The organism is Mesorhizobium sp. M0145 (assembly GCF_040322355.1).
In the GTDB taxonomy this organism is placed as follows: Bacteria; Pseudomonadota; Alphaproteobacteria; order Rhizobiales; family Rhizobiaceae; genus Mesorhizobium.
Window position 1 is genome coordinate 168571 of record NZ_JAMYTK010000005.1, and the last position, 57002, is coordinate 225572.

Below are 57002 nucleotides of genomic sequence, written 5' to 3' on the forward strand. Positions count from 1 at the left end.
AATTGATGCCGGACGGCAACGCCGCAACCATGACCGCCACCTTGGCCGTCAATGGCGGCAGGCCGATCAGCCAGACCAGGCCGAGAACCAGCGCCGGCATTAGGAACAGTTTCAGCGCCGACAGCGCCAGCGCCGGCCTTACATTGCCGGAAATGCCGAAACGGCGCAGGCTGAGCCCCATGGCGAACAGCGCCACCGGGGCGGCCGTGCCGGCCAGCGCGTCGCTCAGCCGCGTCGCAAGCACCGGCAGCGGCGCACCGGTGAAGCGCCACGCCAGCCCGGCCAGTATGCCGATGATCAGCGGATTGATGAATACCCTCCTGAGAAAGCTCCTGACGACGCGGAGCGGATGCACAGGCTCGCTGCCGCCGCGGCCGAACATCTCGAAAAGGATGATCGAGGCCATCATCATCACCGGCAGGTGAATGGAAACGAGCAGTGACAGCACTTCGAACCCCGCCGGCCCGAACACGCCGATGATGAAGGGCGCGCCGAGCAGGACGACGTTGGAGTAGGACGACGACACGCCGCCGACGACGCCGGCGCGGGCGTCCCGCCCGAAGATGCGCGTAATGACCAGATGGCCGGCAGCCCAGGTAAGCGCCACCGCCGCGAAATAAGCGCCCCATAGCGACCACGGCGCCACGCCGTGGAAATCGGCCTTTACCATGGTCTGGAACAGCAAAAGCGGCATTGCCACGTTGATGGCGAATTCGGATACGCCCTCGCCGCTCGCCGGCTTCAAATAGCCGGTCAACCCGGCAAGATAGCCGAGCCCGACGAGACTGAAGACGAAGAGGACGGTTTCGGTAAGCGGAGACATTTTTCCCGTGATAGGCGAGCCCCGGCGGCGGCGCAATCGCCCTTCCCTCGCGAATGTACCGGCCAACAATCCGGCCGCTCGGATCTTGCCCGAATTTGCTCATGGTTGGATGCCAGCGCTATACAGGGTTGTCGGGGGACACGCGGCGAATGGGCCTTGTCGGAAATCAGCACTTCTTCAAGCAGGCGTGGCTGACGGCTTTCGTCGGCGCCATGCTTTGCCTCGTGGTGACCTCGGCTCATGCCGCGGAGCCGGCGAGCCTCAAGGGCGTGGCGCTGATTGTCGGCCAGTCGAAATACCAGCACATAGCGGCTCTTCCCAACCCCGCCAACGACGCCCGCGACATCGCCAAGATGCTGACCGATCTCGGCTTCGACGCGCGCAGCGTCACCGACCGCGACACGGCAAAGCTGAAGCGCGACCTCGAGCGTTTCGCCGAGGATGCAGAGGACGCCGACGTCGCCTTGATCTACTATTCCGGCCACGGCATCGAGGCCGGCGGCGAAAACTATCTGGTGCCGGTCGACGCCGACGTTTCTTCATTGAAGGACGCCGATCAGGCCCTGGTGCCGATCTCCGCCGTCATGGACGAATTGAAGACGACCGTGCCGGTAACGATCATGCTGCTCGATGCCTGCCGCACCAACCCGTTTCCGGCGGATGCGGTGCTGCGCCGGGCGCCGACGGCCTCGGCCTCGCCGATCAGCGCCGGCGGATTGGAGCCGGTGCGCGGTGCCAGGGCACTGGCAAACGCGACCGCGACGGAAAATCTGGGAACGGTGATCGGCCTTGCCGCCGAGCCGGGGCGGCCGGCACTCGATGGCATCGTCGGCGAAAACAGCCCCTACGCAGCGGCACTTCTGCGCCACCTCGCGGCGATGAAGGGCACCGAGTTCGGCTCGGTCATGCGCATGGTGACCGAGGAGGTCTATCTCGACACCAAGGCCAAGCAGCGGCCATGGGTCAATGAAAGCCTGCGCCGGCTGCTCTACTTCGGCGTAGCACCGCAGGAACCGACCGGCGACGACGGCCTGATCACCGGCGAGCGGCGGCAATTGCTGCTGACGATCGCCGAGTTGCCTGACCCCAAGCGGGCACAGGTGGAACTGGCCTCGCTGCAGGACGGCGTGCCGCTCGACGCGCTTTATGGCGTGTTGAAGGCGCTCGGCACCGAAAAGATGCCGGAGGACCCCACCGACCTGCAAAAGCTGCTCGACGCCCAGGCCGAGCGCCTGAAGAAGATGATCTCCGAGCGCGACGCGCTGCGCACCGACGACCCCGAGATCAGCCGCCTCGTCGCCTCGGCCGACAAGGCGATCGGCCAGGGCGCCATCGTCACTGCGCGCAACTTCCTCGACCAGGCGGTGGGCCGGGTCGAGCAGGCCAGCGGCGTGGTCGACCGGGCAGAGGATCTGGTCAGGCAGAAGCGTCTTGCCGACGCGGCGATCTATGCCAGGCGCGCCGACGCTTCGGCGCTGGTCTTCGACTATCTGTCGGCCGCCAACGATTACGGCAAGGCCTTCTCGCTGGTCGAGAGATGGGACGACAGGCTGCGCTGGAACTACAAGAACCAGGAGGCGGAAGCGCTCAACGCGCATGGCAGCGCCACCGGCGACAGGCAAGCGCTGCAGCACGCCATCGACGCCTACCGCGTCATCCTGAACTTCATCCCCAATGGCGAGCAGAACCGCGACTGGGCGATCACCCGCAACAACATGGCTGTGGTGCTGCAGACGATCGGCGAGCGCGAGCGCCAAATCGACCGGCTGGAAGAGGCAGCGAAGATCTTTCGCGATTCGCTTGCCGTGTTCGAGCGCGAGAAGGATGATCTCAACTGGGCGGCCGCCCAGAATAACCTGGCCAATGTGCTGTTGAAGATCGGCGAACGCGAGAGCGACCCGAAACGCCTGAACGAGGCGGTGGTGGCGATGCGCGCCACGCTGGAGAAGCGGCCGCGCGACAAAGTCCCGCTGGACTGGGCCGCCTCGCAAAGCAACCTTGGCCTTGCGCTTTACGCGCTTTCGGAACGCGAACCGGGCGGCGAGCGCCTGACCGAGGCCGAGGCCGCCTACCGGCTGGCGCTTGAAGAATACACGCGCGAAAAGGCGCCCGTTCAGTGGGCGATGGTCCAGAACAATCTCGGCAACACGCTGGTGTCTCTCGGCACGCAACGCAACGACAAGGCAAAAATCGACGAGGCAGCCGCGGCATTCCGCGCCGCGCTCGAAATCCGCACACGCGACACCTTCCCGCTCTCCTGGGCGAGCAGCCGTCTCAATCTGGGTAACGCGCTGAGCAGTGCTGCCCGTTTCGATCTCGGCACCGGCCTGCTCGAAGAGGCGGCTGCCGCCTATGGCGACGCGCTGACCATATTCACACGCCAACGTTTTCCGACGGATTGGGCTTCGGCGGAGAACAATCTCGGCTCGATCTACCAGACGCTCGGCCAGCGCACGCGCGATCCTGCCAGGCTTGAGCAATCGGCGGCCGCATACCGGGCGGCACGGCGCGTCTACACCAAGAAGGAGTTTCCGCTCGACTGGGCGATGACCCACTACAATCTCGGCAACACGCTGCAACTGCTCGGCGGCGTGACCGACAAGCCGGTGCATTACGAGGAGGCGATCGAGGCCTATCGCGATGCACTTCGCGAATACAAGCGCGAGACGACGCCGCGGCAATGGGCACTGGCGCAGGCCGGTCTAGGCTCGGCGCTGCAATGGCTGAGCATGAGCGAGGCCGATCCCCGCAAACTGGCCGCTTCGATCGCCGCGCGCCGGGCAGCGCTGGAGGTGCTGACCTTCGAGACCTCGCCCGTCGACTGGGCGAACGCGCAGAACGGCATCGGCATGAGCCTGATCAATCTAGGCAATCTCGAACGCACCGGCAAATATCTGGACGAAGCCGAAGCCGCCTTCGAGGCAACGCTCAAGGTCTTCACCCGCGAAAGCCAGCCGATGCAATGGGCCTTCGAGCAGAACAATCTCGGCGACGTCCACTGGAACCGCGGCAGCTATGGCGGTGGCAATGCCGAATACCAAAAGGCGATCGAATTCTTCGAGAACGCCAAGCAGGGCTTTACCGATGCTGGCTATACACTCCCCATCCCGCTGACCGACCGCAAGATCGATCTGGTGAAGAAGCAGATAGCGAAGAAATAGGCGTCTCGGCCGCAGGTTGCACTCGGCTTGTCTTTCAGCCGGCTTTGCCGTCCCTATATGCCGGTCACCGGGGACCTGCCTGCCGGTCACCCGAAAAGGATGTCTGATGCTTCGATTTGTGCTGGCCCTGCTGTTGCTTGCCGTTTCCGCCACAGCCCATGCGACGGAAGCCGGCTGGGCGCTGCTGCGCGACGGCGGGCATGTCGTGCTGCTTCGCCATGCCATGGTCACAGGCACCACCGATGCGGCCAATTTCGACCTCGGCAAATGCACCACCCAGGTCAATCTCTCGGAGCGCGGCAAGCAACAGGCGCGCAAGATCGGCGCGCTGTTTGGCGCCCGCGCGGCACCGGTCGAGCGCGTGCTGTCCAGCCGTTATTGCCGCTGCCTCGAGACCGCCCGCATCGCTTTCGAAAGCGAGCCGGAGCCGTTCGCACCGCTTGACCTGCTGAAGACCGACGAAAAGGAGAAGGCCGCTCAGATCGCTGCGATCCTGGCAGAGATCCGCGGCTATTCCGGCTCCGACAATCTGGTCATGGTCACGCATCTCGAAGACATCAAGGAATTGACCGGCATCTCGCCGCGCGAAGGCGAAGCCGTGGTCGTCGAGCCGCAAGGCGACGGACTGCGCGTGCTCGGCCGCGTTACCTTCTGACCGGGCCGGTCGCTCCTCGCGTCGAGCGAGATAGGTGTTGCCGAAATGCCACTGCCACGAGAAGCCGTGGTTGGATTCCGATCTCATCTTGCTCTGCCTGGGCAGCAATCCCATCTGCGCCCGGCGTATCAGGCCTTTTCCTGCCCGGAAAAACCGATTAGACAGCCCAAAACACATGCGGACAGATTCCGCCCGCAATCGAAGGAAAAGCCCTTGTCCACCACGTTCGACAAAGTCGCCAAGATCATCGCCGACACCAGCGAGATCGACATCGAGACGATCACGCCCGAAAGCCACACCATCGACGATCTCGGCATAGACAGCCTCGACTTCCTCGACATCGTCTTTGCCATCGACAAGGAATTCGGCATCAAGGTGCCGTTGGAAAAGTGGACGCAGGAGGTCAACGACGGCAAGGCCTCGACCGACGACTATTTCGTCATGAAGAACCTGTGCGCCAAGATCGACGCGCTCGTCGCCGCCAAGAACGCCATCTAAGCACAGCGCTTGACGCGCCCTCACCCACAACAGCCGCCCATGAACCCCCGCGACGTCGTCATATCAGGCATCGGCCTTGTCTCGTCGTTGGGCGAGGGTCCGGATGCGCATTGGCAAAAGCTCGTCCAGCCGCGCCTTGAACCGGTTCTGGAGGCCTCGCGCTTCTCGCCCTATACGGTCCACCCGCTGCCGGAGATCGACTGGAACCTGCAGATCGCCAAGCGTGGCGACCAGCGGCAGATGGAGACCTGGCAGAGGCTCGGCACCTATGCGGCCGGCCTTGCGCTCGACGATGCCGGCATCAAGGGCAATGACGAACTCTGCGCGACCATGGACATGGTGGTGGCCGCCGGCGGCGGCGAGCGCGACGAGGCGGTCGACGCGGCCATTCTCGCGGCATCGGAAAGCCGCAATGACCGCGACGTGCTGCTCAACGAGAAGCTGACCACGGAATTGCGCCCGACGCTGTTTCTGGCACAGCTCTCCAACCTGCTCGCCGGCAACATCTCGATCGTCCACAAGGTGACGGGATCGTCGCGCACCTTCATGGGCGAGGAAGGTGCCGGCGTTGCCGCTGTCGAGACGGCGGCCGCGCGCATCCGCTCCGGCCAGTCGACGCATATACTGGTCGGCGGCGCTTTCCAGACCGAACACTCCGACATGCTGCTCGGCTATGAACTGGCCGGCTACCTGCATCGCGGTCCGTGGACGCCGGTCTGGCAAAGGCAAGGTGCCGAGGGCGGCGGCGTGGTGACCGGATCCGGCGGCGCGTTTCTCGTCCTGGAGCAGCGCGAGCATGCGGAAAGCCGTGGCCGGAAGATCTATGCGGAACTCGGCCCGATCCTGTCCGGCCGCGCCAGGCGCCGGCGGGGCGAACTCGATGGCGAGATCGCCGCGCTGCTGAAGCAGGCCGCATTGCCGAATGGCGAACTGCTGGCGATCTCCGGCGCTTCGGGCGCCCATGCCGCGACCGCCGCCGAGAAATCGGCGCTCGACGCCAATCCGGCGATCGCCGCACGCGGCTTTTCGACGCTGACCGGTCACATGAAGGAAGCGCAGTTCCCCTTTGCCGTCGCGCTGGCGGCCCTGGCTGTCGACCGCAAGGCCGCCTACCCTGTCTTCGACGCCACAGTCGAAAAACCGTTTGCCGGTGTCCCGAAGACCATCCTTGCAACGGCGATCGGCTATCACCAATTCGAGGGCATGGCGCTGATCAAAGCCGCCTAGAGCATCGGACCGAAACGTGTGGCGCGGTTTTCGGGCGATCCGACGCTCCAAGAGAAACAGGTTTTTGGACAACAAATGGCCAATCTGAACGACCACATGGGCAGGCCCATCGTCGCCGTCACCGGCATCGGCGTGGTGACGTCGCTCGGTGTCGGCAAAGCCGACAATTGGGCGGCACTTACGTCAGGCAAATCCGGCATCCATCCGATCACCCGCTTCCCGGTCGATCATCTCAACACCCGCATCTCCGGCATGGTCGATTTCCTGCCGTCGAGCTCCAAGGGCGCCAGTCTCCTCACCTATGAGCTTGCCGAAACCGCCGCCCAGGAAGCGATGTCGGAGGCAGGCCTCGATGCCGGCGATTTCGGCGGACCGCTGTTCCTCGCTTCGCCGCCGGTCGAGCTCGACTGGAGCGAGCGCTTTTCGCTCTACAATTCCGACAAGCCCAATAATTCAGACAGGCACGATTCCGGCGCCGAAAGGCTGCTGCGGGTAGCGCGCGGCCTCAGGGAACTCGACATTTTCGAGACCACCCAGTTCGGCTCGATTGCCGACCGGCTTGCCGACCGTTTCGGAACGCGCGGCCTGCCGATCACGCTGTCGACAGCCTGCGCTTCGGGCGCCACGGCGATCCAGCTCGGCGTCGAGGCGATCCGCCGCGGCGAATGCGACAGGGCGCTGTCGATCGGCGCCGACGGCTCGGCGACCGCCGAGGCGCTGATCCGCTTCTCGCTTCTATCGGCGCTCTCGACCCATAACGACATCCCCGAAAAGGCCTCAAAACCCTTCTCCAAGGATCGCGACGGCTTCGTGCTCGCCGAAGGCTCGGGCGCCCTTGTGCTGGAATCGCTGGAGGCAGCTCTTGCCCGCGGTGCCACCGTTCTCGGCATATTGCGCGGCTGCGGCGAAAAGGCCGACGACTTCCATCGCACGCGCTCCAAGCCGGACGGTTCGCCGGCGATCGCGGCGGTGCGCGCCGCTCTTGCCGATGCCGGCTTGAGCGAGGACGGGATCGATTATGTCAACGCCCATGGCACCTCGACGCCCGAAAACGACAAGATGGAGCATTTGTCGCTGTCGACGGTGTTCGGCGAGCGAATCTCGTCAATGCCGGTCTCGTCGAACAAGTCGATGATCGGCCATACCCTATCGGCTGCCGGTGCTGTCGAGGCAGCATTTTCGCTGATGACGATGCGCGAAGGCGTCATTCCGCCGACCATCAACTACGACAATCCCGACCCGGCAATCGTCCTCGACGTGGTGCCGAACACCAAGCGCAATGCCGAGGTCGGTGCCGTCCTGTCGAACTCCTTCGGCTTCGGCGGCCAGAACACCTGCCTTGTCATGGCGCGGGAACCGGTCTAAGCGACCTTTTTCAGCCAGACTGAACCGACAGGCACCATGCGCGCATTGCAACTTATCGAGGACCGCCGCCTTGAAACGGTGGACCTGCCGCCCCCGCCGCAACCTGCGCTCGGCGAGGTGACGCTGCGCATCAAGGCCGTGGCGCTGAACCACATCGACGTCTGGGGCTGGCGCGGCATGGCTTTTGCCAAGCGCAAGCTGCCGCTGGTCGTCGGCGCCGAGGCTTCCGGCGAGGTCGAGGCGGTTGGCCCCGGCGTTTCCAGCCTTGTGCCCGGGCAATTGGTCTCGATCTATGGCGCCCGCACCTGCGGTCTTTGCCGCGCCTGCCGCGAAGGCCGCGACAATCTCTGCGAGCATGTTTCGGGCGTGCACGGCTTCCATCTCGACGGCTTTGCGCAGGAAAAGATCAACCTGCCGGCGCGCCTTCTGGTCCCAGCTCCGCCCGGCGTGAGCGAAATCGGCGCGGCGGTGGCGCCTGTCACCTTCGGCACAGTCGAGCACATGCTGTTCGACAATGCCCGGCTGCAGCCCGGCGAGACGATACTGGTCCATGCCGGCGGCTCCGGCATCGGCTCCGCCGCGATTCAGCTGGCCAAGAAGATGGGCTGCACGGTCATCACCACCGTCGGCTCGAACGACAAGATCGACAAGGCCAAGGCGCTCGGCGCCGACCACGTCATCAATTACCGCGACGACCGCTTCGAAGGCGTCGTGCGCAAGCTGACCAAGAAGAAGGGCGTCGACGTGGTGTTCGAGCATGTCGGCGCCGAAACATTTGCCGCCTCGATGCTGTGCCTCAAGCGCGGCGGTCGGCTGGTCACCTGCGGCTCGACCTCCGGCGTGTCGACGCAGATCAATTTGATGCAGTTGTTCCAGCAGCAGCTGAAGCTGCTAGGCTCGTTCGGCTGCCGCATGGAAAACATGGCCGACGCCATGCAGAAGATGGCGGCGGGCCTGGTCGCGCCGGTGATCGACACCGAGGTTGGCTTCGACGGAATCGATGCGGCGCTGAAGCGCATGGAAGGCCGCGACGTCTTCGGCAAGATCATCCTGCGCGTCGGCTGAAATGATCGGCAACGCCTTCAGGAAGATCCGCAGGGACGTGGGATTCCGCTATGGCAGGCGGCTTCGCCAGTTCAACTACTGGCTGGTCGCGCGCGTCGCGATGATCATCATCTCCGCGCTGCGCCTGCTGCCGCCCGACAGGGCGCTCAATTTCGCCGACCGCGCTGCCCGCCGCATCGGCCCTTGGGTAGCGCGCCATCAGGTTGCTGTCGACAATCTGCGCAGGGCCTATCCGGAAAAGAGCGATTCCGAGATCGAGGCGATCGCTTCCGACATGTGGGGCAACATGGCCCGCCTGGCCGCCGAATATATCTTTCTCGATGCTCTGTTCGACTACGATCCCACTGCGACGAAGCCGGGCCGTGTCGAGGTCAAGGGCGTGGAGCATTTCGTGCGCATTGCCGGCGAGGACAAGCCGCATATCGTCTTCACCGGGCATCTCGGGAATTTCGAGCTGCTGCCAGTGGCGGCGGCGACCTTCGGCATGAACATCACGGCGCTGTTTCGCCCGCCCAACAACCCTTACCTCGCCGACTACATCCTCTCGACCCGCCGCTCGAGCATGGGATCGCTGCTGCCGTCTTCGACCGGTGCCTCGTTCGCGCTTGCGGCCATCCTCGAGAAAGGCGGCAATATCGGCGTGCTGGTCGACCAGAAATTCACGGGCGGGCTCGAGACGACATTCTTCGGCCGCCCCTGCGAGAGCAACCGGGTTCTCGGCACCCTGGCGCGGCACTACGATTGCGATGTCTACCCGGCGCGCTGCGTGCGCCTGCCGAACAACCGTTTCCGGCTCGAGATCGAGGACAAGCTCACCTTGCCGCGCACCGCCGGCGGCAGTGTCGACGTCCGCGCCACCACCCAGCTTCTCAACGACGTGGTCGAGCGCTGGGTGCGAGAAGACCCCGGCCAGTGGATGTGGTTCCACAAGCGCTGGGAGATCAGCGGCCGCAAAAAGCGTCGCCCGGCGACAGTGCGCGACAAAGCCGCCTGAGCGGAACGATCTTTTTGGGCACAGGCCTTATTTTGTTCTTGCTTTGTGCCGGCAGCTATGCTACTAATTTCGGTATGGTGCTATTTGGCTCCGACGAACCCGCCGCTCCGGCGGGTTTTTTGTTGCGGGCCGAGGAGCAGGCCCTAATTCGTCACGAGGATCCGCGTATTGCCGAAGCCGGCTTTGCGCACCATCGAATAGAACGCGGCGGCGTTGCTGGGGTGGAGGCGCACACAGCCATGCGATGCCGGGCGCCCCAATTGCCTGATCGCGCCGGTGCCGTGGATAGCATAGCCGCCGCGGAAGAACACCGAATAGGGCATCGGCGACATGTCGTATTTGCGCGAATACCACATCCGAGCCGTCCGCTGTGGGCGATAGCTGCCGCGCGGCGTGATGTAGCCTTTGCGGGCGGTGGAAACGCTCCACCGGTAATACGAAAGCCCGTATCTTACCGTCATTGTCTGTGAGGAAATATCGATGTTCGCGACCAGGCTGGCCGCCCGGCTCTCGAACGACGAACCGAACAGCATCGCCATCAATGCCGCTGCCATGAGAACAGTGTTTTTCATGCAATCAAACCCCTTTGATGCCCCTTGCTTGCCTGCCCTCGCGCTGTTCTCCAGCGTTTTGATGGCAAGCCAGCGAGCTAACACCCACTCCCTGACGATTTCACCAATCCAAAGCAGCGAATTTGAACGATTTCCCGCGATAGTTGCCGTAACGACACGCAATCGCCTCGCAATTCGCCATCGGGCTTGCAAAACCTCCTCATCCGCTGCTCAATTCGCCGAATGAACGAACCGAACGAACGGCTCCTCAAGGCTATCGATGACCGGGCCGATGATCTGGTTGCGCTGACCGCGGATCTGATCCGCTTTCCGACCATCAATCCGCCCGGCGAAGCCTATCGGCCATGTGCCGAATATATCGGCGCGCGGCTGAAGAAGCGTGGTTTTGAGATCGAATTCATCCGTGCTGAAGGCACGCCCGGCGACACTGACCGTTACCCGCGCGTCAACGTCGTCGCCCGCTTCGATGGCCGGGCGCCGGGTGCTTGCGTGCACTTCAATTCGCATATCGACGTCGTCGAGCCCGGCGACGGCTGGAGCCTCGATCCGTTCGCCGGCATCGTCAGGGATGGCAAGGTCTATGGCCGCGGCGCTTGTGACATGAAAGGCGGGCTTGCCGCCTCGATCATCGCCGCTGAAGCCTTCATGGAGGTCTTTCCCGATTTTCCCGGCGCCATCGAGATTTCAGGCACGGTCGACGAGGAGTCCGGCGGCTTTGGCGGCGTCGCGCATCTGGCCACGCTCGGCTATTTCTCCAGGCCGAAGGTCGACCACGTCATCATTCCCGAGCCGCTCAACAAGGATCGCATCTGCCTTGGCCATCGCGGCGTCTGGTGGGCGGAGATCGAGACCAAGGGCGAGATCGCGCACGGCTCGATGCCGTTCCTCGGCGACAACGCAGTGCGCCATATGGGCGCCGTGCTGCGGGCCTTCGAGGATGAGCTGTTTCCGGCGCTCGACCGCAAGATGACGCGCATGCCGGTCGTGCCCGAAGGCGCAAAACGCTCGACCATGAACATCAACTCGATCCATGGCGGCCAGACGGAGGATTTCCGGCCCGGCCTGCCCTCGCCCAACGTGCCCGATTCCTGCCGGCTGACCATCGACCGCCGCTTTCTGCTCGAAGAGGATCTCGCTACGGTCAAGAGCGAGGTGACCGATATCCTGGAACGGCTGAAGCGCGAGCGCAAAAAGTTCGATTACGAGATCCGCGATCTGATGGAGGTGCTGCCGCTGATGACCGAGCGCGACGCACCGGTGGTGAAGGCGGTCGCGCAAGGCATCATGGAGATATTCGACCGCGAACCGGATTACGTGATTTCGCCCGGCACCTACGACCAGAAGCACATCGCCCGTATCGGCCACATCTATGACTGCATCGCCTATGGCCCGGGCATCCTCGATCTCGCCCACCGGCCCGATGAATGGGTCGGCATTGCCGACATGCTGGACTCGGCAAAGGTGATGGCGATCGGCCTCGACGTTCTGCTGAGGGACGCCGGCCCGCGATGATCCGGCCATGGGCGAAAAAACATTCCTCCCGGCGATGGCGGACGGTACGAAACGCAATTTACTCGGCGGCGAATTCACGCTTCTATCCGCCCGGGTTTGAGCACGTGTTTTAGCATATGGGGAGTTGCACGATGAAATTGTGGAAAACCATTCTGGCCGCTGCGGCGCTGGCGTTGGCCGCCGGAACCTCGGCGATGGCCGCGCGCACCGACCTGGTCATCGGCATTACGCTCGAACCCCCGCATCTCGATCCGACCGCGGGCGCCGCGGCGGCGATCGACGAGGTGCTCTATGCCAATGTCTTCGAGGGCCTGACCCGCATCGGCCCGAACGGCGAGGTGCTGCCCGATCTCGCCGAAAGCTGGAGCATTTCCGACGACGGCAAGGTCTACACTTTCAAGCTGCATACAGGCGTGAAATTCCATGACGGCAGCGACTTCAACGCCGACGACGTGAAATTCTCGCTCGATCGTGCCCGCGCCGACAATTCCGTCAACGCGCAAAAGAGCCTGTTCGCCGCCATCGACAAGGTCGAGGTCGTCGATCCCGCGACGGTGAATGTCACGCTGAAGAACCCGCAAGGCTCGTTCCTCTACAATATGGGCTGGGGCGACGCGGTTATCGTCGCGCCTGAGACAGCCGACACCAACAAGGAAAAACCGATCGGCACCGGCCCGTTCAAATTCCAGAACTGGGCCAAGGGCTCGTCGATCACGCTGGTCAAGTCGGACAATTACTGGGGCGCCCCGGTGTTCCTCGACAAGGCCGAGTTCCGCATCATTCCGGATGCCGCCGCCGCCGTTCCGGCGCTGCTTTCCGGCGACGTTCAGGCCTTTCCGTTCTTCGACCCCGACAGCGTCGCCCAGGTCAAGGACGACCCGCGCTTCAAGGTGGTGATCGGCTCGACCGAGGGTGAAACCATCCTGTCGATCAACAACAAGAAGCCGCCCTTCGACAAGCTGCAGGTCAGGCAGGCGATTTCCTTTGCGCTCGATCGCAAGGCGATCATCGACGGCGCCTCGGCCGGCCTCGGCGTGCCGATCGGCTCGCACATGTCGCCCGCCAGCAAGGCCTATGTCGACCTCACCGGCCTCTACCCGCACAATGTGGAGAAAGCCAAGGAGTTGCTGAAGGAAGCCGGCCTGGAGAATGGCTTCAAGGCGACGCTGAAGCTGCCGCCGCCCTCCTATGCGCGGCTTGGTGGCGAGATCATCGCCTCCGAGCTTCGCGAAATCGGCATCGATCTCGAGATCATACCGGTCGAATGGGCGCAGTGGCTGGACCAGGTCTTCACCAAGAAGGATTACGACCTGACCATCGTTTCCCACACCGAGCCTAACGACATCGATATCTATTCGCGCAAGGACTATTACTTCAACTACGACAACCCGGCCTTCGACAAGATCATCGACGAGCTGAACCTTACCTCCGACGAGGCCAAGCGCATGACGCTGCTCGGCGAGGCGCAGAAGGTCCTGGCCGATGACGCCGTGGTCGGCTTCCTCTACGAACTGCCGAAGGTCGGCGTCTGGGACGCCAAACTGCAGGGCCTGTGGGAAAATGCCCCGATCCAGGCCAATGACCTGACCAAGGTGAAGTGGACGGATTGATCGCTGACAGAAAGGCGAAAGTTGCACTCCGTCCCACCCCCCTCTGTCCTGCCGGACATCTCCCCCTCAAGGGGGGAGATTGAGCCCTCATCGCCGCTTTCGCTAACCACTAGCGTTGCAAGGACAGTGCCAGCGTGGAAACTGCCAATCTCCCCCCTCGAGGGGGAGATGTCCGGCAGGACAGAGGGGGGTGGGCGGGAACGCTACCTTCGCCCAGTGCTTGCATCAGGCAGCTCATGACCGCCTACCTCCTCAAGCGGCTCGCCATCGCCGTCGTCACGCTGGTTCTGGCCTCGATGGTGGTCTTTGCCGTGCTGGAGATCATTCCCGGCGACCCGGCGCGGCTGATGCTTGGCCTGAACGCCAGCGCCGACCAGATCGAATTGCTGCGCAACCAGATGGGCCTCAACGCTCCCGTCATGCTGCGCTATCTGCATTGGGCCGGCGGCTTGCTGAGCCTCGATTTCGGCCGTTCCTACACCTATTCGGTGCCGGTCATCGATCTGGTCCGCGAGCGCCTCGTCGTCTCGCTGCCGCTGGCACTGATGGCGCTGGCGCTGTCCACAGTCATTGCCATTCCGGTCGGGCTGTTTTCCGCCAGCAGACGCGGCCGGGCCGGCGACACGATTGCGATGGGCGCCGCCCAGCTTGGCGTCGCCGTGCCCAACTTCTGGTTCGCGCTGATGCTCATCTATCTGTTCGCCGTCTGGCTGCGGCTGGTGCCGGGCGGCGGTTTTCCTGGCTGGAGCGCCGGTGTCTGGCCGGCGCTGAAGTCGCTGCTCCTGCCGGCAGTCGCTCTCGCTCTGCCGCAGGCGGCGATCCTCGCCCGGGTCACCCGCTCGGCGCTGATCGAAGTGCTGAACGAGGACTACATCCGAACCGCCCGCGCCAAGGGCCTGCCCTATCGGCTTGTCTTGTGGCGGCATGCGCTGCGCAACGCCATGATCCCGGTGGTCACCATTTTAGGCCTGCAATTCGCCTTCCTGCTTGCCGGCACCATCATCATCGAGAACGTCTTCTACTTGCCCGGCCTCGGCCGCCTGGTGTTCCAGGCGATCAACCAGCGTGACCTGATCGTGGTCGAGAGCGTCGTCATGCTGCTGGTTGCAGCCGTCATCGTCGTCAATTTCGTTGTCGACCTCTCCTATGCAGTGGTCGATCCGCGCCTGAGAGGCCGGCAATGACGCTGCACATCGACATCCCCGACGAGAATCTTGCCGGCATCCTGGCCAAGGCGTTCAAAAACCGTTCGTTCCTTGCCGGCTTCGCCATCACCGCACTGGTGGCCGCGGTCGCGATCCTCTCCTTCTTCTGGACGCCTTACGATGTCACCAAACTGGTCATATCCGACAAGACCCAGGCGCCGTCGCTGGCGCACTGGTTCGGCACCGACCATTTCGGTCGCGACATCCTGTCGATGATCATGGTCGGCGCCCGCAACTCGATTGCCGTGGCGCTGGTGGCGGTCGGCATCGGCATGGGCATCGGCGTGCCGCTCGGCGCCTTTGCCGCGGCGCGTGGCGGCATCGTCGACGACGTGCTGATGCGGCTGAACGACCTGGTCTTCGCCTTTCCGGCGCTGCTTTCGGCAATCATGATCACCGCCATCTTCGGGCCGGGCGCGTTCAACGCCATCATTGCCATCGGCATCTTCAACATCCCGGTATTCGCGCGCGTCGCCCGGGCCGCCGCCCTGGCGATCTGGCCGCGCGAATTCATCCTCGCCGCCCGCGCCGCCGGCAAGAGCAGGACGCTGATCAGCATCGAACATGTGCTGCCCAACATCGCCACGCTGCTGCTGGTGCAAGGCACCATCCAGTTCGCGCTGGGCATACTGGCCGAAGCAGGGCTTTCCTATGTCGGGCTGGGCACCCAGCCGCCAATGCCGAGCTGGGGCCGCATGCTGTTCGACGCCCAGACCCGCATGGTGGTGGCGCCGTGGATGGCGATCTTTCCCGGCATGGCGATCGTCATCACCGTGCTTGGCTTGAACCTGCTTGGTGACGGCATTGCCGACATTCTCGATCCGAAATCGCGGCGGCAGCGATGAGCCTGCTCGAAATCGACAAGCTGTCGCTGACCATCGGCGGCACGCCCATCCTCAGGGACATCGAACTTTCCGTCGCGCCCGGCGAAGTCATGGGGCTGGTCGGCGAATCCGGCTCCGGCAAGTCGATGACGGCGCTCGCGGTGATGCAGTTGCTGCCCTGGGCGGCGCACGCCAGCGGACGCGTCACCTTCGACGGCATCGACATCCTGGCGGCGAGCGAGGACCAGATGTGCGCGCTGCGCGGCGACGACATCGGCATGGTGTTCCAGGAGCCGATGACGGCGCTCAACCCGGTCAAGACCATCGGCGAGCAGGTCGCCGAGGGTATTCGCTGGCACACCAGGGCGAGCCGCGGCGACGCCGAGGAACGGGCGCGAAAAATGCTGGACCGGGTCGGCCTGCCGGCGGCGCAGTTCCCGCTGTCGCGTTATCCGCACGAGTTGTCCGGAGGCCAGCGCCAGCGCGTCGTCATCGCCATCGCCTGTGCGCTGAAACCCAAGCTGTTGATCGCCGACGAGCCGACGACCGCGCTCGACGTGGTGCTGCAGGCGCAGATCCTCGACCTGCTGCGCGACCTCGTAGCGGAAAACCGCATGGGCCTGCTGCTGATCTCGCACGACCTCGCCGTGGTGACCGAGATGGCGGACCGCATCACCATCCTGCGCCATGGCGAGGTGATGGAGGCCGGCGACACGGCGCGCATTCTGTCCGGACAGCTTCATCCCTATACGCGCCAGCTGGCGCAGGCCTCGATGCATGTGCCCGCGCGGGCTAGGCACAGCGTCGGCCAAGGAAAACCTCTGGTTGAGGTAGAGAGCGTGACGCGCGACTATCCGGCACGGCGCATATCGCTGCTCAAGCGAGGGGCTCCCATCCGCGCCGTCGACGATGTCTCCTTCTCCATGGCGCCCGGTCAGTCGGTGGCGCTGGTCGGCCGTTCCGGTTGCGGCAAGTCGACGCTTGCCCGCATGGTCCTGGCGCTGGACAGGCCGACATCAGGGACAATCCGCTTCCGCGGCGACACCCTCACCGGCAAGAGCGAGGCGGAGCTGAGGCCGGCGCGGCGCGACATGCAGGTCGTGTTCCAGGACCCGTATGGTTCGTTCGACCCACGCCAGAAGGTCGAGAGATTGGTGGCCGAGCCGCTGCATGTGCTGGAGAAGAAGCCGGCGCCCGCCGCGCGGCGCGAGATGGTGGCGCATGCGCTGCACGAGGTCGGCCTCTCACCAGGCGACATGGACAAATACCCGCACGAGTTTTCGGGCGGCCAGCGCCAGCGCCTTTCGATCGCCCGCGCCATCATCACCCGGCCGAAGCTGGTCGTCGCCGACGAGCCGGTCTCGGCGCTCGACGTCTCGATCCGCGCGCAGATCCTCGATTTGTTCGCCGAGCTCAACCAAAAACTCGGCATCGCCTATCTGTTCATCACCCATGATCTGACCGTCGCCCGCGCCATCACCGACGAGGTGATGGTCATGCATGACGGCAAGATCGTCGAGCGCGGCAGGACGAGCGAAGTACTCGACCACCCGCAATCAGAAGCCGCCAAGGCGCTGATCACTGCTGCTCCAGACCTGCACCGGGCGATTGCAAAACGGCTGCACGAACAGGGCTGAGCCGCAAGGGGCACGGGCCTTCCGATCTCCCACTGTGGGGTCCGAAGGTCGGGGCGAGACCGGTGGCTCGCCCCACGAGGAGGCTCCGGTGGTTGGCGACGTGGGGGAGACGACTGTTTGTGGCCAGCCTATGAAAGTAGAAAAAATATGGGGCCATTGGGCCGATCGCCGATCGCGCAACCCGGACCTGATCGTCCCTTTGCGCGCGAAGGAGATTTAGCGAACTTAGGTTTGGAAATTGCGGTATTAATGTATGTTTTCTGCCTCGCCCGTTCGGCTTTGTCCTGCCGCGTATTCTCCGCATCGTCGCGCTTAAGCTAAGCAAAACGACTGGCAGCAACGGATAGCCCCCAAACACACGAGAGCTTGGCGCTCCAACAAAGCCGTAACTAATCACCACTCGCGCCTTCCGCATCACGCCGGCATCTGTAGTAAAGGTAACCTTAAAGTGAGAAAACTACCCTACAAGGAAGGCACCCTGTTTGCCATTCCGTTGAGATCAGGTGGCTATGGGCTTGGCTTGGTAGCTCATATGGCCCCAATGGGAAAGATTATTCTAGCATATCTATTTGGACCAATGCGTCTGGAATTGCCAAAGGCGGATGAATTAAATGACCTTAGTCCAGATAATGCAGTCAGGTGCCTACGGTGTGGCGATCTCGGTTTAATAAATGGAACTTGGCCAATTATTGGTCAAATGAAGAGCTGGGCAGAAGACAAATGGCCTATGCCAACCTTCGTTCACAAAGAAAGCCTTTCCAACCGAATTCTTATTCGAAAATACTCAGAGTCTGATCCATCGAAGCTACAGAGCCAAACTAGCGTAGCTTCGGCGGGCGATTTGGAGCAGGACGGTTTACACGGATATCAAGCCGTCGAATTGATTCTGATCGAGCAGCTGAAACCCCATTGATCAAGGAATGACGGTAACGATGTGAATTACGAATTACGGTGACTCCCACTAGCCGGCCTCTCGTCAATGCCGCGCGGAACTTTTTTGGCGGCGTCAGCGGCTAATTTGCATCGGGCGGACTATTCATCCGGGGAGGAGCCCCACGACTAGTGAAGGAGGGATGTCACTGGGTTGTTTGGTGGAGAACAATAAAGACTATAACTCGCTTATGAATGTAATCGGCCCGAATAAGGTGGGTAGTGCGAGTTTACAGGTAAATGATTTCCCAATTGGTCCGTGAGGAGTTGCCATCATGCATTTTAAAATAGCATTGAAAATTGCCGGATTTGTTGCAATTTTGGTTTTCGGAGGATCGGCCTGTACTGTGCCATCAACTCCTGAGATACTGAACTGTTCAAATGGAATCTTTGCAGATAATTGGCCGTTCACTTGGCGAGCAGTTGAGGAGAAATGTATATCACGCGTAACCTCGCAAATTGCGAAGGAGTTCATAGACTGGAATACGAAATATGAAGAATTTAATGAGGATACTGGTGCACTTTACCTTTTTATATGGACGAGATTGATTGATAAGAATCTTGCGACTCCATTGCAATTGGACGAGAGAACGAAAGATTTTGATCAAGTAACTCGATCGCTTACGGACTCTTATGTTGGCATTTACGACGATATTGAAAAATTGCAGGAAGAATTGAAAATGTCTTTGGCCCAAAAAGGAGGCGGGGATGCGAATTCGCTCTATGCGATAAGGCTTTTAGGTTTGGTTCGAATTGAGCACGCGCGGCCCACCATTTTGTTCCTGAAGAGTCTGGTTGATCTTGACACCCACACCATTAAGGTCACGGGACAATACGGGGAAGAGATTGTAGAAATGCAAGAGTTGTTGGATTATCGGGCCAGTGCACAAGGTCGTTAGTTGCCATTCACAGATCCTAAATGACGCGGGTCATTACTTAGTGGCCGCTATTGTGCGGCAGGAACTGGAGAGAATTTCGCAATTTCGGTGCACTTTTATCGCGTTCGCCCGGCTATCATTGCACGTAGATTGACCACATGGCCCGCCTTGCCCGCATAGCGGCGTCCGGCTTCTACAACATCGGCCAGCTCACCTCCACCAACCCTGGGGCAACGCAAGGCAACAAGTATGACGGCTTTGGCAAGCTCGCCCGCCGGGACGTCACGCTGGGCACGCTGACCCACACCACGACCAGCGTGCGCGATGCCTCCGGCCAGACGGGTTGTTGATAATACGGAGCTCGATATACGGTGGACGTAACTGTTACAGGTCCGGCCGGCACCGTTGAGGTTCGCACCGGGTGGATTTTTAGCCCCCGGTTCAAACGTCCCGTCGCTGATGACACTATTCGTGAAGTAGAGTCCCGCTATGAAACCAAAGATCAACGACGTTGTGAGATTGATTTGTGATATGCTGGGAGAATCCCTTCAGGCCGGAGCGTTAGGAGTCGTTGTTGAAGAGCATTCTTATCCCGAGGAGGCATACGAGATTGAATTCAGTAGCGAAAATGGGAAGACCATCGCTCAATTAGCCTTACTTCCAAACCAGTTCGTACTGATTGCTGTGTAAGGAATTACAGCGCACTCTTTCCATATCTCCTCTCCGAATTACGGTGACAGTGCGAATTACGGTAACAGTGCACTTTTTGTTGTGTTCGCTCGGTCGAAATAGCTAGAAGATCGGAGGCGCAGAGACTATGGATATGAACGGGACTTTTGAGAGGATATTCTCAGTAACATCCGTATGGACGTCGATTGCGACCATTCCTATTTCGCTGGCGTGGGGTGAATCCGCCTGGATGGTGGTTTTTATTTTCGCGATACTTGCTGCCTCCTTTGCATTTCCAAGAAGGTTAGCGGAGCTTCTTAATCGTTTCGAACACCCCATCGGTTATCTGGAGAGGAATTTCAAAAATGACTGGACCGGATGGTCGTATACAAAATCAAACATAAACATGATATATAATTTGGGTATGATCCAGAAGTATCACTATGTATTACTTTTAATTACTGTCATTCATTTTTTGATTTCAGGTGCCTTGGGTGAAAGCGAATTAGCTGTCGCGTATCTCGCAATTATGGCTGCATTCTCTTTGATTTCCGTTGCTTTTATTGCCCGGCATAAGAGAAAGAGATAGCGCACTATGATAGTACTTTGAGCATCCGCTGGAGCGGCAAGGGGGATCTTCCCGGTTCCAAGATTGTTTCCCAAAAAGACGCTAAAATCGGTGATGTTGTTTCGTGGACTGCAAAATTCGATGATGCCACCGGGCACACTGCAGTTTACACGGGAAGTCTGAATGTTAATGGTAGCGCGCCCCGACAGTTGCCGGCGATTTTGGAATGATTGGTGCGGGCTAGTTCGATGTTCACTACGGAACAGAGGAGGGCTTGAAGCACGATTACCCCGGGGTTTATAGCTCACCCTCTTTCAGGTCGCTTGATCCCGATTGATGTCGACGTCAGAAATTGGGGGCTGAAATGAAAATTAGTAAGCAGTGCATATTTTCGGCAGCTGTGCTGAGTGCTGTGACTGCCGTATTGGTCTTGCTTATATTCTATCAGAAAATCACCGGCCCTTCGTCCAGATGGAAGGACGCACTATCGCGTGAAAAATTGACCGCACAATTTGGTGACATAAAAGCCATTAGAAGAAGTCAGATTTGGACCTATCTCGGCAAGCCTGATGAACCAAATATGCCCAAGCAATACGATCTTTGGTCTGACGATGCCTTATTTGAAAATCTTTCGACGTAGTATACAGCACTGAAGAATATAAGGCGGAACCGGATCATCAAGATCCGATCGCGGCATATATGTTTTACCAATGCACCGTTATTTTATTTGACCACAAGTTTATACTGAATTCATCACATTTGACGCTTGAGGAGTAGTGGTGACAGTGACGTGCGCTTGGCAAACTATCCCATACCCCGTGCGCCACCCGCGAATACACTGCACCCCGTAAGTGAGAACACAGATAATATCTGTGACAGGTTATCCTGGAGGATGGCCTATGACAGACAAAATGACGTTCAGAAAGTCAGCCGATGCCTCAGCCTTGAGGCTTCACCACATCGGCCGGGCTGATGTCGAGCAGGTCGAGCGTGCGGCGCAACAGCTGCATTTCGCTCCCGGCGAGTTGCGAATCGGCCTTGGCGATTTCGGCCATGTGGCGGGCGAGCAGCTTGCGCCGTTCGACGTCGAGGTCGCGGAACTGCGCGACGGCTTGCGAGCCGTTGGTCTCGTAGCCGAATTCGTTGAGATATTCGATGACGCTGTCGATGCTGGTTTCGGGAATGCCGAAGGCGTCCCGGCAGATACGCCTGAAGGCTGTCATTTCGCTTTCGCTGACCGATCCATCGGCCAATATCATACGGAACAGCATCAGCAGCTCCGCCGACAGCACCGGATCGTCCGCGACCTTGCGCACGCCAGGATCGCCGTCGAAGATCGAGCGTATCTGGTCCAGCAATCCCATCGCCATCAGCCCCTTCCGATTCGTTCGGAAGGTAGCGCGGAATCGGATTTGCGCAAACGGGGTGCGAATGGTGGAAAAGCCGCCTGCGTGCACTCATTGGTGTGTGACCGCGCGACTGATAGTATGCCGCTGTACGAATCATGTTGAGGAGGGACCGAACATGAATCTCAGTGCGCCTACCCAGCTTATTTTCATTATATCCCTTGTCATCGCCATCATCGGCGTTCTCGCCGCGCTTGGCGTTCTTGCGTTCATCCCTTTGAATGCCGCGTGGATTGTCGTCATCGCCTACATTGTGCTGGCCGCCGGCTGCCTGATGCGCGGCGCTTAAACACGTCCAGACAATTCAGAATCTCAGGCAACTCGGAGCGCCCGGCCAAAACCGGGCGCTTTTGATTCCGGCGGATGGTCTGTTAAAGTTGCTTGGCGGAAGGAAAGCTTGATGCCCGCCGACAGCAAAGACGACAGCCGCCACGAAAGCCCAGGCCTCGATCGGTTCGAGATGGTGCGGCGCGCGCCGAGCCATCGGCTTCAGGGCGTCGTCACCGACATGTGCGGCTTTCGCGAAACCATGCCAGGCCATTTCCGCGCCATCGAATATGCCTCGCTGACCGTGCCGCTGGTCATCAGCTTTGCCGAACCCTTTGCCATTGGGCTCGGCAGGGACCCCAGCGACAATGACCGCTTCGCCAGTTTTGCCGCCGGCCTTTATGCCGGGCCGGTGGTGATCGAATCCTGCGGCGGCACCTGCTGTATGCAGGTCAATTTCACCCCGCTCGGCGCTCGTCGCTTCTTCGGCCGGCCGATGAGCGAACTGACCGACCGCATGGTCGGCCTGGATGACGTGCTCGGCGTTGAAGGCATCGCATTTCGCGAAAGGCTCGGCAATGCGCCGGATTGGAGCTCACGCTTTGCCATCGCCGAAGCCTTCGTCGGCGATCGGTTGGCAACCGCGGACCGCACTCAAGCCGACATAGTCTGGGCCTATGAGACGATCGTCTCGACGCGTGGGCGGACCCGCATCTCGACGCTGGCCGAAAAGCTTGGCTGGAGCCGCAAGCATCTTAACGGAAAATTTTCGGACGCGATCGGAACCGGCCCAAAAACGCTGTCGCGCATTGTCCGCTTCAACCATGCGCTTGGGCTGTCGAGACAGTCGAACAGCGCTTGGGCCGACATCGCCGCCGACTGCGGCTATGCCGACCAGGCGCATCTGGTACGCGAGTTTCGCGACCTCGCAGGCGTCGCGCCGACGGCCCTTGCCGCCAGGTAACATTTCTTCAAGACGCGCAACCGGCCTTCGCGCAGACTGGGTTGATCGACCAACCCGCTGAAGGAGATCAGCCATGCCGAACACCACCGAACCACCGCGGCTTTATCCGGCGCTGCGCTACAGGAATGCCGGCAAGATGATCGATTGGCTGTGCGAGGCCTTCGGCTTCAGCGTCCGCGCCCGCTATGGCGAAGGCGACGTGGTGCACCACGCCGAACTCGCGTTCGGCTCCTCGATCATCATGCTCGGCACGGCGCGCGACGACGCCTATGGCAAGATGGTCGGCGCGCCGGGTTCGGACGGCGGCAAGTCGATCTACGTTGCGGTCGCTGACGCAGACGCGGCATACGCGCGGGCAAAGACCGCCGGCGCCGAGATTCTGGAAGAACTCACCGACCGCGACTATGGCAGCCGCGAATTCATCTGCCGCGATCCGGAAGGCAATGTCTGGTCGTTCGGCACCTACTGGCCGAAGGCTGACGAGAAAGCATGATCCCGAAAAGTGGAGACCGGTTTTCGGACAAGATCATGCTCAAGCAAAGTATCTAACGCGCCAGCCCAAAAATCGCGTCGCAGTCGAGGTGGGTTTCCAGTTCGGCTGCGATCTCGTCCAGTGCCCGTTCGACCTCGGCGCGGTAGTCGATGCCGCCGCCCTTGACGCCAAGGCTTTCGAGGAATTTCGCCCGGAAGGCATCGGCGGAAAACAGCCCGTGCATATAGGTGCCCAGCACCTTGCCGTCGGCCGAGATAGCACCGTCATCGATGCCGTTGATAACGGCGGACGGCCGCAGCGTATCCGGACCTGTGGTGCGGCCGAGATGGATCTCGTAGCCCTCGAGCGGCAGATCGAACGGCACCGAGCGCGCGCTGACGTTGCGCACCGTCTTTTCCGGCTCCATCACCGTTTCGACGTCGAGCAGCCCGAGGCCTTGCGTTTCTGTAACGCTGCCCTCGATGCCGTCGGGATCGCGCACGCTACGACCAAGCATCTGGAAGCCGCCGCAAATGCCGACGATATGACCACCGCGTTTCCTATGCGCGGCAAGGTCGCGGTCCCAGCCGTTCTCGCGAAATTTCAGGAGATCGCCGATCGTCGACTTCGAGCCGGGAATGACCACCAGACCCGCATCTTCGGGCAAGCGCTCACCAGGCGGCACGAACACCACCTCGACCTGCGGTTCGGCCTTGAGCGGGTCGAGATCGTCGAAATTGGCGATGCGCGAGAGCATCGGCACGGCAACCTTCAGCGCGCGCTTCTCGCCGGACGCCAGTCGTTCGAGCACGACGGAATCTTCCGATGGCAGCCGCGCCGCCGCCTTCAGCCACGGCACGACGCCAAAACAGCGCCAGCCGGTGAATTTTTCGATCGCCTCGATGCCATCGTCGAACAGCGAGACATCGCCGCGGAACTTGTTGATAAGGTAGCCGACGATCATGCGCCGGTCCTCGTCCGGCAGGATCAGATGGGTGCCCGCGACCGAGGCGATGACGCCGCCGCGATCGATATCGCCGACCAGGATCACCGGCACGCCGGCGCGCGTCGCAAAGCCCATATTGGCAATGTCGTGGCTCCTGAGATTGATCTCGGCCGGCGATCCCGCGCCCTCGACAATGACTAGGTCGGCGCCCTCGCCGACCGTCGCCCAGGAGTCCAGCACCGCATCCATCAGCCGGCCCTTCAGCGCCTGGTAGTCGCGCGCCCGCGCCTCGCCGAACACCTTGCCCTGCACGACGACTTGAGCGCCGACATCGGTCTGCGGCTTGAGCAGCACCGGGTTCATGTGGATCGTCGGCGCCACGCCGCAGGCGATCGCCTGCAGCCATTGGGCGCGGCCGATCTCGCCGCCGCCTGAATCGCCTGGAATATCGGCGACGGCGGCGTTGTTGGACATGTTCTGCGGCTTGAACGGCCGCACCTTCAAGCCGCGCTTCTTCGCCGCGCGGCACAGACCGGCGACGAGCACCGTCTTGCCGACATCCGAACCCGTGCCCTGCAGCATGATCGCCTTGGCCATTATCAGCCCCTGCCCTGCGCAACAGTTCCGGTGATCGTCGACTTGGCCGCCAGTGGCCCGCCACGCCAGAGATAGAGCGCCAGCAGCGGCTCCTTGCCGGTGCGCATGGCGTGGTTGATGTCAGAGGCATGGTGGATCACCTCGCCCGCCGCTCGAAGGCGAAAACCGCCGTCGCCCATGCGCCATTCGGTGCCGCCGGTCAGCGGGATGTAGATCTCCTCCGCGACATGGTGATGATCGGGGTAGACGATGTCGGGTCCAAGGATCAGCAGGCCGGCCGCAACCTCGTCATTGACGAAATGCCCGCGTGTACCGAACACCTCCAGCCAGCCGTAATTGTCGATGAAAACCTTGCCGAAATCCGCCTCGCCATAGGTTTGCCCCCAGCGCAGATCGCCGCGACGCTCCGCAACCAGCCGCGCCAGCGGCTTGGCCGCAGCGGGAGCGAGTTCGACGATACGGTCGAGCTGAAGGAGACAAGGCAGTGCATGCGGTTCGAGCGGCCGGCTTGGCATGTCCCAGCCGATTCGGGCCACGGCGTCGCGCACCAGCGCATCATCGAACGTCTGGAGATAGGCATGGAAGCGTCCAAGCAGTTCGTCGAAATTTGTCGTCACACTTTGCTCCAAAGCGCATTCGCACACAGCCGCTGCCCAGATGGTTGGATGGAGACGATCGGGTTGCGCGGCGGCATCATTGGTCTAGATTGGACTGCGCGCAAAGCCAAAAACGACAGGCCAGCAGGCCGGAAACATCAGGGAGCACGCCATGGACGCCGCTGTCGATGCGGGCACCAGCCAGTTCGAACTCAACGAAGACCAGCGCGCCATCCAGGAGATGGCGCAAGCCTTCGCCGCCGACCGTGTGGCGCCGAACGCACTCGACTGGGATCGCAACAAGTATTTCCCCGCCGATGTGATCCGCGAGACAGGTCCGCTCGGCCTTGGCGGCATCTATGTCCGCGAGGATGTCGGCGGCTCGGGGCTCGGCCGGCTCGACGCCGTGCTGATCTTCGAAGCGCTTTCGCGGGCCGATCCGGCGTTTTCCGCCTTCATCTCGATCCACAATATGGCGGCATCGATGATCGACCGCTTCGGCAGCGACGAGCAATGTCGGCGCTTCCTGCCGAAGCTGACCTCGATGGAATGGCTGGCCAGCTACTGCCTGACCGAGCCGGGTTCGGGATCCGATGCCGCGGCGCTGAAGACGCGTGCGGTCAAAAGCGGCGGCGATTATGTGCTGAACGGCGCCAAGCAGTTTATCTCCGGTGCCGGCGACAGCGACCTCTATGTCGTCATGGCGCGCACCGGCGCCGACGGGCCGAAAGGCATTTCCACCTTCGTCGTGCCGAACGATGCGCCCGGCCTTTCCTTCGGCGCCAACGAGCGCAAGATGGGCTGGCACATGCAGTCGACCCGCCAGGTCGTCTTCGAGGACTGCAAGGTGCCGGCGGAAAACCTGCTGTCGGTCGAGGGCGCCGGTTTCGGCATCGCCATGGCCGGGTTGGACGGCGGCCGGTTGAACATCGCTGCCTGCTCGCTCGGCGGCGCGCAATCGGCGCTCGACAAGGCACTCGCCTACACCGCCGAACGCAAGGCTTTCGGCTCGAAGATCAACCAGTTCCAGGCGCTGCAGTTCAAGCTCGCCGACATGGAGACCGAACTGCAGGCAGCGCGCGTCTTCCTCTACACCGCCGCCTCGAAGCTCGACCGCAACGCGCCGGATGCCTCGAAATGGTCGGCGATGGCCAAGCGCTTCGTCACCGACACCGGCTTCAACGTCGCCAACGACGCCCTGCAGCTGCATGGCGGCTATGGTTACCTGCACGACTACGGCATCGAGAAGCTGGTGCGGGACCTGCGTGTCCACCAGATCCTCGAAGGCACCAACGAGATCATGCGCGTCATCATCGCTCGCGCGCTGATCGGACGATAGAGAATTTAGTGAATAGTGAATAGTGAATGGTGAATGGTGAGGCTATCATATAGACCATGAGGTAATACATGATCCATACTGACTACTGACTACTGACTACTGACTACTGACTACTGACTACTGACTATTCACTATTCACTATTCACTATTCACTATTCCACTCACGGAGCGCCATTATGACCACCATCGCCTTCATCGGCCTCGGCAATATGGGCAATCCGATGGCCTCCAACCTGGTCAAGGCCGGATATGCCGTGCACGGCTTCGACCTGGTGCCGGAGAACCTCGTCATCGCCAGGGAACACGGCGTCGTCGTCATGGCCAACGCCGTTGCGGCGGTGAAAGACGCCGATGCGGTCATCACCATGTTGCCGGCCGGCAAGCATGTTCTGTCGGTTTACGCAGACATAGCGTCCAAGGCAAAAAAAGGCGCGCTGTTCATCGATTCCTCGACCATCGATGTCGAGTCGGCTCGAAAGGCCCATGCCATCGCCGCCAAGCACGGGTTGCTGTCGATCGACGCGCCGGTCTCCGGCGGCACGGGCGGTGCGGCGGCCGGCACGCTGACCTTCATGGCCGGCGGTTCGAAGGATGCCTTCGCCAAGGCCGAACCAATCCTCAAGCCGATGGCCGGCCGCATCGTTCATTGCGGCGACGACGGCGCCGGACATGCGGCGAAGATCTGCAACAATATGATTTTGGGCATTTCGATGATCGGCGTTGCCGAGGCCTTCGTGCTGGCGGAAAAGCTCGGCCTGTCGCACCAGGCGCTGTTCGACGTCGCCTCGACCTCGTCCGGCCAGTGCTGGTCGCTGACCACCTATTGCCCGGTGCCCGGCCCGGTGCCGACATCGCCCGCCAACAATGGCTATAAGCCTGGGTTCGCGGCGGCACTGATGCTGAAGGACCTGAAACTGTCGCAGGAGGCCGCACAGAGCGTCGGTGCAGCAACGCCGCTCGGCGCCGAGGCAGCCCAGCTCTATGCGCTGTTCAACGCACAAGGGAATGCCGGCGCGGATTTTTCCGGCATCATTAATTTCCTCCGTGGTAACCCGGCGTAAGCTTCCAAGTTCACAGGTTTTCGATCTGCCCAAAGCGGAAAGTCGGCAAATTTAGGTTTGCTTAAGCTCTTGCTAACCCTGCAGTAACGATATGCGTTTAGAACGGATTGCGAGGCGGACATCCGCCCGGCGCTCCGGATCAGGTCTCGCGTACCGGAGCCCGTAAGTTTCGCCGTTAGTTTCGCAAGTGTATTGTTGGCGAAGCGCCATGCGTATCTGGCAAAGCCGCGTTCCGATGGAGCGCGGTTTTTGCGTTTCGCATTCTTCAAGGACAATGAGGCGATCGCCCTGGCGCGTCTCCAGATGATCGTCGGCGTCGTGGCTGCTGTCCTGAGCTACGTCGACCCACAGGTGGTCGCGCCCCAACCCCCCAGCGCGTCGGTGCCATGGCTCATCGGTCAGCTACGCTACTTGCGTGCGAGCACGACGTGGGCCTCTTGGGGGAACATCAGCTCCCCTTCAGTTGAATAGATTGCCAGCGAAAAATTTAGATCACCGGTGATCGCTGCGATGACTGCTTCCCGATGTCCGGCATCCATTCCGCTGACCAGCCCGGCCTGCGGAGTCGCCGCCAATTGTAGTCGCACATATTCCCTCGACGAGGGAAATCGGATGTTCTGTGTCGTCGTGTGGATGGTCACCTGACGAAATCCCGCCTCGGCCACCAATCGGTAAAGCTCGTCCGCATCAGCGAGTGAATGCTCAGACCTTTTCGTTGCCGAAGCGCCTGGACCGAGGTGTCGATCCAAGGCATCCGCCAGCGCCTTCGCCGCAGGAGTGTGCTCAATAGCGCTGAAAACGTTTAAAGCCAGTCGGCCGTCAGGCACCAGAACCCGGAACATCTCACGGAGCGCACTAGATCGATCCGGAAAAAACTGCAGTCCGAGCTGGCAAAGAACCAGATCGAAGGCGGAGTCAGGGAACGGCATTTCGAGCGCGCTTCCCTCGTGCCAGTCGATACGCGCTCCAGCGCCTCTCGGGAGCGACCGAGCAACGGCGAGCATGCCCGTATTGATGTCGAGGCCGACGACCTGCCCACTTCCCATACGCTCGGCAGCCGAGCGTGCCACCACGCCGGTGCCGCAAGCTACGTCCAGAATCCGCTCACCAGATTGAGGCGCAGCACGATCCATCAGGTCCGCAGCCCACAGGGCTGTGATTGCCGGGACTAGGTAGCGCTCGTAGAGGTCCGCGGCGCTGCCTTCCAGCTGCCACTGCTCCTGTTTGGCCATAGTGTCCCTCCCGCACAACGATCTCGGGCAACGGGCCCGATCGGCGCTTCAGCAGCCATCATAAAGCGCGTGTCTGTCGACTAGCAACCGGGCAATGGAAACCGGCAGGGTGCTATTCTTCTCGTTCCGTATCACAACGGTCTTACACCATCCGCCCCAAGTAGAATCAAACTCACATTCCACTGTGCACTCCACGCGCGGCATCTCGCCAATATTTACGAGGCCGATATCCACGAGTTTGTAGCGAGCGATCGCCTTTGGATATTTCCTGAAAACACTCTCAATTTCTGACACGAAGCCCTTGTGCTCTTCTGGAACCGGCCTTTTGAAAGGTGTTTTGGCGTCCTGCGCAAGACATACAGTGATGACCGATTGCATAACCAAGGCTAGGATCAAAGAAATGGTGCGCATCAACTGTCTCCAATACGCCTTACGTGGAGAGATGTTTTGATGGTGGATGGCCGCAACTCCGGGACGGGGGGAAGGCCGTATCGAGGGTAGTCTGCGTCAAACATGGCCCACCATCGCCCGTGTAATCGTTGCACGGGCAGTTGCCGTGCGCCTCTATGTGCGCGTTGCAAGGGTTCCCGAACCCAAACCCATCATCAGGTAAAGTTACTCCCGCCCGCGCCAGTAGCGCCGCGGCTTCTTTCCGCGCGCTAATGATCAAGAACGCGGCCTTTTCCAGGGCTTCCGATTGTTCGCGCGTGAGACCTTCCCGAGACAGATATTTAAAGATCCTCGTCTGGCGAACTCTTCGCATGAAGCGGCATTCAATCTCCGGGCGCCCGATTACCGGGCGCCCGGCAAACGTTCCATCTTACCGCTTGCGCAAATCTGCTTGCGCCAGGTCGAGCGCCGTGGCGATGCGGTCGCAGGCCATGTCGATCGTCTCGCGCGTCCAGATCAGCGGCGGCGACAGGATCATCGTGTCGCCGGTAGCGCGCAGCATCATGCCCTGGACAATCGCGTGGTCGCGAACCATCACCGCCGCGCTGCCGGCCGGCAGGAAGCGCTCCTTGGTCACCTTGTCCTTGACGATCTCGATCGCCCCCATCAGCCCGAACGAGCGCACCTCGCCGACCAGATCGTGCCCACCGAGACGTTCCTGCAGGGCCCTGGCGAAGTAAGGCCCGGTGTCGTTCCTCACGCGCTCGACCAGGCCTTCGCGCTCGATGATCTCGAGGTTCTTCAGCGCCACCGCGCAGGCCACCGGATGCCCGGCATAGGTGTAGCCGTGATAGAATTCGCCGCCCTTTTCGACCAGCGTCGCCGCGATGCGGTCGCCGACCAGCAGCGCCGACAGCGGCTGATAGCCAGAGGTCAGCGCCTTGGCCGTGGTGATGGTGTCGGGCTCGACATCGAAGGCTTGTGCGGCGAACCACTCGCCTGTGCGGCCATATCCGGTGATGACCTCGTCCAGCATCAGCAGGACATCGTATTTGCGGCAGATGCGCTGCACCTCCGGCCAATAGCTCATCGGCGGGATCTTCACCCCGCCTGCCCCCATCACCGGCTCGCCGATGAAGGCGGCCACCTTGTCGGCGCCGGCTTCGAGGATCGCGTCCTCGACCGCTTTTGCCGCGCGCAGGCCGAAATCATGGTCGCTTTCGCCGGGCAGTGCGAGCTCATAGGCATAGGGCATCATCACATGGACGATGTTGGGCACGGCGCCGCCGAGCTGCTTGTGCATCAAATCCATGCCGCCGAGCGAGGCGCCGGCGATGGTCGAGCCGTGGTAGCCCATCTTGCGTGAGATGATGCGGTTCTTCTCGGGCCTGCCTTCCAGCACCCAATAGTGACGGACCAGGCGCAGCGCCGTGTCGTTGGCCTCCGAACCGGACGAGCCGTAGAACACCTGGTTGATGTGCCTTGGCGCGATCTCCGCCAGCTTTTTCGACAGCAGAACCGGCGTCGGCGTCGAGCATTTGAAGAAAGAGTTGTAGTAGGGCAATTCCTTCATCTGGGCGTAGGCGGCGTCGGCCAGCTCGTCGCGGCCATAGCCGACATTGACGCACCACAGCCCAGCCATGCCGTCGAGGATTTCCGTCCCTTCGGCATCATAGATGAACGGCCCGTTGGCGTGGGTGATGATGCGCGAGCCGGTCTCGCGCATCTCTTTGTGGTCGGTGAACGGATGAAGGTGATGCGCGGCATCGATCTGCTGAAGCTGCTTCAGCGAATAATTCTGGTAGGTCATGTCTGGTCTTTCCTCTTGAACCAATCCGGCAGCTTTCGCGCCGGGGCGGATTCGTCAGAGGACAGCGGGCGGCGAATAGCCGATGCGAGCGCAGAGCCGCAACAGCTCGGCGCGTAGCGTGCGCGACGACGGCGTCACCGCCACCCCAAATGCGCAACCCGATTTCGCCAGCCGAGCCATGCATGCACCTTAGGCTGCCTCGAGCCCTCAGTTCAAGCCGTGCCGGTCAAGCGACGCCGGTCAATTGGTGCCAGTCAGGGCCCGCTGCAGGAAGACGTACTTCATCGCCGCCTGTGCGGCCTGCGGCCGCCGGTCGCCGCGTCCGCCATGGCCGCCCTCGGTCTCCTCGAAGAACAGCGTCTTGCCGTGGCCGGCCGCCTGCAGCCGTGCCGCCATCTTGCGGGCATGCCCGGGATGGACGCGATCGTGGCGGTCGAGGTCGTCAGCAACACCGGCGGATAGGCTGCATCCGTGTCTACATGCTGATAGGGCGAATAGGCGGCGAGCCAGGCTGCCTCTTCCGGCTTCGCCGGATCGCCATACTCGGCCATCCATGACGCGCCGGGCGGCAGCTCGGTGTAGCGCAGCATATCGAGCAGCGGCACGTCGATGATCACTGCACCGAACAATTCCGGGTGCTGGGTCAGCGAGACGCCGGTCAGCAAGCCACCATTCGATCCGCCCTGGATGCCCAGTGTGGCGGGCGTAGCGATGCCGCGTTTGACCAGATCTTGCGCGACGGCAGCGAAATCGTCGAAGGCATTCTGGCGATTGGCCTTGAGCGCCGCCTGGTGCCAGTTCGGGCCGAACTCGCCGCCGCCGCGGATGTTGGCCTGCACATAGGCATTGCCCTTCTCCAGCCACAGCCTGCCGCGTACGCCGGCATAGCCGGGCAGCAGCGGCACTTCGAAGCCGCCATAGCCGTAAAGCAATGTCGGCACGGGTCCATGCAAGTCGCGCCTCCTGACGACGAAGTACGGGATCATCGTGCCATCCTTCGAGCGCGCCTCGAACTGTTCGGAGACCAGGGACGACGCATCGAAACGCGCCGGCTGCGACTTCACCGTTGCCAGCCCCGCGGCGTTGTCGTCCGACCAGATGATCGAGCTCGGCGTCAGGAAATCGGTGAAGGAGAAGGAGACGCTGGAACCGAAATGCTCGGCATGGCTGATGCCGACATTGCCGTTTTCGGGCAACGCCACGGGCTTGAACTCCCAGCCGCTGTCGCTGCGCTTGCCGGCGACGACCTTGCCGCGCACATTGTCCATCAAATTGATGAACAGCCGGTCCTGCGTGCGGGCAATACCGGCGATCGAGACACGGTGCGCCGGCTCGAGCACGGTGCCGAGGGATCCGAATAGCCCGGTTTCGATCCAGCGCTCGAAATCGAGTGAATAGAGCCCGTCGGGCTTACACAGCGTGCCGTCCGGCGCAGTCCACGGGGTACGCACGCCGAAGACGAGCTGGCCCTTGAACAGCGCTGTATCGGTGACGTCGTCCGGCAACGGGATGCGCCTGTTCTCGCCGGAAGGCAGCCGCAGGAAACTGTGCGAGGCGAAGAAGTCGATGGTTCGGGCGAGGAAGACATGACGCTTGTCGCCGTCGAATTCGACGGACCCGCCGGCGGCAAGATCCTGCTTCAGCGCCTCGAAGATCGGCATCGCCGCTTCCAGTGTCGTGCCGCGCCGCCAAAGCTTGACCACGCGCGGATAACCGGACTGGGTCTTGTCGTCCTCCTCGAAGGCGGCGGAAACGATAACCGTGTCCTCGTCCAGCCAGCTAAAGCTCGATTTCGAGGCAGGAGCGCGAAAGCCGCCATCGACGAACGATCTGCTTTCGATATCGAATTCGCGCATCTCGCTGGCATCGCCGCCATCCGGCGACAGGTTGAGCAGGCAGCGGCTGAAGTCGGGGTAGAGCCGGCTGGCGCCGCTGAACACCCATTTCACCCCCTCTTTCGCCGCCAGACTGTCGAAGTCGATGATCGTCTGCCATTCCGGCTTGTCGGTCTTGTAGGAGGCGACGGTGGTGCGCCGCCAGAGGCCGAGTACGTTCGTCCGGTCCTGCCAGAAATTATAGACATAGCCGTTGATAGCGGCCCCGACGGCGATGTTATCCTCGGCTGTCATCAGGTCGAGCGCCGTCTCGAACGACATCTGATAGGACGGATCACCCTGCAGCTCCCCGACCGTAACTGCATTTTGGTGATGCACCCAGTCGAGCGCCTGCTTGCCCCTCCTGTCCTCAAGCCAGAGAAACGGGTCTTCGGCCGCCGAACCCGGCTGGCCCTTGGTATTCGATTTGGTCATGAGGTCTCCGGTTGAGTCGGGTGGCGACATAGCCAAGATCGACATGGGCCGCTTACATTCAAGTCATTCGTCAGAAACGGCGGCTTTCTGGCATTCACACCATCCGTCTTCGAATGACCGTTACAACTGCCAGCGCCAGGCAAATGGCACCGAGCGTCATTGGCAGGCCGCTGGCGCCAACAACATCCATGGCGCTGCCCGCCAGCGGCGGCACGGCGATGCCGCCGACGCCCCACATCAGCGAGAAGGCGGCGTTGCCGGCGACCAGTGCCGAGCCGGTGAACCGCTCGCCGAGTTCAATGATCGACATCGTGTAAATGCCGTAGGAAACCGCGCCCCAGATGAAGACGCACGGCCAGATCAGCGGCGTCTCGATGAGAACCGGCAACAGAACGCATCCCAGCACCGTCATCGAAACACAGATGAACCGCACCAGCCGCGCCGTCAGTCGTTCCGCCAGCAGGCCGAGCGGCACCTGCATAGCGATGTTGCCGGCGATCATCACCGACAGCAGCGCCGACATGCGCGCTTCGGCGATGCCGTAATGCGCTCCATAGACCGGCAGCAAGGCGAGCACCGCCTGTTCGAAACCGGCGGCCACGATCACCGCCGATAACAGCAGCCACGCCTGCGGCACGAACCCCAGCACCGAAACGCGGTGCCCGCTCTCGTCGACCTTGGGCAGCCGTGCCAGCACCGAGGCGAGGCAGGCGCCGCAAAACAGGAATGCGGCGATGCCGACCAGAAACGGCGGCCATCCCTCGGTGCCGACCGCAAGCAGGCACAGCGGCCCCGCCGCAAAGCCCGCCGAAATGATCGTCGAATAGATGCCCATGACGCGGCCGCGGCGTGCCGGCGGCGCCAGTGCGATCACCCAGACTTCGCTCAGCACGTAGAGCGGGTTGGTGACGGCGCCGATCAAAAAGCGCAGCGGAAACCACAGATAGACACTTTGCGTCCAGCCGATCAGCGCCAGCACCAGCGCGGAAAGTGCCGCGCAAGTAAGCGCGGTGCGCCCTGCCCCGAAACGCCGCGCCAGCGCCGGAACCAGCGGCGACGAGACGATGAAGCCGATCGGCGTCATTGCCGCCGACAGGCCGATCATGGCCGGCGAGACGCCCTGGCGCTGCAGGATGAAGCTCAACAGCGGATAGCTCAGCCCTTGCGCGATGGCGAACACCGAGACGGTGGCGATCACGCCGGTGATCGCCGCCCATTGCACTGTCTCGCCGCTGTCCTGTTCCGCCCGGTCCATGATGCAGGACTAGCGTTTCGCTTTCATCGCGGTAAGCACCGGCAACGAAAACCGCTTGCGCCAGCCGGAAGAGATAAGAGCCTGACGATCCCTCCGGCTGCCCTTCAGGCATGTCGCTTCCCTCGTCCTAGTGGTCGCCGCCTCCGCAATGGCTGGTCGGCCGGCAGTCCATTATGCCGCCGCATTGCCGCAGCGTACGAGGACTATCATGACCGCCGCCCTTCAGCCCGCCGAACCCGCATTGGCAAACGACCGCGCCCGTCGCGGCGGCCGCGCGGGAAAGCGTGCCGGCGGATCGGCGGCGTTCGAGCAGCCGCCGTTTCGGCAGTTGAAGAACCCGCTGGCGCCGACCCGGCTGGTTTCCGACGACGAGCTGGAATCTATCCACCTCGCCTCTCTGCGCGTGCTGCGGGAAATCGGCGTCGACGTGCTGCATGACGAAGCCCGGCGCATTATGAAGGCGCATGGCGCCGATGTCCGCGAAGGCAGCGAGCGGGTGCGCTTCGACAGTGACATGATCCTGGAACTGGTTGCGCACTGCCCGCCGGAATTCACCATCCACGCCCGCAACCCGGCGCACAACGTGCGCTTCGGCGGCGATAATCTGATCATCTCGATGATGGCGTCGGCGCCCAATTGCTCCGACGTCGACCGCGGCCGCCGGCCGGGCAACCAGCAGGACTACCGCAACTTCCTCAAGCTTGCGCAGATGCACAACATATTGAACTGCACGGGCGGTTATCCGGTCGAGCCGATCGACATCCATCCGTCCGTCCGCCACCTCGAATGCATCCGTGACCTCGCCACGCTGACCGACAAGATGTTCCACATCTATTCGCTCGGCAAGGAGCGCAACGTCGACGGCATCGAGATCACCAGGATCGCACGTGGCATCAGCCATGAGCAGTTGCTTTCAGAGCCGTCGGTATTCACCATCATCAACACCAATTCGCCGCTCAAGCTCGACGTGCCGATGATGGAAGGCATCATCCAGATGTCGAGCAAGGGCCAGGTGGTCATCGTGACGCCGTTCACCCTGTCCGGCGCCATGGCGCCGGTGACGATTGCCGGCGCGCTGGTGCAGCAGAATGCCGAGGCGCTGTCCGGCATCGCCTTCGCGCAGATGGTGCGCAAGGGCGCGCCTGTCGGCTATGGCGGCTTCACCTCGAATGTCGACATGAAGTCCGGCGCGCCGGCCTTCGGCACGCCGGAATACATGAAGGCCCAGCTGGTCGGCGGCCAACTCGCCCGCCGCTACAACATCCCCTACCGCACCTCCAACACCTGCGCCGCCAACACGGTCGACGCGCAAGCCGCCTATGAAAGCGTGTTCTCGCTTTGGGGCGCCATCCAGGGCGGCGGCAATCTGATGATGCATGCCGCCGGCTGGCTCGAAGGCGGCCTGCGCTGCTCCTACGAGAAGACCATCCTCGATATAGACCTGTTGCAGATGGTCGCCGAGTTCCTGACGCCGCTCGATCTTTCCGAGGAAGCACTCGGTTTCGACGCCATACAGTCCGTCGGCCCCGGCGGCCATTTCTTCGGCACCCAGCACACGCAGGACCGCTACAAGACCGCGTTCTATGCGCCTATTATCTCGGACTGGCGCAATTTCGAGACTTGGGCGGAGGCCGGGTCGCCGACGGCACTCGAAAAGGCCAATCGCGTCTGGAAGGAACGGCTGGCGTCCTATGAAGAGCCTTACATGGATCCGGCAATCCGGGAGGAGCTCAACGCTTTCGTCGACAAGCGCCGGGCCGAAGGCGGCGCGCCGACCGATTTCTGATCATCTGATGAGTAGTCGACCCCCACTCCGTCTTGATGGCAGGCTGGCCGGAAACATCGCTGTATCCGATCTCCGCTTTGTTTTCGCGCCCCGCTCACTCGATTCAATCTCTTCAAAAACGGATCTATCTTCATGAAATCTCATGCAAAAGCGGTTGTCATCGGCGGCGGGGTCGTTGGCTGCTCGGTGCTCTATCATCTGGCCAAGGCCGGCTGGACCGACATCATGCTGATCGAGCGTTCGGAGCTCACTTCCGGCTCGTCCTGGCATGCGGCGGGCGGCTTCCATACGCTGAACGGCGATCCCAACGTCGCCAAGCTGCAGGCCTATACGGTGCAGCTTTACAAAGAGATCGAGGAGATTTCCGGCCAATCCTGCTCGCTGCACCTGACCGGCGGCGTGATGATGGCCGACACGCCCGAGCGCATGGACTTCTTGCGGCTCGCCCACGCCAAGGGCCGCTATCTCGGCATGGACACCGAACTGATCACGCCGTCCGAAGCCAAGGCGATGTTCCCGCTGATGGACGAGACGAATTTCGTCGGCGCCATGTGGGATCCAGTCGAGGGCCATCTCGACCCTTCCGGCACCACCCATGCGTATGCCAAGGCCGCCAGGAAGCTAGGCGCCGAGATCGTACTGCGCAACCGCGTCGTGGAACTGACGCAGGAGGTCGACGGCACCTGGAACGTCGTCACTGAGCAAGGCACAGTCAAAGCCGAGCATGTGGTCAACTGCGGCGGCCTGTGGGCGCGCGAGATCGGTCGCATGGTCGGCGTCGAACTGCCGGTGCTGGCCATGGAGCACATGTATCTGCTAACCGAGCCGATGCCGGAGGTCGAGGAATTCAACAAGTCGACCGGCCGCGAGATGATTGGCGTGCTCGATTTCAAGGGCGAGATCTATACCCGCCAGGAACGCAACGGCATCCTGCTCGGCACCTATGAAAAGGCCTGCAAGCCGTGGTCGCCGGTCAACACGCCGTGGGATTTCGGCCACGAGCTGCTGCAGCCCGACATCGACCGCATCGCGCCGTCGCTCGAGATCGGCTTCAAGCATTTCCCCGGCATCGAAAAGGCCGGCATCAAGCAGATCATCAACGGCCCCTTCACCTTCGCGCTGGACGGCAACCCGCTGGTCGGCCCGGTGCAGGGCCTGACCAATTTCTGGTGCGCCTGCGCCGTCATGGCCGGCTTCAGCCAGGGCGGCGGCGTCGGCCTGGCGCTGTCGAACTGGATGGTCCATGGCGACCCCGGCTTCGACGTCTGGGGCATGGACGTTGCACGCTTCGGCGAATGGGCAACGCTGCGGTATACCAACGCAAAGGTCCGCGAAAATTATTCGCGCCGCTTCTCCATCCGCTTTCCCAACGAGGAATTACCGGCGGCAAGACCAGCGCAGACGACCCCGCTTTACGACACCATGCTCGCCAACAACGCCGTCATGGGCGACAGCTGGGGTCTCGAAACCCCACTCTGGTTCGCGCCGAAAGGCTCGGAGCCGAAGGACGTCGTGTCCTTCCACCGCTCCAATGATTTCCGCCCGATCGGCGAGGAAGTGCGCGCCACTCGCGAGAGGGTCGGCGTCACCGAGATCGCCAACTTCGCCAAATACGAAGTCTCCGGGCCAGGGGCCGAGGACTTCCTCAACCGCCTGATGACCAATCGCATGCCGAAGACCGGCCGCATCGTGCTGACGCCCATGCTGAACGAGTTCGGCCGGCTGATCGGGGACTTCACCATTGCCAAGGCGGGCCCAAGGGGTGGGGAAGACCGCTTCATGATATGGGGTTCTTCGGCAGCGCAAAAATACCACATGCGCTGGTTCGAGAAGCATCTGCCGAAGGACGGTCCAAGGGCGTCAGAGGTGCGCATCCACCGCTTCGACCAGACGCTGGTCGGGTTGTCGATCGCCGGGCCGAAATCCCGCGACCTGCTGCAGAAACTGGTCGATGTCGACATCTCGACCAAGGCCTTCCGCTTCATGGATTTCCGCGAGATGGCGGTCGGCGGAGCGCCCTGCATGGTCAACCGGATCACCTACACCGGCGACCTCGGCTATGAGATCTGGATGGCGCCTGCCTACCAGCGCCTGGTCTACAAGGCGATCAAGGAGGCTGGCGAAGAGTTTGGCCTTGTCGATTTCGGCATGCGGGCTTTGCTCTCGATGCGCCTTGAGAAGAACTTCCCGACCTGGTTCCGCGAGTTACGTCCGATCTACGGACCGTTCGAAGGCTCGATGGACCGCTTCATCAAGCTAGAGAAGAACGACTTCATCGGCCGGGAAGCAGCGGCCAAGGAACAGGCAGAAGGGCCGAAACTGCGCCGTGTCTCCTTCATCGTCGATGCCGCGGATGCAGACGTCATGGGCGACGAGCCGATCTGGGCCAAGGTCGGCGGCAAGGATTACGGCACCGTGGAAAAGCCGCATGGCTATGGCGCGCCGCGCTTCGACGCGGGCGGCAAGGAAGTGCGCGGCTCGAACGCCGCCGAAGGCGCGTCTGCCGTGCGCGGCATTGTCGACGGCGACTGGCGCGTGGTCGGCTGGGTCACCTCCGGCGGCTATGCGCATTATGTCGAGAAGTCGATGGCGCAAGGCTATGTACCGGCAGCGCTTGCCGAGAACGAGAGCGCCGGGCTGTTCGAGATCGAAATCCTCGGGCAACGGCGGCCGGCACGCATCAATGTCGAGCCGCCCTTCGACCCGAGCGGCGAAAAGATGAGGACGTAGGCGCAGCCAGCCGGTCGCATTGTGCGGAGCATACTCTTCATGCTAGCGCAGCCGGCAACACTCTGCTGGCAAGTGCGATGAGATTTCATTGAAGTACAATCTGAGATGGGCCGAGTGGCTGGCCGAGGGACGGATCGGCCCCTTCCCGGCGGCGATCATCATGGTCGCGGCTTACTTTGCCTTGCAGACCATCATACTGTCCCTGTTGAGCTCTTGGGCGGGAACCGGCGTCGGCATCGATGATGCGGAGCAGCTGATCTATGTTCCGTATCTCTGGGCTGGATATGGCGGCTCGCAACCACCCCTGTACACCTGGATCAACTGGCTGGCCGCGCATGTTTTCGGCACCAGTATCTTCACGCTGAAGCTCGTCAAATACTCCGTGCTGTTCCTTGCCGCCTGCAGCGTGTTCGCCGCCATGCGGCGGTTCGGCTACACCAAAGCGACAGCGGCGGCGGCCATGTTCGGCCTGTTTACGATCCCGCAGATCGTCTGGGAATCGCAGCGCGCCTTGTCGCATTCCGTCGCCGTCGTCGGCTTCTGCTCGCTGCTCCTGCTGGCCATGGCCTATCTTCTCGAGCGGCGAAGCATGATCGCCTATGCGGCGTTTGGCCTGGCCACGGCGGCGGCAATTCTTGCCAAATATAATGATGTCTTCCTCGTGGTGGCCCTTGTTGCGGCCGTGCTGTCGCTGCGCGAATGGCGCGGCGCGATCCTCGATCCGAAGTTCGCCATCAGCATAGCAGTCGCGATATTGGTGCTGGCGCCAACCACCTATTGGAGCCTCATGCATCCCGCCGATTTATTGTCGAGAGGCGAGAAGTTCGGAATAGACGCGCAACAAGGGCGCGTGGCGGCGGCCTTTGTCGGCGCCGGCAAGTTTATCATGGGCACCTTCAATTTCGCGGTCTTGCCCGTTCTCGTTTCCGCCCTCACTTTCTGGCTGGCGAAGTTCCGTTTCTCCGAGCGGCACCCGAAAGGTCCGGCAAGGGAAATTCTGTTGTGGCGTACTTTGGCGCTCGGCTTGGCCATGCTGGCAATACTTGTACTTGCCACCGGCGTGACGGTGGTCAAGGACCGCTGGCTGCTGCCCGTCCTGTTCATCTTGCCGCTGGCCATCGTCGCTACAATGGAACGGCTGGCGCCGCGGGGCAGGAATGCGCAGCTTCTGGTGATCGCGGCTGGAGCGATCATCGCCGTGCTGCTCGCGCCCGCCACCTGGTACGTCCAGATAAACGGGACCAGTGGCCTCTCGCGGATGATCCGCGTGGATTACCCCGCCCTCTATCGCCAGCTGACTGCGGACGGACCGGTCAAAACCGCAATATCTGATGGTGCATGGGTCGGAAACCTGCGGTTGGTCGACGAAAAACTGGTCGCACTTGACCAGGAAGTGCCTAATTTCGAAACGCTGATGCAGGAGCCAGCCGTACTCGTCTGGCTTGACCGAGACGATCCGCGTCCGGTCATTTTGGAGCAGCTCAAAGCGGCCGGCTATGAGCCGGACGGCCAACCACGGCAAATGATGGTTCCGCTGTTGCGCGGCACCGGCAAGTCCGCCCGGGCCGGCGCCTATGTAAGATTGAAGAGAATGGCGGTGGGAGAAGCCACGGCGCCCAAGGAAGGCGTTAGCGGAGGAGCCGAGGGTGGACAGGAACCCGACTGACCGGCCCCGTCATCACCGCAAGATCATGCCGTTCGAGCCCGACGGCTCGAATGATGTGCTGCACAAAAAATCGCGGCTGAAGGCCGCTGAACTCAACCAGCATGCGCTGGGCTATGGAGCGCTGGCGGAAGCCGAATGGCAGGCGGCGGGCATTGCTGCTCCTGACCTGCCCGCCATGCGCCGATACCGGCTCGAGCGCATCCGCGCCGAGCTGAAGCGCCGCGACTATGCGGGAGCCCTGCTCTACGATCCGGTCAACATCCGCTACGCAACGGATGCGACCAACATGCAGCTCTGGGTCTCACACAATCGGACCAGGCATTGTTTCGTTGCCACCGATGGCCCGGTGGTGCTGTTCGACTATTTCTCCTGCGAGCACCTTTCCGATCATTCCGGCGTCGTCGACGAGGTGCGGCCGGCGGTGTCGTGGGCTTATCTGTACAGCGGCGAGCTGACCGGTCAAAAAGTCCGCCGCTGGGCAGCCGGCATCGCCGAGCTGGTATTGGAACATGGTGGCGACAATCGCCGTATCGCCGTCGACCATATCAATCCCGAGGGCATCGAAGAGCTCGCCCGCCTCGGCATCTCGACCGGCAATGGCGAGGCGGTGATGGAAAATGCGCGGCTGATAAAATCACCCGACGAGATCCTTGCCATGCGCCGGGCGATCGCCGCTTGCGAGGCGGCAATGGGCGAGATGGAGAAGGCGCTGAGGCCTGGCATCTCCGAGAACGAATTGTGGGCCGAACTCCATCGCGGCAACATCGCGCGCGGCGGCGAATGGATCGAAACCCGGCTCCTGTCGTCGGGTCCGCGCACCAATCCATGGTTCCAGGAGTGTTCGTCGCGGGCGATCGAGGCCGGCGAGCTCGTCGCTTTCGACACCGACCTGATCGGTCCTTACGGCTTCTGCGCCGACCTTTCGCGCACCTGGCTTTGCGGTGACGCGCCGCCGTCGCAGGAGCAGCGCGACCTGTTCCGCATCGCCGCCGACCAGATCGCCCACAACACGGAGCTGATGCGGCCGGGCATATCGTTCCGCGACCTCGTCGAGGGCTCGTCAGTGCCACCGGGAGACTGCTTCCCGGCCCGTTACGGGGTGCTCTATCACGGCGTCGGCCTTGCCGACGAATACCCGACTTTGCCGCATGCTAGCGACTGGACCGACGACACACCGGACGGAGTGCTCGAACCTGGCATGGTGCTGTGCGTCGAGAGCTATATCGGTCGGCTTGGCGGCTACGAAGGCGTCAAGATCGAAGAACAGATCCTGATCACTGAAACCGGCAACGAGAAGCTTTCGACCTACCCGCTCGACAATCGGCTACTTGGCGGCTGAGCGACGCTAATGCATGTCGCGCAAAGTGTGCAGCGGCTTTGCGATAACGACATGCATAAAACAAGAATCTAAAGCGCGTCGCATGAGGCCGACCGAACGCGACGCGCTTTACGTGAGCGCTGCGATCGCCTCGCGCATCGCGGCGACGATCGTTTCCGGCGTCGTCCTGGCGGTGATGAACGGCAAGCCTTTGCGCCGCCTTGTCCAGCCGACGACCGTCACCTTCTGCGCCGCCGGCTCGAAACGCTGCGCCAGCGCCCAGCTCTCGCAATCGATCGCCGCGACGTCCGCCCTGCCCTCGGCAACGGCAACGATCGAAGCACGGTGCCCACAGCTTTCGCTCAGCGCGGAAAAGATATCCAAACTCTCGCCCAATGCTTGCAAGTCGCGGGCTGGCGCGATGATGCCCGACATGGAATCGAGGCTGTTGAAGGTGAAGCGCTTGCTGCGAAGCTGATCGAGCGGAATGACGGCACCGCCGTCGGCCGGCGCCCTTGCCGGCGGTGCCTCGCCCGCCCTCATGACGATGGCGCTCGAATAGAGTTCGCCCTGTCCACCCTCGAAGGCGTCGTAACGCGGCTGGCCGACGAGCTGGACACGCTGCGACAGGCCGAGTTCCATCGGTCCCCAGCAGGTTTGCGCAAAGAGCAGCGCCGGATGCAGCCAGAGCTGGTGAAAATCCAGTTCGTCCGGCGGCAATGTCGCCGGATCGGGCGCGATGGGTTTTCCCTGATCATCGCGAATACCGCCAGGCACGGGGGGCAAATCGCCGGTGCGGCGGATGATCGTCTCCGGCGCATCGATGCCTTTTTGTCTGAAAGCATCGCGCAGCCGCGCCCATTGCGCGTCGACATCGTCCCGCGCTTCCGGCCAGTCGTACATCGGCAAAGCCGCAATGAATTCGCTCATGCCGGGATTTGACCGTTATGCGGGGAAATTGACAAGGTCAGGAAAGCGTCGTCCGCGCGGCACCGCCTGCAACAACGCAAGAATCATTCTTTCGGCGGCTCGGCGGGTACCGGTGCGCTGCCAAGCCCATTGAGGCTGCGTGCCCTGACGCGCGGCTTGAATGCGCGTCCTGGTTCCGGCATGCGCCGCAGCACGGGATGGACGACCGGCTCCTTCGCCTTGAAGGCATAGGCCTTGAGCAGCGCGAAATAGTTCGGATAGGCGTAGCCATTGTTCATCCGCAGCCATTCGTCACGGCGGTCGCGAAACACCTTCGGCAGCCTGTACCAGGCCACCGTCGGGCTCTTGTGATGGACGAAATGCAGATTGTTGTTGAGGAACAGGAAGGACAGCTGCGAGCGCTCGACGATGATCGTGCGGCCTTCCGGATGTTCAGACCATTGGTGCTCGGCGTAGGTGCGGATCGAAATCAGCGACTGCCCAAGCCACACCGGCACCAGTATGTAGAGCCATAACGGCATGCCGAAGCCGAACTGCACGACAGGCAGCACCACGACGAGGCCGATCGCATGCAGCAGCCATGCCTTGCGGATGGAATTGTCGCCCGCGGCAACCTGCCTGGCGTCGTCGATGAAAAAGCCGATGCAGGAAAGCCACGGGCCTAGCACCAAACGCCCGATCATCGTGTTGTTGACCTTCAGCAGGAATTTCATCGCCGACGGCAGCTCCTCGTGCTGCCAGAGAGCCTTGTAATAGCTTTCGGGATCATCGAGCGGATCGGTCAGGCGCTCGTCTGCATGGTGGCGCAGATGAATGGTCTTGAATCGGCGAAACGGCCAGACAAGGCCAATCGGCAGGAAAACAAGGGCTTCATTGAGCCGCGCATTCCGGGTTGGGTGGCCGTGCAGGACCTCGTGCATCAGCGAGGATTGCAGCGCCGCAATCAGGGTCAGAAAGACGAGTGCCAGCAGCGGGTAAGAGGGCCAGAGCAGGAAGCCGGTAGCGAGCCAGCCGCCGTAGCAGAGAAGTGCGAGAAATACGGTCGGCCATTCGATGGTCGCTGCGCCGTGTCGCCTGTTGCCCATGCTCGTCATGCTATCGACCACTGCCTTCCAGTCGCCGGAACCCGTTTGATTCCTGACAACATTGTGTCAGGAGCGTTGCGTCGGCGCAACGCGATAAAGCGCACAACCTGTTGCGATTGCGCATTTTCAGCTGCATATGTTATGTATTGTAAACAACCAACAGGATTCATTTACGCCTGAAGCCCGCGTTCGCGGCTTTCAGCGCAACTTTTTCCTCCTATTGAATGGGGTGGCGATTTGGACAAGCGCAACCTGTCGACGATCTTTCGCGAGCGCCTGAAAATGCTCTTGACAAGGTCCGATTTGAACCAATCAGCCTTCGCCGCCGCGGTTGGCATCGACCGTTCGGCACTGTCGCAGCTGCTCTCCGGCGCCTCGACCCGCCTTCCCCGCGCCGAAACGCTGCTCAACATCGCCGCCGAATTCAAAGTCTCGCTCGACTGGCTGCTCGGCCTCAGCCACGACGAGGGTGTTACCGGCGAAATCCGCGAGAGCCTTGAGATCGAGGAGGCGCCGGACGGCTTCGACCGCACGCTGCTGGCTCGCTGGCATGCCGAGGCGGCGGGAACGAAAATCCGCTACGTGCCGGCCGGCATTCCCGATCTTCTGCGCACCGAGGCGCTTGTCGACTACGAAGCCGTCATCGCCAACAAGAGCCGCGAGGCACAGGCCGGCGAAACGCAGTACCGCATCGACTACAACCGACGGCCCGAAACCGACATGGAAGTCTGTATGCCGCGCCACACGCTGGAGATCTTCGCGCGTGGGCTGGGCGTGTGGGACCGCTTTCCGGAGGCCGACCGCCACCAGCAGCTCCTCCATATGGCGACGCTGCTCGACGACCTCTATCCCACCTTCCGCCTGTTTCTCTATGACGGGCGGATGCGCTATTCGATCCCCTACACCATCTTCGGGCCCTATCGCGCCGCCATTTACGTCGGCGACATGTATCTGGTGCTGAACGCCACGCAGCCGATCCGCACCCTGACCAGCCATTTCGACAATCTGATCCGTGCCGCGGACGTCAACGCGCATGAAGCGGCCAGCTTCACACGAAAGCTGGCGGAGATGCAATTTTGACCGGTTGCTCTACGTGCCGACATTGACGGCACATAAAGAATTCTTTATATCCTTATCTCAGTTATTCTTCCGGGAAGGCGTATTTTCACATGACCAATCCGATCGACGCTCTGCTTGCCGAAAAGGGCGTCCTGCTCGCCGATGGCGCCACCGGCACCAATCTGTTCGCCATGGGCCTTGAGGCCGGAGAGGCTCCCGAGATCTTGAACGAGACCGCGCCCGACACCATCACCAGCCTGCACCAGAACTTTGTCGATGCCGGCGCCGACATCATCCTGACCAACTCTTTTGGCGGCACCCGCCATCGGCTCAAGCTGCACCACGCGCAGGACCGCGTCTATGCGCTGAACAAGCGCGCGGCCGAGATCGCAAGCGCCGTCGCCGGCAACGCTGGCCGCAAGGTGATCGTGGCCGGCTCCGTTGGCCCGACCGGCGAGCTGCTGGTGCCGCTCGGCGCCATGACCTATGACGAGGCGGTCGAAGCCTTTGCCGAGCAGATTGAGGGGCTGAAGGCCGGCGGCGCCGAAGTCGCCTGGATCGAAACCATGTCGGCGCCTGACGAAATCCGCGCCGCCGCCGAAGCCGCCATCCGCGTCGGCTTGCCCTATACCTATACCGGCTCCTTCGACACCGCCGGCCGCACCATGATGGGACTGCTGCCGAAGGACATCCACGGCGTCGTCGATGGCCTGTCGCAGACACCGCTCGGTGTCGGCGCCAATTGCGGTGTCGGCGCCTCCGACATTCTCGCTTCGCTGCTCGACATGACCGAGGCGAAGCCGGAAGCAACGGTGATCGTCAAGGGCAATTGCGGCATTCCCGAATTTCGCGGTGCCGAGATCTACTATTCCGGCACACCCGAGCTGATGGCCGACTATGTGCGCCTCGCCGTCGATGCCGGCGCCAAAATCGTCGGCGGCTGCTGCGGCACCTCGTTCCAGCACCTCGCCGCCATGCGCAAGGCGCTCGATGCGCACACCAAGTCGGATCGCCCGACCGTCGAGCAGATCGTCGAACGCATCGGCCCGATGCGCAACAAGCAGGCTACGGTCAACGTCGCCGAGACCAGCGAAGCCCGCCGCGAGCGGCGCCGCGGACGCGCCTGACGCTTTCGTCTGCGACATGGTCCGCGCGAAGCAGTGCGGCCGCGAAAAAAGGCCGGCAAGGTTTCCCTCGCCGGCCTGCCTCACCCGCCCGTAGGCCGGCTCCCCCTATCAGAACGATCCCATCTGAAAGAAACCGGCCGTCATTGCCACTACCGGTTACCGCCGAGCGCCGAGGCAAGGCGCACAAGCGAGAGGAACTCGGACCGGTATCCAAACGGGTCGGCTCCTCTGGCGGCGGTGGCAATCTCCATGATCTTGTCGTAGCCGAACTTCGCGGTCGCATCCTCGTCGCGCAGCTTCTGGCCGAAGGCAGCAACGGCAACGGAGAAACGCTGGTCGGTGCTGGCCTGGTCGAACGACGCCACCTCGTTGGCTGACGTTACCGGCGTGGTGATCAGCTTCGAGGTGTCCTCGTTCGGCAGCTTGTAGCGGATCTTGACGAAAGCATATTCGTCGGCATTGTTGACACCGCCATTGTTCACCGAGGCCTGGCCGTAGCGCAGCTGGTCGATCTGTTCGCCGCCGCTGCCCTTAGGCGTGATCTCGTAGATCGCGGTGACTGAATGACCTGAGCCGATCTCGCCGGCATCGACCCGGTCATTGTTGAAATCCTCTCGGTTCAAGGCGCGGGTTTCGTAGCCAATCAGTCGGTACTCCGAGACCTTGTTCGGGTTGAACTCGACCTGGATCTTCACGTCCTTGGCGATGGTGAACAGTGTCGAGGAGGCATCCTCGACCAGCACCTTCTCGGCCTCCGCCAACGTATCGATGTAGGCAGCAGTACCATTGCCGTTCTGGGCGATGGTCTGCATCATCTGGTCGTTCAGATTGTCGCGGCCGAAGCCGAACACCGACAGGAATACGCCGGTCTTGCGCTCCTTTTCGATCAGCCGCTTCAGGTCGTCGTCGTCGGTCTGGCCGACATTGAAGTCGCCATCGGTGGCGAGCATCACCCGATTGATGCCGTCCTTGACGAAGGATTTCTGCGCCAGCCTGTAGGCTTCCTTGATGCCGGCCTCGCCTGCCGTCGAGCCGCCGGATGTCAGATTGTCGATGGCAGCGAGGATCTTGTCCTTTTCCGAAGCCTTGGTGGGCTCCAGCACGGTACCGGCATCGCCCGCATAGGTGACGATCGAGACGGTGTCGTCAGGTCTCAGCTTGTTGACCAGCAGCCGGAAGGCCGACTGCAGGAGCGGCAGCTTGTCCTGCTCGTTCATCGAGCCCGACACATCGATCAGGAAGACCAGATTGGCCCTGGGCTGCTCGGCCGGCTTCACGTCGAAACCCTTGATGGCGACATGCATCAGCCTGGTGTGCTCGTTCCACGGCGTCGGCATGACGCTGACGGTCGAGTTGAACGGCGTCGAGGCGGAGTCCGGTCCCTTCCAGGCATAAGGGAAGTAGTTGATCATCTCCTCGACGCGCACCGTATCGGCCTGCGGGATAAAACCTTCCTTCAGCGAGCGCCGGACGAAGGAATAGGAAGCGGTGTCGACATCGATAGAGAAGGTCGAGACCGGATCTTCGAGTGCGGTGTGCACCGGATTGGTCTTGAAATTCTCGACGCGGTCGCGGTTTTCCTCTTGCGGCAGCATCTGGTCGGCCGGCGCAGCGGCGGGCTGCTGTGCCATCAGCTTGGGCTCGGCAACCGTGCCAGGCACGCGTCCGACCCGCGCGCCGCCATCGACTGCCGGAGCCGCGGAGCTTGCACCCCCATCCAACGCGAACTCGCCGCTCTGCGCCGGTTCAGGTGCATTGCGGCTGAGCACATCCTGCTGCGTCAACCCGCCGACTGCGGTCGATTCCGCTTTCGGCGGCGATGTCGGCGCCACAAGCGCCTCGCCGGCGTTACGGCTTTCGCTGTCGGCGTCCGCCTTCTTCTGCTTGTCTGCTTCGGCCACGACCGGCGGTTTGACGGTCGCCGGCTTGTCGGCCAGCGTTTCGGTGATCTTATCCCCGCCGAATTCGGGCCCGCTGAATTTGGATTCCCCAAGCATGTACATGGTAGCGTATCCGGCGATCGGCAGGGCAACGAGCCCGGCAATGGCCGGCGTGGCGAAGAGTTTCTTTTGCATGATTTCGCTCCAGAGCTTTTGTGCTCGCTCTGTGAGACGAAGCCCGCTCACCGATCCTTGGGCGGCCGGCAAAGTTTTTTCGTCCATGTCATAGGCGCGCAGCGCGGCCTGGAGGGCACGCGCCTTTGCGTCCGCGTCCGGCGCCGGTGCCGCGATGTCGCGCAGTCTGTTGAGTTCGTTGTCGTCGACCATGGTCACACTTCCCCGGCTGAACGCATTAGCGTCTTCAACCGTTTCTTCGCTTCATGGATGTGCCAGGAAACCGTCGTCTCCGAGATTGCCATCGCCTCGGCGGCGGCGGCGTGGCTCAGCCCTTCGCCATAAACCAGCAGCACCGCATCGCGCTGCTTGTCCGGCAGCTTGCGCACCGCTGCCCAGAGCGCCTCGGCCGGGTCTTCCGGCTCAGCCGAGATTTCCCCCGAAATTAGCGCATAGGCGCCATAAGCCTCGGTCTTGACCGTCTCGCGGGCGGTCTTGCGCATCATGTCGCGCGCCGCATTCAGCGTCATGGTGTAGAGCCACGTCGTGAAGGCACCGCTGCCGTGATAGTCGCGGATCGCCCGCCCGAGCCGGACGCAGACTTCCTGGGCGATGTCCTCGGCGTCGGCCTTTTTCCCGCACCAACGATAGGCGGCGCGATAGACGAAACCATAGTGCCTTTCGAGCAACTTGCCGAAAGCACCCCGGTCTCCGCCCTTCGCCCGTTCGATCAGTTCGGCGTCGGAGGCTTCGCTTTCGTCCAGCATCATCGCCATCATTTGCCTGTTGGACGAAGGCTAATGGCGGTTCCTTGGGGCGATGGAAAGAATTTTTTGGCGGGCGGTCACGTCGTAATGGTTGGCGTGCCTTGGCCGAGCGTCTCCGCAAACAGCGTCGTCAGCCGCTTCCAGTGGCGTTCGGCGCCGGCTGCATCGAAGGCACTATGGTCCGGCATGCACCAGCCATGCGCCATGCCGGCATAGTTCTCTATGACATGATCGACCTCGGCGGCGCGCAGTGTTTCGGCCAGCCGCGCCGATTGCTCCGGCGGAAAGCTGCGGTCCACACCGGCAGTGCCGATATAGACCCTTGCCTTGACCGAGGCGGCCTTCCGATGCGGACTGTCGGCTGCGTCACCAGCCAGATTGCCGCCGTGAAAAGTGGCCGCGGCGGCGATGCGATCGGGATAGCTGGCCGCCGCGTTCAGCGCCCGCGCTCCGCCCATGCAATAGCCGACAATGCCGACCGGCCCGGTTAGGCCCTGGGCAGCGAGCACATCGAGGAAGCGCCGCTGTCGCGGATCGTCATCTCCTGGGTCGTGCCGCCCAGGAGACCTGTGATGGCGGCCTTGCTCCTCTCGTCGCCGAACGCAGTCTTGGGATCGAACGGACCGTAGGGCGCATTGCGGTAAAAAAGGTCCGGCACAAGCACCGCATAGCCCTCGCCCGTAAGCCGCTCCGCCATCTGATCAAGCGCCGGTCGCGGACCGAAAACGTCCATGTAGAGGATGATCGCTGCCTTGGCTGGGGCCGCCGAACGGTACAGCCGGGCCTTGGCAATGCCGTCGCTTGTCTTGATCTGCATCGCTTGCGTGGCCATCATCCGCTCCGTTGATCTGACGTGCGATAGATACCCGCGGTGACCGTCGCGGCAAGCTGTAATGAGGCGATCTGCTTCAAGATTTCGTGCGGCATTCGGCGACGCTACAGACGCGCGAATGCTGCCATGTGAAAGGCCTGAACCTCGGCCGGATAGCGATAATCGGTAGCGTAAGGACAGGCGTTGCGTTCGAGGCAGCCGCCGGTCCGGCAGGGCGCGCCGTTTTGCCCGCGCACATGGGCCAGACAGGTTTCATGTGCAAAACCATTCGCAGAATAAGCCTCGACCGGACAGGATTTCAGGCAAGGTTTTTCCAAACATGTATCGCAAAGGTGAATCACGTCGTGGGGTTCTTGGAGCGCAATCTCATTTTCGAACAGCAGCGCGCCGCGATAGGCATGCCAGAGCCCGTATTTCGGATGCATGAGAATGCCGAGCGGCGACGGCTTCAGCCCCTCCGCACGCATCGCCCATTGCTGGAACGGCAGATAAGGCCTGTCGGACGGTGACACGGCGCGCGCCCCGAATTTTCCGGCCACCGCGCCGATCACTTCGCGCGACCATCTGTCGAGCGGATCGTCGATCGGCTGTGACTGTTTCTCCAACCAGCGCAGGAAGTGCGGCCAAGGTGCGGCACCCGCCTGCCCCACCAGCAGCACGGATTTGGCGGCGACGCCGGAGAGACCGGAGGGTGTTTCTTCACCACCTGCAAAATTGAAGCCGCCGCGAAGCATGAGGCCGGAGGCGGAAAGCGCTGCCGCGATGGTTTCAGTCATGCCGCGCTCGGGATCACCCCTTCTTGTCCGGGTCGGAGAAGGCACTCCGCCAGACTTCCTTGTGGATGATGTTGGCGACTTTAGCCCCGCCTGATTCGGGCTCCTTTCAGGTGAAGGCGTCGGCCATCGACGACTTCTTCCTGGCGATGAAGTCCTTCAGCCCATCGTCGATGCCCGGATCGAGATACGGCGCCTCGTAGCTTTCGAGCCAGCGGCGCGCGAGCTCGTTGGCGCGCTGCGGCGCGGTTTTTTCGCCTTCGGCCAGCCACTGCTCGTAGGAATTGTTATCGGCGATGTTGGAGCGGTAGAACGCGGTCTGGAAATTGGCCTGGGTGTGATCGCAGCCGAGATAGTGGCTGCCTGGGCCGACCTGGCGGATGGCATCCATCGCCTGGCCGTTTTCCGACAGGTCGACACCCTCGGAGAACTTCTGCGTCATGCCGAGCTGGTCGATGTCCATCATGAATTTTTCGTAGCAGGAGGCGAGACCGCCCTCGAGCCAGCCGGCCGAATGCAGCACGAAGTTGGTGCCGGCGAGGATCGTCGAGTTGAGCGTGTTGGCGCTCTCGTAGGCGGCCTGCGCATCGGGGATTTTTGAAGCACAGAGCGAACCGCCGGTGCGAAACGGCAGGCCGAGCCGACGGGCAAGCTGTGCGGCGCCATACGAGACAAGCGACGGCTCCGGCGTGCCGAAGGTCGGCGCGCCAGACTGCATTGAGATCGACGAGGCGAAGGTGCCGAACAGCACCGGCGCACCCGGCCGGATCAGCTGTGTGAACGACGCCCCGGCCAGAACCTCGGCCAAAACCTGGGTCAGCGTGCCGGCGACCGTCACCGGGCTCATCGCACCGGCAAGGATGAACGGCGTGACGATGCAGGCCTGATTGTGGCGCGAATAGACCTTCAGCGCTCCCAGCATGGTCTCGTCGAAGACCATCGGCGAGTTGGCATTGATCAGGCTGGTCAGCACCGTGTTGTTCTCGACGAAATCGTCACCAAACACGATCTTGGCCATCGCCACCGTATCTTCAGCGCGCTCGGGCGCGGTCACCGAGCCCATGAACGGCTTGTCCGAATATTTGATATGGCTGTAGACCATGTCGAGATGCCGTTTGTTGACCGGCACGTCGACCGGCTCGCAAACCGTGCCGCCCGAATGATGGATCGACGGCGCCATATAGGCGAGTTTCACGAAATTCCGGAAATCCTCGATCGTCGCATAGCGCCTGACGCCGTCGAGATCGCGCACGAAGGGCGGTCCATAGACCGGCGCGAACACTGTCGCGTTGCCGCCGATCTGCACCGAGCGCTCGCCGTTGCGGGCGTGCTGGGTATAGACGGACGGAGCGGTCTTCAACAGCGAGCGGCAGAGGCCCTTGGGGAAATGCACCCGCTCGCCCTTGACGTCGGCGCCCGCCTCTTTCCAAAGCTGCAGCGCCTCGGCGTCGTCGCGGAAGATGATGCCGATCTCCTCCAGCACCGTGTCGGTGTTCTTTTCGATCAGCGCCAGCCCTTCCTCGTCCAGCACTTCATAGACGTTGATCTTGCGCTTGATATAGGTGAGCTGTGTGCCGGGGCCGCCGCCCGAACGTGCAGCCCGTCGGGCTGCGGCGCCACCGCTGGCAGCGCGCCCGCGCCGTGCGTTTGACGCTTCCTGATCGACCGGCGCGTTCTCACTCATAATCGTTCTTCCCTGGCTTTCGTTCTGGCCTGATTTACTCCGGCCGGGCTCTTGCACCGGCCTGAAATCCGTTTGCGGCCGCATATTGCGGTCTCTGGCCGGATCGTAGCCATGCACCCTATTCGAAACGGCCCGCCAGCGCCAACGCCTGTCGCAAAATCGACAAGAATTCCAAGAGATTTACGGTCGCTTTCGTTTTGCGGGAAGTCGCAAATCAGCTATGGACAACCGGCCCGTGCGGGTTAGGTATTGACGCGATATTTTTAAGCTGCCGCAACAGTTGTAGCCGGCAAGGAGCCTGAGAAAAAATGGCCGACGACGAGATCATCCTTTCGGAACTCTCCGACGACGAGTTGGTGCAGCAGATGCACGACGATCTTTATGACGGGTTGAAGGAAGAAATCGAGGAAGGCACCAATATCCTTCTCGAGCGCGGCTGGGCGCCTTACAAGGTGTTAACCGAGGCTCTGGTCGAGGGCATGCGCATCGTCGGCGAGGACTTCCGCGACGGCATCCTGTTCGTTCCCGAAGTGCTGCTGTCGGCCAACGCGATGAAGGCCGGCATGTTCATCCTGCGTCCGCTGCTTGTCGCCACCGGCGCGCCGAAGCAGGGTAAGATGGTGATCGGCACCGTCAAGGGCGACATCCATGACATCGGCAAGAATCTGGTCGGCATGATGATGGAAGGCGCCGGCTTCGATGTCATTGACCTCGGCATCAACAATGCGGTCGAAAAATATCTCGATGCCATCGAAAAGCACCAGCCCGACATCATCGGCATGTCGGCGCTGCTGACGACGACCATGCCCTACATGAAAGTCGTCATCGATACGATGAAGGAAAAGGGCATTCGCGATGACTATGTCGTGCTGGTCGGCGGCGCACCGCTCAACGAGGAATTCGGCAAAGCCGTCGGCGCCGACGCCTATTGCCGCGACGCCGCGGTGGCGGTCGAGACCGCCAAGGACTTCATGAAGCGCAAGCACAACGTCCGCGCTTCGGCCTGAGCCAATAAGTCCGGCACCGACGAGAAAAGCCGCGCCTTGCAGTGCGGCTTTTTTATTCCCAAATATTTAGAGCCGTGCGGATCAGGGTTTCTTGACGGTATCGTCAACAGCCTTCGCAGTGGATTTGATATCCTTACCGACGCCGCGCACCGTGTTGGCGCAGGCCGAAACAGCCAAGGCGCAGGCGAGAATAGCGATTGGCGCGACGCGGAACAATTTCATGAATGGTGTCTCCCTCAGGATATAAATTCGCTGGACAGCAACGAAGATGGATTAGACTGGTTCCATGACTACCGCGCGAAAACAACAATCCGATCAAGGCGACAGGCTGCTCGTCATCGCCTGCGGGATGATTGCGCGCGAAGTTTTGGCGGTCAAGGAGCAGCTCGGGCTCGACCATCTCGACCTGACCTGCTTGCCGGCGGAGTTCCATTTCTATCCGGACCGCATCGCGCCGGCCATGGACAAGGCTATCGAGAAGGCCAAGACCGACGGCTACAGACACATATTCGTCGGCTATGCCGATTGCGGCACGGGTGGCCTGCTCGACCGGATCTGCGAGAAGCACGGCGTCGAGCGTATGGCCGGGCCGCATTGCTTTGCCTTCTACCAGGGCATGGATGCCTATGCGAAGGTCGCCGATGACGACATGATGTCGTTCTACATGACCGATTTCCTCTGCCGGCAATTCGATGCCTTCTTCATGAAGCCGCTCGGTCTGGACAAGCACCCGGAGCTGATCAAGGACTATTTCGGCAATTACGAGAAGCTGATCTATATCGCCCAGACCGACGACCCGGAACTCGACAAGGTCGCCGAAAAGGCGGCGAAAATGCTCGGCCTCGCTTATGAGCGGCGCTCGACCGGCTATGGTGACCTGACGGGCGAACTTAAGCGGGTGGCCTCACATCCGGAGGACGTCCGTTAGACGCCCCGCTTCGGATTATTTGCTCGCCGGTTGCGGATCCGACACGAAATCGACAACGCGGCCGTTTTCTAACCGGATCGGTCCCCTTGCAGTTGGATCCTTGCGCAACGCCTCTGCAATCAGGGCTTCGACGGTGTCGAGGTTGACTTGCAGAATTGAGGAGTCGCCCAGTTCCCAGTACTCGCCTTCATCAAAGACATCGAGCTTGTCGAAAAGAGGAGCAACTTTGCGGAGCAGCTCGATGATTTCGATATGCGCGTCCGACCCGGCAAACTGGGTCTTACAAAATTGCTGCATGAAGAGGTGCCTGTCGAACTCGAACCGAAGGGGCTCCGACTTGGGATGCGGCAGAAGCTCTATTCCTATAACCGGGCCGAGATAGTCCACGCTGCGTTCATCAACGACCCGATGGAGAACCATTTCGGCTTCGTCTATTTTCCGAAACGGCCAGCCTCGAGTGACAGCAAACGCCTCCACTTCCCGCAATAGCACAGCGTAGTGCTCGTCTTCGCGCAGCTGTCCCTCAAAATGGATCGTCACCCCCAACATGCACCTCCCCGCGCAAACGTTTTGCGATGATAGCCGCGCTTCTATTCGATCGCCAGGGCGGCAAGCACATCGGCAAAGCTCGTCTTGCAGACGAAACCCAGCCGCTTCCTCGCCCGCGACGCATCGTAGACCCGGTCGATCGACGAAAACATCGTCCAGCCTTTCTTCGTGTAGAGTGCCGGATAATCCGGAAAATAGCGCGCGACGACCGACGGCGCGTCGGCGATCAAGGCCGCGCAATCTTCGGGCTGGAAAGGCGTCGGTGCCGAGATGATGAAAGTGTCGAAGCCCAATTGCGGCGCTTTCTCCAGGGCAGCGATGTGGGCGTCGGCTGCGTCCTCCACCGTCAGCCGGCGGAACAACAGCTCATTGGCCTTGGTGTTGGCATCCGACTGTTCGATCACGTGCGCCATGTCGTCCGCCTCGGGAAAAAACCGGGCGGTGCGCAACACGATCACCGGCAGGCCGAACTGCAAATGATAGAGCCGGCAGAGCTGTTCGGCTGAAAGCTTGGTGACGCCATAGATGTTGCGCGGTTCAGGCGACATGTCTTCCGTCAGCCATGCCGCCTTGCGCGCCCCGCCGGTGAAGCCGGTGCGTATGGACTCGGAAATCATCAGCGATGTCGTCGACGTAAACACGAAGCGCTGAACGCCAAAAGCTGCTGCCGCATCGAGCAGGTTGAGCGTGCCGCGCACATTCGTCTCGACGAAATCCTCGTTGCGATGACGTTCGATGTCAGGCTTGTGCAGCGCGCCGCTATGGATGATGGCCTCGATGCGGTTCTCCTCGACCGCCCTCATGACCAGGTCGCGATCGGCGACTGAGCCGACGATTCGCGTTTCCGAGGATGGGACGGGATCGAGGCCGGTGACGTCATGACCAAGAGCCCGCAGGCGCGGCGCCAAGGCGCTGCCCAGCCAACCGGACGATCCCGTCAGCAAGATCCGCATTCTTTTGCACCTCGTTTCTGCTGTCGATGCTCAGGCACGGATGACAGAACGCGGCGAAACATTAAGGTATGCGCCAGACAAGAAAACAGCCAACAAAAGGGAAACGCCACCGATGATCGCTCGCCTCATGTTTGCCGCAGCAACTGTCCTCTGCTTGACCATGCCCGCGTTGGCCGATGGCGAGGTGCAGAAGCTGATAACGGCTGCCGACAAGGCGCGGCTCAACAAATATGGCGAGACGCGCAAGGCAGCGCTTGACGAGGCGAAGGCCGGCGATCCCGCCGAGGTCAAGCAGCTCGACGCTTTGCTGGCAAAGCCGCTGGTTCCCTTCTCTGACAGGGACCTGACCGGCAAATGGCAATGCCGCACCATCAAGGCCGGCGGATTGAGCCCGCTCGTCATCTATGGCTGGTTCAAATGCAAGGTGAGTGACGACGGCTCCGGCTGGAGACTGGAAAAGATCACCGGCTCGCAGCGCACCAAGGGCCGCTTCTTCGACGATGGCGAGAAACGCGCGATCTATCTCGGTTCCTTCCACGTCAACGACGATCCGGCAAAGCCCTACGGCAGCGGCCCGGAAAGCGATCAGGTCGGCTATGCCTTCCGCAACAGCGCCAGTGAATGGCGCATCGAGTTCCCGGCGCCCTATTACGAATCGAAGCTCGATATCCTCGAATTCAAGCGCTGAGCCCCGATCACCAGGGGTTAACCCGGTCAGCCTAGCATTCGCGCGCAAAGAACAGGTTCTTTGCGGGGGGGGGGTCGCAGAGCATGGCACTGTCGAAAACAAACCAACGGCCGATCGTCGTCGTCACCGAAGGCGGCCCGCATATCTGGGCGATCGTCAACGCCGTCGCCGATCAACTCGGCCCGGTCAGCGTCATCCTCGAAGCTCCTGAATCCAAAAAGCAATTGCT

At 61.8% G+C, this 57002-nt stretch carries 53 protein-coding genes and 2 pseudogenes (2 of these 55 only partly in view); 34 read left to right on the forward strand and 21 right to left on the reverse strand.

Annotated features, from left to right (window positions below; genetic code table 11):
* Positions 1–823, reverse strand: the 5' portion of a protein-coding gene (locus tag NKJ28_RS11440) for an AEC family transporter (RefSeq protein ID WP_352470327.1). It extends 128 nt beyond the left edge of the window; the window shows 823 of its 951 coding nt (coding positions 1–823); the start codon lies at positions 821–823; its stop codon lies off the left edge, out of view.
* Positions 824–972: 149 nt separating this feature from the next.
* On the opposite strand from NKJ28_RS11440, the gene NKJ28_RS11445 reads away from it, so the two are divergent.
* The 7 genes from NKJ28_RS11445 (at position 973) to NKJ28_RS11475 (ending at position 9788) form a co-directional block, all read left to right on the forward strand.
* Positions 973–3984, forward strand: a complete 3012-nt coding sequence (locus NKJ28_RS11445) for a caspase family protein (protein WP_352635590.1) — start codon at positions 973–975, stop codon at positions 3982–3984.
* Positions 3985–4090: 106 nt separating this feature from the next.
* Positions 4091–4639 (forward strand): histidine phosphatase family protein, encoded by a 549-nt coding sequence (locus NKJ28_RS11450; protein WP_023676461.1) that lies wholly within the window; start codon positions 4091–4093, stop codon positions 4637–4639.
* A gap of 213 nt (positions 4640–4852) precedes the next feature.
* Positions 4853–5137, forward strand: coding sequence for an acyl carrier protein (locus NKJ28_RS11455; RefSeq protein WP_023676462.1), 285 nt, complete (start codon positions 4853–4855; stop codon positions 5135–5137).
* Between the two features lie 39 nt (positions 5138–5176).
* On the forward strand, positions 5177–6364 hold the full coding sequence (locus NKJ28_RS11460) for a beta-ketoacyl-ACP synthase (protein WP_352568922.1): 1188 nt from the start codon (positions 5177–5179) through the stop codon (positions 6362–6364).
* Positions 6365–6439: 75 nt separating this feature from the next.
* Complete coding sequence (locus NKJ28_RS11465; protein WP_352635593.1) at positions 6440–7729, forward strand: beta-ketoacyl-ACP synthase; 1290 nt, start codon at positions 6440–6442, stop codon at positions 7727–7729.
* A gap of 36 nt (positions 7730–7765) precedes the next feature.
* On the forward strand, positions 7766–8794 hold the full coding sequence (locus NKJ28_RS11470) for a zinc-binding dehydrogenase (protein WP_352635595.1): 1029 nt from the start codon (positions 7766–7768) through the stop codon (positions 8792–8794).
* A 1-nt stretch (position 8795) separates the two neighbouring features.
* Positions 8796–9788, forward strand: a complete 993-nt coding sequence (locus NKJ28_RS11475) for a lipid A biosynthesis lauroyl acyltransferase (protein ID WP_352635597.1) — start codon at positions 8796–8798, stop codon at positions 9786–9788.
* A gap of 143 nt (positions 9789–9931) precedes the next feature.
* Here NKJ28_RS11475 and NKJ28_RS11480 read toward each other — a convergent pair whose 3' ends face one another.
* Entirely contained in the window at positions 9932–10360 is a 429-nt protein-coding gene (locus NKJ28_RS11480; RefSeq protein ID WP_023676467.1) for a L,D-transpeptidase, read from the reverse strand.
* 222 nt (positions 10361–10582) lie between these two features.
* Here NKJ28_RS11480 and NKJ28_RS11485 point away from each other — a divergent pair, with 222 nt between their 5' ends.
* From NKJ28_RS11485 to NKJ28_RS11540, 12 genes are all read left to right on the forward strand, one after another.
* On the forward strand, positions 10583–11872 hold the full coding sequence (locus NKJ28_RS11485; protein WP_352635599.1) for an acetylornithine deacetylase/succinyl-diaminopimelate desuccinylase family protein: 1290 nt from the start codon (positions 10583–10585) through the stop codon (positions 11870–11872).
* Between the two features lie 131 nt (positions 11873–12003).
* Positions 12004–13482 (forward strand): ABC transporter substrate-binding protein, encoded by a 1479-nt coding sequence (locus NKJ28_RS11490; RefSeq protein WP_352635601.1) that lies wholly within the window; start codon positions 12004–12006, stop codon positions 13480–13482.
* Between the two features lie 236 nt (positions 13483–13718).
* The gene (locus tag NKJ28_RS11495) at positions 13719–14666 is read left to right on the forward strand and encodes an ABC transporter permease (RefSeq protein ID WP_352635603.1); all 948 of its coding nucleotides are present in this window, start codon (positions 13719–13721) and stop codon (positions 14664–14666) included.
* Entirely contained in the window at positions 14663–15532 is an 870-nt protein-coding gene (locus NKJ28_RS11500; RefSeq protein WP_023676471.1) for an ABC transporter permease, read from the forward strand. The genes NKJ28_RS11495 and NKJ28_RS11500 overlap by 4 nt, the downstream gene beginning before the upstream one ends.
* Positions 15529–17148, forward strand: coding sequence for an ABC transporter ATP-binding protein (locus tag NKJ28_RS11505; RefSeq protein ID WP_023676472.1), 1620 nt, complete (start codon positions 15529–15531; stop codon positions 17146–17148). The genes NKJ28_RS11500 and NKJ28_RS11505 overlap by 4 nt, the downstream gene beginning before the upstream one ends.
* Positions 17149–17596: 448 nt before the next feature.
* A complete protein-coding gene (locus NKJ28_RS11510; RefSeq protein ID WP_352635606.1) occupies positions 17597–18061 on the forward strand; it encodes an Imm26 family immunity protein in 465 nt (154 codons plus the stop codon).
* Positions 18062–18353: 292 nt separating this feature from the next.
* Positions 18354–18977 carry a DNA polymerase Y subunit UmuC family protein gene (locus tag NKJ28_RS11515; protein WP_156937332.1) on the forward strand — a complete coding sequence of 208 codons (624 nt, stop codon included), beginning with the start codon at positions 18354–18356 and terminating at the stop codon, positions 18975–18977.
* Positions 18978–19114: 137 nt separating this feature from the next.
* Entirely contained in the window at positions 19115–19306 is a 192-nt protein-coding gene (locus tag NKJ28_RS11520) for a hypothetical protein (RefSeq protein ID WP_023676475.1), read from the forward strand.
* Between the two features lie 139 nt (positions 19307–19445).
* Positions 19446–19646: a DUF4926 domain-containing protein gene (locus NKJ28_RS11525; RefSeq protein WP_023676476.1), complete on the forward strand. Its 201-nt coding sequence runs from the start codon at positions 19446–19448 to the stop codon at positions 19644–19646.
* 127 nt (positions 19647–19773) lie between these two features.
* Positions 19774–20214, forward strand: a complete 441-nt coding sequence (locus NKJ28_RS11530) for a hypothetical protein (protein WP_352568929.1) — start codon at positions 19774–19776, stop codon at positions 20212–20214.
* 17 nt (positions 20215–20231) lie between these two features.
* The gene (locus NKJ28_RS11535) at positions 20232–20423 is read left to right on the forward strand and encodes a hypothetical protein (protein ID WP_156937333.1); all 192 of its coding nucleotides are present in this window, start codon (positions 20232–20234) and stop codon (positions 20421–20423) included.
* A 134-nt stretch (positions 20424–20557) separates the two neighbouring features.
* Positions 20558–20833 (forward strand): hypothetical protein, encoded by a 276-nt coding sequence (locus NKJ28_RS11540; protein WP_023676478.1) that lies wholly within the window; start codon positions 20558–20560, stop codon positions 20831–20833.
* A gap of 298 nt (positions 20834–21131) precedes the next feature.
* Here the strand turns inward: NKJ28_RS11540 and NKJ28_RS11545 are convergent, their stop codons facing one another.
* Positions 21132–21563 (reverse strand): TerB family tellurite resistance protein, encoded by a 432-nt coding sequence (locus tag NKJ28_RS11545; protein WP_023676479.1) that lies wholly within the window; start codon positions 21561–21563, stop codon positions 21132–21134.
* Between the two features lie 154 nt (positions 21564–21717).
* On the opposite strand from NKJ28_RS11545, the gene NKJ28_RS11550 reads away from it, so the two are divergent.
* From NKJ28_RS11550 to NKJ28_RS11560, 3 genes are all read left to right on the forward strand, one after another.
* Entirely contained in the window at positions 21718–21888 is a 171-nt protein-coding gene (locus NKJ28_RS11550) for a hypothetical protein (RefSeq protein WP_023676480.1), read from the forward strand.
* Positions 21889–21999: 111 nt separating this feature from the next.
* The gene (locus NKJ28_RS11555; RefSeq protein WP_352635610.1) at positions 22000–22830 is read left to right on the forward strand and encodes a helix-turn-helix domain-containing protein; all 831 of its coding nucleotides are present in this window, start codon (positions 22000–22002) and stop codon (positions 22828–22830) included.
* A 73-nt stretch (positions 22831–22903) separates the two neighbouring features.
* The gene (locus tag NKJ28_RS11560) at positions 22904–23323 is read left to right on the forward strand and encodes a VOC family protein (RefSeq protein WP_023676482.1); all 420 of its coding nucleotides are present in this window, start codon (positions 22904–22906) and stop codon (positions 23321–23323) included.
* A 52-nt stretch (positions 23324–23375) separates the two neighbouring features.
* Here NKJ28_RS11560 and NKJ28_RS11565 read toward each other — a convergent pair whose 3' ends face one another.
* Together NKJ28_RS11565 and NKJ28_RS11570 are read right to left on the reverse strand one after the other, a co-directional pair.
* Positions 23376–24845, reverse strand: coding sequence for a cobyric acid synthase (locus NKJ28_RS11565; RefSeq protein ID WP_023676483.1), 1470 nt, complete (start codon positions 24843–24845; stop codon positions 23376–23378).
* A 2-nt stretch (positions 24846–24847) separates the two neighbouring features.
* Positions 24848–25462 carry a dimethylsulfonioproprionate lyase family protein gene (locus NKJ28_RS11570; protein ID WP_023676484.1) on the reverse strand — a complete coding sequence of 205 codons (615 nt, stop codon included), beginning with the start codon at positions 25460–25462 and terminating at the stop codon, positions 24848–24850.
* 151 nt (positions 25463–25613) lie between these two features.
* Here NKJ28_RS11570 and NKJ28_RS11575 point away from each other — a divergent pair, with 151 nt between their 5' ends.
* Both NKJ28_RS11575 and mmsB read left to right on the forward strand, forming a co-directional pair.
* A complete protein-coding gene (locus tag NKJ28_RS11575; protein ID WP_023676485.1) occupies positions 25614–26780 on the forward strand; it encodes an isobutyryl-CoA dehydrogenase in 1167 nt (388 codons plus the stop codon).
* Positions 26781–26956: 176 nt separating this feature from the next.
* Complete coding sequence (gene mmsB, locus NKJ28_RS11580) at positions 26957–27841, forward strand: 3-hydroxyisobutyrate dehydrogenase (protein ID WP_352635613.1); 885 nt, start codon at positions 26957–26959, stop codon at positions 27839–27841.
* Positions 27842–28248: 407 nt separating this feature from the next.
* Here the strand turns inward: mmsB and NKJ28_RS11585 are convergent, their stop codons facing one another.
* From NKJ28_RS11585 to NKJ28_RS11610, 6 genes and pseudogenes are all read right to left on the reverse strand, one after another.
* Entirely contained in the window at positions 28249–29073 is an 825-nt protein-coding gene (locus NKJ28_RS11585; RefSeq protein WP_352587688.1) for a class I SAM-dependent methyltransferase, read from the reverse strand.
* Positions 29074–29121: 48 nt separating this feature from the next.
* A complete protein-coding gene (locus NKJ28_RS11590; protein ID WP_023676489.1) occupies positions 29122–29484 on the reverse strand; it encodes a hypothetical protein in 363 nt (120 codons plus the stop codon).
* Positions 29485–29503: 19 nt separating this feature from the next.
* Entirely contained in the window at positions 29504–29836 is a 333-nt protein-coding gene (locus NKJ28_RS11595) for a DUF6422 family protein (RefSeq protein WP_352587685.1), read from the reverse strand.
* A 57-nt stretch (positions 29837–29893) separates the two neighbouring features.
* Positions 29894–31273 carry an aspartate aminotransferase family protein gene (locus tag NKJ28_RS11600; RefSeq protein WP_023676490.1) on the reverse strand — a complete coding sequence of 460 codons (1380 nt, stop codon included), beginning with the start codon at positions 31271–31273 and terminating at the stop codon, positions 29894–29896.
* 240 nt (positions 31274–31513) lie between these two features.
* Positions 31514–33582 (reverse strand): annotated as a pseudogene (locus NKJ28_RS11605) (prolyl oligopeptidase family serine peptidase).
* Between the two features lie 94 nt (positions 33583–33676).
* Positions 33677–34837, reverse strand: a complete 1161-nt coding sequence (locus NKJ28_RS11610; protein ID WP_352635617.1) for an MFS transporter — start codon at positions 34835–34837, stop codon at positions 33677–33679.
* Between the two features lie 208 nt (positions 34838–35045).
* Here NKJ28_RS11610 and NKJ28_RS11615 point away from each other — a divergent pair, with 208 nt between their 5' ends.
* The 4 genes from NKJ28_RS11615 (at position 35046) to NKJ28_RS11630 (ending at position 42358) form a co-directional block, all read left to right on the forward strand.
* Positions 35046–36623 carry a trimethylamine methyltransferase family protein gene (locus NKJ28_RS11615; protein WP_352587675.1) on the forward strand — a complete coding sequence of 526 codons (1578 nt, stop codon included), beginning with the start codon at positions 35046–35048 and terminating at the stop codon, positions 36621–36623.
* Positions 36624–36755: 132 nt separating this feature from the next.
* Positions 36756–39353, forward strand: coding sequence for a GcvT family protein (locus NKJ28_RS11620; RefSeq protein WP_352635620.1), 2598 nt, complete (start codon positions 36756–36758; stop codon positions 39351–39353).
* Positions 39354–39441: 88 nt separating this feature from the next.
* Entirely contained in the window at positions 39442–41019 is a 1578-nt protein-coding gene (locus NKJ28_RS11625) for an ArnT family glycosyltransferase (protein ID WP_352635622.1), read from the forward strand.
* 25 nt (positions 41020–41044) lie between these two features.
* Complete coding sequence (locus NKJ28_RS11630; RefSeq protein WP_352635686.1) at positions 41045–42358, forward strand: M24 family metallopeptidase; 1314 nt, start codon at positions 41045–41047, stop codon at positions 42356–42358.
* Between the two features lie 108 nt (positions 42359–42466).
* On the opposite strand, the gene NKJ28_RS11635 is transcribed toward NKJ28_RS11630, so the two are convergent.
* Positions 42467–43267: a phosphate/phosphite/phosphonate ABC transporter substrate-binding protein gene (locus NKJ28_RS11635; RefSeq protein WP_023676497.1), complete on the reverse strand. Its 801-nt coding sequence runs from the start codon at positions 43265–43267 to the stop codon at positions 42467–42469.
* Between the two features lie 83 nt (positions 43268–43350).
* Positions 43351–44361 (reverse strand): fatty acid desaturase, encoded by a 1011-nt coding sequence (locus tag NKJ28_RS11640; protein ID WP_352635624.1) that lies wholly within the window; start codon positions 44359–44361, stop codon positions 43351–43353.
* 228 nt (positions 44362–44589) lie between these two features.
* Here NKJ28_RS11640 and NKJ28_RS11645 point away from each other — a divergent pair, with 228 nt between their 5' ends.
* Together NKJ28_RS11645 and bmt are read left to right on the forward strand one after the other, a co-directional pair.
* Positions 44590–45432 carry a helix-turn-helix domain-containing protein gene (locus NKJ28_RS11645; RefSeq protein ID WP_352635626.1) on the forward strand — a complete coding sequence of 281 codons (843 nt, stop codon included), beginning with the start codon at positions 44590–44592 and terminating at the stop codon, positions 45430–45432.
* An 89-nt stretch (positions 45433–45521) separates the two neighbouring features.
* Positions 45522–46538 (forward strand): betaine--homocysteine S-methyltransferase, encoded by a 1017-nt coding sequence (gene bmt, locus NKJ28_RS11650; RefSeq protein WP_352635628.1) that lies wholly within the window; start codon positions 45522–45524, stop codon positions 46536–46538.
* A 149-nt stretch (positions 46539–46687) separates the two neighbouring features.
* On the opposite strand, the gene NKJ28_RS11655 is transcribed toward bmt, so the two are convergent.
* From NKJ28_RS11655 to NKJ28_RS11675, 5 genes and pseudogenes are all read right to left on the reverse strand, one after another.
* Positions 46688–48805 carry a vWA domain-containing protein gene (locus tag NKJ28_RS11655; protein ID WP_352635630.1) on the reverse strand — a complete coding sequence of 706 codons (2118 nt, stop codon included), beginning with the start codon at positions 48803–48805 and terminating at the stop codon, positions 46688–46690.
* 2 nt (positions 48806–48807) lie between these two features.
* Positions 48808–49368, reverse strand: a complete 561-nt coding sequence (locus tag NKJ28_RS11660; RefSeq protein ID WP_352635632.1) for an RNA polymerase sigma factor — start codon at positions 49366–49368, stop codon at positions 48808–48810.
* 68 nt (positions 49369–49436) lie between these two features.
* Positions 49437–50191: pseudogene (locus tag NKJ28_RS11665) on the reverse strand (dienelactone hydrolase family protein).
* Positions 50192–50295: 104 nt separating this feature from the next.
* Positions 50296–50925 carry a hypothetical protein gene (locus NKJ28_RS11670; protein ID WP_352587665.1) on the reverse strand — a complete coding sequence of 210 codons (630 nt, stop codon included), beginning with the start codon at positions 50923–50925 and terminating at the stop codon, positions 50296–50298.
* Positions 50926–51073: 148 nt separating this feature from the next.
* Complete coding sequence (locus NKJ28_RS11675; protein WP_352587662.1) at positions 51074–52648, reverse strand: trimethylamine methyltransferase family protein; 1575 nt, start codon at positions 52646–52648, stop codon at positions 51074–51076.
* 308 nt (positions 52649–52956) lie between these two features.
* On the opposite strand from NKJ28_RS11675, the gene NKJ28_RS11680 reads away from it, so the two are divergent.
* On the forward strand, positions 52957–53655 hold the full coding sequence (locus NKJ28_RS11680) for a cobalamin B12-binding domain-containing protein (protein WP_023676506.1): 699 nt from the start codon (positions 52957–52959) through the stop codon (positions 53653–53655).
* 81 nt (positions 53656–53736) lie between these two features.
* On the opposite strand, the gene NKJ28_RS11685 is transcribed toward NKJ28_RS11680, so the two are convergent.
* Positions 53737–53877, reverse strand: coding sequence for an entericidin A/B family lipoprotein (locus NKJ28_RS11685; RefSeq protein ID WP_023676507.1), 141 nt, complete (start codon positions 53875–53877; stop codon positions 53737–53739).
* A gap of 64 nt (positions 53878–53941) precedes the next feature.
* On the opposite strand from NKJ28_RS11685, the gene NKJ28_RS11690 reads away from it, so the two are divergent.
* Positions 53942–54583, forward strand: coding sequence for a DUF1638 domain-containing protein (locus NKJ28_RS11690; protein ID WP_023676508.1), 642 nt, complete (start codon positions 53942–53944; stop codon positions 54581–54583).
* A 15-nt stretch (positions 54584–54598) separates the two neighbouring features.
* On the opposite strand, the gene NKJ28_RS11695 is transcribed toward NKJ28_RS11690, so the two are convergent.
* On the reverse strand, positions 54599–55129 hold the full coding sequence (locus NKJ28_RS11695; RefSeq protein WP_156937334.1) for a hypothetical protein: 531 nt from the start codon (positions 55127–55129) through the stop codon (positions 54599–54601).
* A 44-nt stretch (positions 55130–55173) separates the two neighbouring features.
* Positions 55174–56085, reverse strand: coding sequence for an NAD-dependent epimerase/dehydratase family protein (locus NKJ28_RS11700; RefSeq protein WP_031211725.1), 912 nt, complete (start codon positions 56083–56085; stop codon positions 55174–55176).
* Between the two features lie 112 nt (positions 56086–56197).
* Here NKJ28_RS11700 and NKJ28_RS11705 point away from each other — a divergent pair, with 112 nt between their 5' ends.
* Entirely contained in the window at positions 56198–56773 is a 576-nt protein-coding gene (locus tag NKJ28_RS11705) for a DUF4893 domain-containing protein (protein WP_023676510.1), read from the forward strand.
* 83 nt (positions 56774–56856) lie between these two features.
* On the forward strand, positions 56857–57002 hold the start of the coding sequence (locus NKJ28_RS11710) for a formyl transferase (protein WP_352587656.1). The gene runs 637 nt beyond the window's last position; the window shows 146 of its 783 coding nt (coding positions 1–146); its start codon is at positions 56857–56859; the stop codon falls past the right edge of the window.

Bases quoted from the DNA above. Each gene is read 5' to 3' on its own strand.
- NKJ28_RS11445 (WP_352635590.1), top strand. From the start codon at position 973: ATGGGCCTTGTCGGAAATCAGCACTTCTTCAAGCAGGCGTGGCTGACG.
- NKJ28_RS11450 (WP_023676461.1), top strand. From the start codon at position 4,091: ATGCTTCGATTTGTGCTGGCCCTGCTGTTGCTTGCCGTTTCCGCCACA.
- NKJ28_RS11460 (WP_352568922.1), top strand. From the start codon at position 5,177: ATGAACCCCCGCGACGTCGTCATATCAGGCATCGGCCTTGTCTCGTCG.
- NKJ28_RS11465 (WP_352635593.1), top strand. From the start codon at position 6,440: ATGGCCAATCTGAACGACCACATGGGCAGGCCCATCGTCGCCGTCACC.
- NKJ28_RS11470 (WP_352635595.1), top strand. From the start codon at position 7,766: ATGCGCGCATTGCAACTTATCGAGGACCGCCGCCTTGAAACGGTGGAC.
- NKJ28_RS11475 (WP_352635597.1), top strand. From the start codon at position 8,796: ATGATCGGCAACGCCTTCAGGAAGATCCGCAGGGACGTGGGATTCCGC.
- NKJ28_RS11480 (WP_023676467.1), bottom strand. From the start codon at position 10,360: ATGAAAAACACTGTTCTCATGGCAGCGGCATTGATGGCGATGCTGTTC.
- NKJ28_RS11485 (WP_352635599.1), top strand. From the start codon at position 10,583: ATGAACGAACCGAACGAACGGCTCCTCAAGGCTATCGATGACCGGGCC.
- NKJ28_RS11490 (WP_352635601.1), top strand. From the start codon at position 12,004: ATGAAATTGTGGAAAACCATTCTGGCCGCTGCGGCGCTGGCGTTGGCC.
- NKJ28_RS11495 (WP_352635603.1), top strand. From the start codon at position 13,719: ATGACCGCCTACCTCCTCAAGCGGCTCGCCATCGCCGTCGTCACGCTG.
- NKJ28_RS11500 (WP_023676471.1), top strand. From the start codon at position 14,663: ATGACGCTGCACATCGACATCCCCGACGAGAATCTTGCCGGCATCCTG.
- NKJ28_RS11505 (WP_023676472.1), top strand. From the start codon at position 15,529: ATGAGCCTGCTCGAAATCGACAAGCTGTCGCTGACCATCGGCGGCACG.
- NKJ28_RS11515 (WP_156937332.1), top strand. From the start codon at position 18,354: ATGCATTTTAAAATAGCATTGAAAATTGCCGGATTTGTTGCAATTTTG.
- NKJ28_RS11520 (WP_023676475.1), top strand. From the start codon at position 19,115: ATGGCCCGCCTTGCCCGCATAGCGGCGTCCGGCTTCTACAACATCGGC.
- NKJ28_RS11525 (WP_023676476.1), top strand. From the start codon at position 19,446: ATGAAACCAAAGATCAACGACGTTGTGAGATTGATTTGTGATATGCTG.
- NKJ28_RS11530 (WP_352568929.1), top strand. From the start codon at position 19,774: ATGGATATGAACGGGACTTTTGAGAGGATATTCTCAGTAACATCCGTA.
- NKJ28_RS11540 (WP_023676478.1), top strand. From the start codon at position 20,558: ATGAAAATTAGTAAGCAGTGCATATTTTCGGCAGCTGTGCTGAGTGCT.
- NKJ28_RS11545 (WP_023676479.1), bottom strand. From the start codon at position 21,563: ATGGCGATGGGATTGCTGGACCAGATACGCTCGATCTTCGACGGCGAT.
- NKJ28_RS11550 (WP_023676480.1), top strand. From the start codon at position 21,718: ATGAATCTCAGTGCGCCTACCCAGCTTATTTTCATTATATCCCTTGTC.
- NKJ28_RS11555 (WP_352635610.1), top strand. From the start codon at position 22,000: ATGCCCGCCGACAGCAAAGACGACAGCCGCCACGAAAGCCCAGGCCTC.
- NKJ28_RS11560 (WP_023676482.1), top strand. From the start codon at position 22,904: ATGCCGAACACCACCGAACCACCGCGGCTTTATCCGGCGCTGCGCTAC.
- NKJ28_RS11565 (WP_023676483.1), bottom strand. From the start codon at position 24,845: ATGGCCAAGGCGATCATGCTGCAGGGCACGGGTTCGGATGTCGGCAAG.
- NKJ28_RS11575 (WP_023676485.1), top strand. From the start codon at position 25,614: ATGGACGCCGCTGTCGATGCGGGCACCAGCCAGTTCGAACTCAACGAA.
- mmsB (WP_352635613.1), top strand. From the start codon at position 26,957: ATGACCACCATCGCCTTCATCGGCCTCGGCAATATGGGCAATCCGATG.
- NKJ28_RS11585 (WP_352587688.1), bottom strand. From the start codon at position 29,073: ATGGCCAAACAGGAGCAGTGGCAGCTGGAAGGCAGCGCCGCGGACCTC.
- NKJ28_RS11590 (WP_023676489.1), bottom strand. From the start codon at position 29,484: ATGCGCACCATTTCTTTGATCCTAGCCTTGGTTATGCAATCGGTCATC.
- NKJ28_RS11595 (WP_352587685.1), bottom strand. From the start codon at position 29,836: ATGCGAAGAGTTCGCCAGACGAGGATCTTTAAATATCTGTCTCGGGAA.
- NKJ28_RS11600 (WP_023676490.1), bottom strand. From the start codon at position 31,273: ATGACCTACCAGAATTATTCGCTGAAGCAGCTTCAGCAGATCGATGCC.
- NKJ28_RS11610 (WP_352635617.1), bottom strand. From the start codon at position 34,837: ATGGACCGGGCGGAACAGGACAGCGGCGAGACAGTGCAATGGGCGGCG.
- NKJ28_RS11615 (WP_352587675.1), top strand. From the start codon at position 35,046: ATGACCGCCGCCCTTCAGCCCGCCGAACCCGCATTGGCAAACGACCGC.
- NKJ28_RS11620 (WP_352635620.1), top strand. From the start codon at position 36,756: ATGAAATCTCATGCAAAAGCGGTTGTCATCGGCGGCGGGGTCGTTGGC.
- NKJ28_RS11630 (WP_352635686.1), top strand. From the start codon at position 41,045: ATGCCGTTCGAGCCCGACGGCTCGAATGATGTGCTGCACAAAAAATCG.
- NKJ28_RS11635 (WP_023676497.1), bottom strand. From the start codon at position 43,267: ATGAGCGAATTCATTGCGGCTTTGCCGATGTACGACTGGCCGGAAGCG.
- NKJ28_RS11640 (WP_352635624.1), bottom strand. From the start codon at position 44,361: ATGACGAGCATGGGCAACAGGCGACACGGCGCAGCGACCATCGAATGG.
- bmt (WP_352635628.1), top strand. From the start codon at position 45,522: ATGACCAATCCGATCGACGCTCTGCTTGCCGAAAAGGGCGTCCTGCTC.
- NKJ28_RS11655 (WP_352635630.1), bottom strand. From the start codon at position 48,805: ATGGTCGACGACAACGAACTCAACAGACTGCGCGACATCGCGGCACCG.
- NKJ28_RS11660 (WP_352635632.1), bottom strand. From the start codon at position 49,368: ATGGCGATGATGCTGGACGAAAGCGAAGCCTCCGACGCCGAACTGATC.
- NKJ28_RS11670 (WP_352587665.1), bottom strand. From the start codon at position 50,925: ATGCTTCGCGGCGGCTTCAATTTTGCAGGTGGTGAAGAAACACCCTCC.
- NKJ28_RS11675 (WP_352587662.1), bottom strand. From the start codon at position 52,648: ATGAGTGAGAACGCGCCGGTCGATCAGGAAGCGTCAAACGCACGGCGC.
- NKJ28_RS11680 (WP_023676506.1), top strand. From the start codon at position 52,957: ATGGCCGACGACGAGATCATCCTTTCGGAACTCTCCGACGACGAGTTG.
- NKJ28_RS11685 (WP_023676507.1), bottom strand. From the start codon at position 53,877: ATGAAATTGTTCCGCGTCGCGCCAATCGCTATTCTCGCCTGCGCCTTG.
- NKJ28_RS11690 (WP_023676508.1), top strand. From the start codon at position 53,942: ATGACTACCGCGCGAAAACAACAATCCGATCAAGGCGACAGGCTGCTC.
- NKJ28_RS11700 (WP_031211725.1), bottom strand. From the start codon at position 56,085: ATGCGGATCTTGCTGACGGGATCGTCCGGTTGGCTGGGCAGCGCCTTG.
- NKJ28_RS11705 (WP_023676510.1), top strand. From the start codon at position 56,198: ATGATCGCTCGCCTCATGTTTGCCGCAGCAACTGTCCTCTGCTTGACC.